The organism is Actinacidiphila paucisporea, from assembly GCF_900142575.1.
GTDB classification, from domain to species: domain Bacteria; phylum Actinomycetota; class Actinomycetes; order Streptomycetales; family Streptomycetaceae; genus Actinacidiphila; species Actinacidiphila paucisporea.
In genome coordinates this window covers 63014-120193 of record NZ_FRBI01000001.1, presented here as the reverse complement: position 1 = coordinate 120193, position 57180 = coordinate 63014, and the positions used below count along the sequence as shown (strand labels likewise).

Here is a 57180-nt window from a genome sequence, read left to right as displayed (position 1 = left end):
TGCGCGTCCGGCGAACTGACGGATTGTCACCCCTTTTGAGTGACCGGAGGCGTACGGCGGCCCGTACGTGCCCGTACAACCGGCGTCCGCGCGGGCCACGCAGCCGGACAGCAGGCCACAGGGCGGCCTGCGGTGCTGGTCACAGGGGTTGCGGCGCGGCCACTCTCGGTGAGGTGAGCCATGACACCCGTACCCCCGAAGTCGCCGCCCCCGCACGGCGGTTCAGCGCCGAGTTGCCCTCCACCCGGCGTGGCGCCCAGCGGGCGCGACTCCTGACCGTCGCCCAACTCGGCGGGTGGGGGCTGCCGCACGACGCCGCCGCGCACGTCGTCGCCGAACTCGCCGCGAACGCGGCCCTGCACGGCCGCGTGCCCGGGCGGAACTTCCGGCTGACGCTGGAGATCACGGCGGACCGCCTCCGTATCGAGGTCACCGACACCCGGGGCGAACGCCTCCCGGCGGTGCCCCGGCCCGGGGAGCCCGACGACGAGTCCGGGCGCGGACTGCTGCTGGTCACCGCGCTCGCCGCCCGGTGGGGCGTGACGTCGGGCCCCTTCCCGTCGAAGACGGTGTGGGCCGAGGTGGAGCTGCCGGAGCCCTCGGGGGCCTCGGCACCGGAGACGGCGACCGTCCAGACGCCGCCGCGCCGCGGATAATTGACCGATCGTTTCATTATGACCTAGAGTCCGCGCGTGGCCAGGACCAAGGAATTCGACCCGGACGCCGCCCTCCAGTCAGCTCTTGAGCTGTTCTGGCAGCGCGGCTACGAGGCGACCTCGATGGCGGACCTGGTCGACCACCTCGGCGTCGGGCGGGCCAGCATCTACGCCACCTTCGGCAACAAGCACGAGCTGTATCTGAAGGCGCTGGACCGCTACAACGAGAACTGCGACCCGGGCCTGCTGCGCGAGCTGTCCCAGCCGGGCCCCGCACTGCCCGCCGTGCGCGCGGTGGTGCGGCGCTTCGCCGGCGAGGCCGGCTCGGGCGACCGGCGCCTGAAGGGGTGCCTCATCACCAACACGGCCGCCGAGCTGGGCGCGCACGACCCTGCGGCGGCCCGGCGGGTCGAGGCGAGCTGGTCGCACGTCGAGACGCTCCTGCACTCGGCGCTGACCCGGGCGCTCGCGCAGGGCGAGCTGCCCGCCGACCGCGATCCGCGCACGCTCGCCCGCATGCTGCTGGTGCTGATGCAGGGGCTGCGGGTGGTCGGCAAGACCTCGGACGACCCGGGACGGGTCAGGGACGCGGCCGAGCAGGCGCTGACGCTGCTGGACTGAGCGGCGCCGACCGCGCGGCAGCGTTTTCTCCTGGCCACATTCCAGAACGATCGGTCTTGTATGAACGGGGAGACATGACCGCCGCAGCGGCTGGGTCGCCGACCGGTTCGGCGGACGGCGGGCCCTCTTCCTCCGCGACCGCCGCCGGGCGCTCGCGCCGGCCGCCATCGGCTGCCTCGCGGTCCTCCACGCCCTTACCGACTGACCGAGTCACCCACCACCCAGGGAGTCAGCAATGACCGCACGCTTCACCGGCAAGGCCGTTCTCGTCACCGGCGCGGGCACCGGAATCGGCCGGGCCACCGCACTGGCCTTCGCCACCGAGGGGGCCTCGGTGCTCGCCGCCGGACGTACCGCGGGACCGCTCGACGAGACGGTCGCGCTGATAGAGAAGGCGGGCGGCACCGCCGTCGCCGTCACCGCCGACGTGACGCGCTCCGCGGACGCCAAGGCCCTGGTCCGCCGCAGCGTCGAGCACTTCGGCAGCCTGGACGTCGCCGTCAACAACGCGGGCGTCTTCCGCGGCGGCGCACCCGTGGCCGAACTCCCCGAGGAGGACTGGCGCACCCTCCTCGACGTCAACGTCACCGGCGTGCTCCTCGGCCTCCAGGCCCAGGTCGCCCGGATGCGCGACCAGCCGGCCGGCGGCGCCATCGTCAACGTCGCCTCCAACCTCGGCGCCCACAGCCGCATCCCCGGCGTGGCCGGCTACCTCACCACCAAGGCCGCTGTCTCCGCCCTGACCAGGGCCGCCGCCCTCGACCACATCGCCGACGGCGTCCGCATCAACGCGGTGAGCCCCGGCCCGGCCGACACCCCCATGTCCCTGCGCCCCGGCGAGACCGACGCCGACCGCGCCGACCGCATGAAGGCCACCGTCCCGCTCGGCCGCGTCTCCTCCACCGCGGAGGTCGCCGCGGCCATCCTCTACCTGGCCTCCCCGGACGCCGCCTCCCTGGTCGGCACCGACCTGGTCATCGACGGCGGCGCCTCCGCCTGACGGCAGGCGTGTCGATGACCGGCGGCGCCGCGATAATCGGGGCGGGTCTCCGGCGGAGCGGAAGGAGCGGGTGCCATGGCGGTCGCCAACGGGCCGCGGTACGCGACCCGTACGGACTTCGTCTACGGCGAGGACGTCACGATCGGCGAGTGGACGATCTCCACGGAGGACCTGCCGCGCTACCGCTGAGCCGTACCGGGCGGGGTGCCGCCGACGCGGCGGAAGGGGGCGATGGTCCGCCTGACCGCCTCGGCGGCGCCCCAGTCGTCGGCGTCGTGGGCGACGATGCTGAGCAGTTCGCGCAGGTGGAGGAGGGGCATACGGTCCCGCCAGCCGTCGTGGAGCGGGGCGATCTCCTCGTAGACGGCGAAGAAGCGTTCCGAGACCGGCGGCCGGGGTGAGCACCACAGCATGCTGAGGTCGGCCTCCGGCCAGCTGTAGGAGACGGCGGGGTCGATGAGGACGGGGGCGCCGGCGGGGGTCGCGACCAGGTTCTCCTGCCACAGGTCGCCGTGGGTCAGCGAGGGGGGCTGCGCCGGGATCAGGTCGGGGAGTGCCGCGCACAGCCTCTCCAGCGCCTGGCACTCCTCGCGGGTGAAGGCGGCTTCGACCGGCGGTTCGGCGAGCCAGCGCAGGATGCGGCGCTCGGCGAAGAAGGTGTGGCCGTCGGTCTCCCAGGTGTTGTCCTGGCGCAGGCGGCCCAGCCAGCCGTCGCGGTGCCACCCGAAGCGGTCGGAGACGGTGGACTTGTGCAGGGCGGCGAGCATGTGGGCGAGCTGCTCCCAGAAGCGCTCGTCGTCCCGGCGCGGCCGCATCCTTTCCAGGACGAGGATGCGGGACGAGGCGTACAGCACGTCGGGGGTCGTCGCGCCGCCGAGATCGCGCAGTTCCGACAGGCCGGCGGACTCGACCGGGAAGACGTCCCGATCCGGCTCGCCGTCCGGCGCGAGCAGGGTCTTGGCGAACAGCTCGGTGCCGTCCTCCAACGTCACCAGCCCGGCGACGGCGACCACCCCGCCGACGGCCTTCTGCACGGTCCTCGCCTCGTATCCGGCCTCGCCGAGCCGGCCCGCGAGTATCTCGTCGTGCGACATCTGCGTCATACGAAGGTCATATCACCGCGCGGCGGCCGCATCCGTGGCGCCGGACGCCGTCGCCCGGGTGACGGCCCTCATCCGGCGGCTCACCCAGAGTCTCACCCGGAGGCCGTGGCGCCGCTCGTCGCGAGGAGGCGGCCCAGGGAGGCGCGGGCCGGCGGCCCCCAACTGGCCTTCCCGCCCGGCCGGCCGTGGACCCCGGCGTCGCCGATGACAAGACCCGCCAGGGCCTTCACCACCGCCCAGCCACGGGCGCGGCGCAGCGTCGCGGGGTCGGCGCCCGGAAGGTAGGCGCGGTGGAAGGCGGGGGCGGCGCCGTCCGGGAGGAGTATCCAGGCGGCCGCGAGGTCGCAGGCCGGGTCCCCTGCGCACATGTCGCCGAAGTCGATCACCCCGCAGAAAGTGCCGTCCGCGGTGAGGACGTTGGCCGGGTGTAGATCGCCATGCAGCCACAGCGCCGGGCCCTCCCAGACGGGCGCGGCGACGGCGTCGTCCCAGATCGCGCGCACGGCCTCCGGGTCGGGAAGCAGTCCGAAGCCGGTCGCCGACTCGACCAGCCCGCGGAACCCCCGCTCGGCCTCGGCGAGCGCCACCCCCCTCCCCCGCCCCTCGGGCGCGTCCGCGGGGGCGGGCCGGTGCAGCGCGGTCAGGAAGCCCGCCAGCGCCTCCGCGGCCTGCGGACCGCGGGTGGCGGCGGCACGGTCGGCGGGCTCACCCGGCACCCAGGTCGTCACGATCCACGGCCGCGGAAACCGCTCGGACGGCTCACCGAGCCGCTGCGGTACAGGAACCCGCATCGGCAGTCCCGGCGCCAGCAGCGGCAGCCACGCGTACTCCTTGCGCAGCAGCGCGTCCGCACCCGCCGTCGCCCACGGCAGCCGGACGGCCAGGTCCTCGCCGAGCCGCCACACCTGGTTGTCCCAGCCGCGCGCGCCCAGCCGCAGGGGGTGGTGGGCCAGATCGGGGTGCCGCTCGCGGAGCAGGTCCCGGATCAGGTCGGCGGTGATCTCCGGCGAGGTGGCGGTTCCGGTGTGCGTCATGCGGAGCAACCGTAGCCCCCGCGCCCGGAGTTGGGTCCCGGGCGCGGGGGCACGCGCGTACCTCGGCGGATCTCAGGGAGTGGAGCAGGTGACGGTCGGCGGCGGGGTCGGGGCGCTCGACGCCAGGAAGCCGAAGGTGGTCGAGGCACCGGCGGCGAGGGTGCCGTTCCAGCCGGCGCTGTGGACGGTGACGCTGCCGTCGGGATTCGTGACGGCGGTGCCGTTCCACACCTGGGTGACCTGGACGCCGGTGAGCGTGACCGTCCAACTGGTCAGCGCCCGCACGGCGGTGACCGTGACACCGGCCTGGTAGCCGCCCTGCCAGGCGTTGCTGACGGCGAGTGCGGCGGTGCAGGCGGCTCCGCCGGTGCCTCCGGTGGTGGTGCCGCCGGTGGTGGTGCCGGTGGACGTACCCGCCGACGTACCGGTGGACGTACCCGCCGACGTACCGGTGGACGTACCCGCCGACGTACCGGTGGACGTACCCCCGGAGCCAGGGGTCAGCAGTGCCGCCAGCGGCGGGTACCAGCGGGCCGCCATCTTCACGATGCCCGCGTCGTTCGGGTGGACGCCGTCCCCCGTGTCCGTCGCGTCGTTGAAGCCGGTCCACTGGTCCACCACGGTCACCGGGGACTGGGCCGTGCTGAGGGACTGCGCCCAGGCCGGTATCTGCTGGTCGAAGGCGATCACGCGCTGCGCGCACTCGGCGCAGTTCGGCGGGTTCATCGGGATGATCTGCGCGACCAGCACCTTGATGTTCGGGTTGGCGGCCCGCATCTGCCCGACCATCTTGGTGAAGGCGGCGAGGATCTGCGTCGGGGAGATGTTGCTCCAGACGTCGTTGGTGCCGAGGTGCATCAGCACGATGTCCGGCGACGTCGCCGACAGCCACGCCGGGAGCTGGTTCTGGGCGGCGATGTTGGTGGCCAGGATGCCGCCGTGGCCCTCGTTGTCGCCGTCGTAGGGCACCGCGCAGCCCTGCGCCGGGAGGGTGCCGACGAAGTCGATGTTCGTGTAGCCCGCGTTCTGGAGCTGGTTCCAGAGTAGGGCCCGCCAGCAGCCGGGCGAGCCGGTGATCGAGTCGCCGAGCGGCATGATCCGTACGGGTGCGGCGGCGGCCGGGGCGGCCGCGGGGGGAGCGGCCGAGGCGGCACGCGCGCCGCCGAGCGCGACGACGGCCCCGACGGCGAGCAGCAGCAGGGCGACCAGCAGTCTCGCCGCCCGCGGCGCAGGCCGGGCGAGAGGTGTTCCACGGGACATGACCGGGTCCTTCCGGGTGGGGGGTGCGCCCTCATGGGAGCGCTCCCATATCCGTACCGACGGACTCGCCACCCGTCAAGACCGGCGTCACCCCCGCCTCCCCGCACCCCTACCCGAGCCGCACGGCCCGCCGGTCCAGCTCCTCGGCGGCGGGGACGTGCCTGAGCCGGTGGAGGCGGCGGCTCCCCCTGACCGCCGCGTGCGGGGCGGCGCAAAGGTGGGCGGGCCCGCCGTCGGGCGGGGGCGCGTATTAGGGTCGGCCGGGCATACACCGGGCGGAACGCGTGGCCGCCGGTCATCCACCCCTCACCCGTACGGAGGCGCGATGCGCGCGACGACCAAGGGCAGCGCGCTGCTGCGGCTGCGCAAGGTGAGCCGCACGTACGGCGAGCGCCGCGCGCTCAGTCCGCTCGACCTGGACCTGGCGGCCGGGCAGTGCGTGGCCCTCTACGGGCAGAACGGCTCGGGCAAGTCCACGCTGCTGCGGATAGCCGCCGGGCGCGACGCCCCCACCAGCGGTGACGCGCTCTTCGCGGGGCGGCCGGTCAGCGAGGACGACCCGGAGGTACGGGCCAGGGTCGCCGTCGTCGGGGACACGGTCGCCTGCTATCCGGACCTCACCGTCCGCGAGCACCTGGAGCTGGTCACCGTCGCGCACGCCGTGGACGACGCCGACGCGTGGATCGACCAGGTGCTGGCCGACCGCCGGCTGTCCGACCACGCCCGCGCCCTGCCCGGCTCCCTCTCCTCCGGCCAGCTCCAGTCACTGCTGCTGGCGGCGGCCCTCGTACGCCCCCGCGACCTGCTCGTCCTCGACGAGCCCGAGCAGCGCCTCGACCCGGCCGCCAGGCGCCGGCTGGCCGACCTGCTCATCGCCGAGAAGGCCGACGGCGTCGCCGTCCTGCTGGCCACCCACCAGCCCGACCTCGCGGAAGCGGTCGCCGACCGCATGATCGCCCTGGACGACGGCCAGGTGATCGCCGACGGAACGCCCGCCGCGGTCCTGCGCGAGCTGGGCGTCCGCGGATGACGGACAGCCTGCGGCCCGCACCGCACGACGACGACTACCCAGCACCGCACGACGACGCCGCCGTAACGCCCGAGGAGGACGACGCCCCCTGGTCGGAGGAGGACGACGACCGGACCGACGAGACGCTCGCCTGGCTGCGGCGCAAGCGGCGCGCGCACCGGCGGGCCAAGGGGCGGGAGACGGCCGTCCTCGTCTACACCGTGCTCATCGCCGTCGCCGGATACGGCAGCAGCTTCGTCGTGAGCTTCCTGCACGGGCTGGAGGACGGGTCCGGGTACGCCGATGCCGCGCGGGACCTGCGGGCGGCGATGCCCCCGCTCTTCGCGCTGCTCGCCCTCGGGACCGCCGTGCTCGCCGCGCGGGACGCGCTGTGGCGGGGGCCGGTCGTCGTGCCGGGACCCGCCGTGGGGTGGCTGCTGGCGCAGCCGGTGCGGCGGGGGAAGGTGCTGCGGCCGTGGTTCTGGCTCTCGGCCGGGCTCGCGCTGGTGGTCGGTGTGCCGGCCGGCGTCGCGGGGGCCGCGATCCTGCGGGTGACGGGGCTCGCCCCGCTCGGCACGGCGGTGCTCGCCGCGCTGCCCGCGGCCGTGTGCCTGCCGCTGCTGGCCGTCGCGCTCGGGATGGCGGTGGAGCGCCGGCCCGCGGCCGCCCGTGCGGTACGGCGCTGGACGGCGCCCGCGGTGCTGCTGCTGGCCGCGCTCGTCGCCCAGAGCGTGCTGGCCGTCAACGGCCACCGCTCCCCCGCCGTCGAGCAGGTCGAGCTGTGGAGCGGCCCCTGGGGCTGGGCCGGCCAGCCGCTGGTGGACGCGGTCGGCGGCAGCGCCCCGGCCTGGCCCGCCGCCGTCGCCCTGCTCGCGGCGGCCACCGCGGCCGCGGTACTCGCCGCCTACCGCGACGCGGCCCTCGTCCCGACCGCCCGCCTGCGCGAGCGGGCCGCGACCGCGACCACCGTCTCCTCGGTGGCCTGGTCGCTGGAACTGCGGGCCGCCAAGCTGGCGATCATGGACGCGGGCGGCGGCACCCCGGTCCGCCAGGTGCGGCTGCGGGCGCCCCGCGGCCGGCTCGGGCGGCACCTGGTCGTCGCCTGGCGCGACGCACTGACCCTGCTGCGCACGCCGGGACGGCTCGGCAAGGCGGCGCTGTGGACGGCGAGCGGCGCGGCGGTCGCCGGGCTCGGCGCGGACCTCGGCGGGGAGCGCCGCTGGGTCGGGCTGGTCATCGGCCTGCTCCTCGGCTACCTCGCCGTCGGCGCGCTGGCCGAGCCCGCCCGGCTGGAGACCGACGACGTCCGCAGGGCGGCATGGGCGCCGTACCGCTTCCGTACGCTGATGCTCCACCACGGCATCGTGCCCGCCCTGCTCGGCGCCCTCCTGGGCCTGCTCGCCGCGGTCCCCTACGCGGTCGCCGGCCACGCCTGGGCGCTGCTGCTGCTCCCGCTGTGCGCGCCGCCCTTCACCGGCGCCGCCCTGGTCTCGGCGGCCCGCGGCCCGGCCAGGACCCAGCTCCTCTTCCTCGGCGGCGGCTCCCCCGTCGGCGGGCCGGGGCCGTTCATCTACGTCGCCTGGTACGCCGCGGGGCCGCTGCTCGCCCTCACCGCCCTGACCCTCGGCCTGGCGCCGGTCCTGCACCACGCGACCGGCTCGGCGGTGACCCAGGCCGCCACCGTCTGCGTCCTGCTGACCGCCCTGCTGCTCCTGCTGGCCGCCCACATGTCCGACCGCCTGATGCGGCACTGACCGGCACCGACCCAGGAACACAGGAACACAGGAGAGGACCATGAGCACGTACGCGACGATGGCCACGCATCTGGAGACCGCGCGGCTGAACCTGCGGCCGTGGGAGGACACCGACGCGGAGGACCTGCGGGCGCTCTTCGGGGAGCGCGGCGGGGACACCCCGTCGCTGGAGCAGGCCCGCATCGACATCGAGGTGCTGCGCGACCGGGAGGCGGCCGCCGGCATCGCGCTGCTGCCCCTGCTGCGGCGGGCGGAGGGGGACTTCATCGGATACTGCGGCCTGATCGTCGGCAGGGCCACCGTGGACGAGCCGGAGCTGGCGTACGAGCTGTTCCGCCGCGCCCACGGGCAGGGCTACGCCACCGAGGCGGCCCGCGCCGTGGTCGACGCGGCGGCGGCGACCGGCAGGACGCGCCTGTGGTCGACGGTGGGGAGCTGGAACACCCCCTCCCTGCGCGTCCTGGCCAAGCTGGGCTTCGAGCGCCACCACGTGACCGAGGACGACCGCGGCGGCGAAGTGGTCTGGCTCACGCGCTCACTCGGCGAGCCGGCGTAGACGCCGCGGACCCCCTCGCGGAAACGGGGCTCCGGTCACCCGGCTGCCGGCCGCGGTGCGAGCCGCGCCAGCAGCCGCTCGGCCGCCTTCCTGTTCCCCGGCAGCCCCGGGAGCAGGATCGGGTGGGTGCTGCGCACCTCGACGCTCAGGACGTCTCCGTGCACGGCCACGTCGGTCCTCCGCAGGAGTCCGGAGGTCACCCCGCCGTCCGGGACCGGAGCGCCGCTGCCGGCGAGGTCCACCCGCGCCCGGTGGACGGACCGCAGCGAGTCCACCGAGATGCCCGCCAGCCTCCGCACCTGCACCACCTGCATCGCGGTGACGGCCGGCGCCATGATCACGGCGAACACCAGGGACCTCTCGCCCGCGAGGGCGAGCGCCCCGGGCCAGGAGTGGAAGTGCTCGGCCTCGGCGAGGGCGACCACTCCGAACACCACGAACAGCAGGCAGGCGCGGGCACACACGGCTGCCACCAGATACCGTCCCACGGACACTTTCCTCACCCCTCCAGATGGACCGGGCGCACCCGGCGATCCGGGTGGGGTGTTCCTCGACAGCCGCCGTCCAAGGAAACTGCACGGCGGAGCGCCCGAGCCCACGCGTTCGCGAAGTGTGAGGGACATCACTGGGCGACCGGGCGCAGCGACCGCCGGTGGAACCGGCTTCGTACTCCTGCCCGGGGCAGATCACACTCCCCGGAGGGAACCGGTCCGGGGATAACCGGCTCAAGCCGGGTATGAGCGCGAATGACGTACAACACCCCTCCCGCCGAGCCGCGTTGGGCGCCACCGTGGTGGCGCTCGCGGTGACGGGGGCGGGGTGCGGGCCCGCCGCGCGCGAGGCGGCCGTGCCGCCGGCGCCGGCGGCCGGGGGCTACCGCAGGGCGGCGGGGGCGCTGACGATGCAGGTGCTCGCCCACCCGGACGACGACCTGTACTTCATGAACCCGGACACGCTGCACGACCTCCAGGCCGGCACACCGGTGGTGTCGGTGTACGTGACGGCGGGCGAGTCGCACGGGTGGAACACCCCGCCGGGCGGCTCGCACAAGCACGAGCACGCCGACCGGGCGGCCTACTCCGCGGCCCGGCACCAGGGCCTGCGGCAGGCGTACGCGGCGATGCTGGGGCTGCCGCACTTCACCCGCTGGCACAGCGAGGTGCTGGCCCTGCCGGGCGGGGTGCACGCCCAGATCGACTCGCTCGGCAACGGCGACCGCCGGGCCAGCCTGGTCTTCCTCCAGGTGTCGATGCACGAGCTGAGCCAGAGCGCGAGCGTCGAGATGCTGTGGGGGACGCCCGGCACCACGCTCGCGTACGTACCGGCCGAGGACAGCCCGGCGCCGGCGGACACGCCCGCCACCTACACCCACGACAAGCTGGTCGACGTCCTGGTCGCGCTGCTGAAGCGGTACGCGCCCACGCACGTCCGCACCCTCGACCCGGACCCCGACATCCAGGTGCACGACGCCCGGCACCCCAGGGACAGCGACCAGTTCGGCTACTCCGACCACCGCGACCACACGCCCGTCGCGCTCTTCGCGTGGAAGGCGCTCGCCCGGTGGGCCGCCTCCGGCGCCGGCGGCTTCACCACCACGGCCTACCGCGGCTACTACAACCAGCGCTGGCCCTTCAACCTGCCGCCGGCCACCGTCGCCCTCAAGGCGCGCTTCCTGCTGCAGTACGGCGGCAGCCCCAGCTGGGCGTGCGGTGACCCCGGCGGGTGCGGCGACTACGGGCGGGGCGGCGACCAGCCGCTCACCAACCGCAAGGGCTGGATCCGCTCGACCCACCCGCGCTACCCGGGCGCCGGCCCGGTGGTCGTCCCCGCGGCCTCGGCGGGGGCACGGCGGACGGCGTACGAGGTGCTCGGCCTGCACGCGGCCGTCCGTACCGAGAGCGCGCCCGGCAGCGGGCGCTGGGGACCGCCGAAGAACCTGGGCGGCGGGCCGCTCGCCCCACGGCTGGCATGCGTCGCGGTGCCGGGCAGCGGCACGCTGGTCCTCGGGCTGCGGTTCGCCGCGCTCGAAGGGCACGGCGGCGCCAACACGCGGGACATCGTGCTGCTGGAGGGCGGGCGCTGGACCTCGCTCGGCAATCCCGAGCACTCCGAGAACCGCGGGCGCCGGGTCGGCCCGCCGTCGGCCGTCCGCACCCCGGACGGCCGGGTGCACCTCTTCGTGCGGAATGCCGACAAGGGCCTCAGTACCCGGGTACGTGAGGCCGGCGGCATCTGGAGTGCGTGGGCCGACCTTGGCGGCGCGGAGGTCCAGGAGGGCCTGACCACGATCACCGACCGGCAGGGCCGCGTCCACGTCTTCGCCGCCGGGCGCGACACGGTCCACCACTGGGCCCAGGCCGCGCCCTCCGCCCCGGTCACCTTCCAGCCCCCGGCCCCCCTGCCCTGCCCCGCCGACGCCCCCGCCCCCGCCCTCGCCCCCGACGGCACCATCACCCTCACCTACCACCCCCCGGCCTCCCCCGCCTCCCTCCGAGAGAGGGTCCCCACCTAGGCGCGCGGGGCTGCGTCTGACCTGCGGCCGGCGCCGCACGAGCGCGCCCAGCCCGCGACGGACCGCCACCACCCCAGGGGCGCGGGGAACCGCAGCCCCCCGTGTCCGGGGAAGGGCGCCGCCTTTCGGGGCAAGCGGAAAGGTCCCGCACCGCCCGAGGGCAGTGCGGGACCTTCCGTGTAAAGCTCAGCGCAGCGTCACTTGTTGATCTTCGTGACCTGGCCGGCGCCAACCGTCCGGCCACCCTCGCGGATGGCGAACTTCAGGCCCTCCTCCATGGCGATCGGCTGGATCAGCGCGACCGTCATGGCGGTGTTGTCGCCCGGCATGACCATTTCGGTGCCCTCGGGGAGGGTCACGACGCCGGTCACGTCGGTCGTCCGGAAGTAGAACTGCGGACGGTAGTTGTTGAAGAAGGGGGTGTGACGACCACCCTCGTCCTTCGACAGGATGTAGGCCTGGGCCTCGAAGTCGGTGTGCGGCGTGACCGAACCCGGCTTGATGATGACCTGGCCGCGCTCGACATCCTCGCGCTTGATGCCGCGCAGGAGCAGACCGACGTTCTCACCGGCCTGGCCCTCGTCGAGCAGCTTGCGGAACATCTCGATACCGGTGACCGTGGTGGTGGTCTTCTCGGTCTTGATGCCGATGATGTCGACGGTCTCGTTGACCTTGAGGATACCGCGCTCGATACGACCGGTGACGACGGTGCCACGACCGGTGATCGTGAAGACGTCCTCGATCGGCATCAGGAACGGCTTCTCGACGTCACGGGCCGGGGTCGGGATCGCCTCGTCGACGGCCGACATGAGGCCGAGAAGCTTCTCGCCCCACTCCTTGTCGCCCTCGAGCGCCTTGAGCGCCGAGACCCGGACGACCGGAAGGTCGTCACCCGGGAACTCGTACTCGGAGAGCAGCTCGCGGACCTCGAGCTCGACCAGCTCGAGGATCTCCTCGTCGTCCACCATGTCGGCCTTGTTCAGGGCGACGACGATGTACGGGACACCGACCTGGCGGGCCAGGAGCACGTGCTCCTTGGTCTGCGGCATCGGGCCGTCGGTCGCGGCGACCACCAGGATCGCGCCGTCCATCTGGGCGGCACCGGTGATCATGTTCTTGATGTAGTCCGCGTGACCGGGGCAGTCGACGTGGGCGTAGTGACGCGACTCGGTCTGGTACTCGACGTGCGCGATGGAGATGGTGATACCGCGCTGGCGCTCCTCAGGAGCCTTGTCGATCTGGTCGAAGGCCGAGGCCTCGTTCAGGTCCGGGTACGCGTCATGCAGCACCTTGGTGATCGCCGCGGTAAGGGTCGTCTTACCGTGGTCGATGTGACCGATGGTGCCGATGTTGACGTGCGGCTTAGTCCGCTCGAACTTCGCCTTCGCCACTGGGTTCCTCCTGGGGGTGGATCTGTACGCCTTGCTTCATCGGCGCCAGGTGATCTGTGCTGGTTTCAATCCTAAGGCGCGGTTATTCGCCCTTGGCCTTCGCAATGATCTCCTCGGCGACGTTCCGCGGAACCTCGGCGTAGGAGTCGAACTGCATGGAGTAGCTGGCCCGGCCCGAAGTCTTCGACCGCAGGTCACCGACGTAGCCGAACATCTCCGAGAGTGGCACGAGGCCCTTGACGACGCGGGCGCCGCTGCGCTCCTCCATGGCCTGGATCTGGCCACGGCGGGAGTTGAGGTCGCCGATGACGTCGCCCATGTAGTCCTCGGGCGTGGTGACCTCGACGGCCATCATCGGTTCGAGGAGCACGGGGCTCGCCTTGCGGGCACCCTCCTTGAACGCCTGCGAACCGGCGATCTTGAACGCCAGCTCGGAGGAGTCGACCTCGTGGTAGCCGCCGTCGAGAAGGGTGATGCGGACACCCACCATCTCGTAGCCGGCCAGGATGCCGAACTTCATGGCCTCCTGCGCGCCCGCGTCCACCGAGGGGATGTACTCGCGGGGGATACGGCCACCGGTGACCTTGTTGACGAACTCGTAGGTCGCGTCGCCGCCTTCCAGCGGCTCCATCATGATCTGCACCTTGGCGAACTGGCCGGTACCACCGGTCTGCTTCTTGTGGGTGTAGTCGATGCGCTCGACCGTCTTGCGGATGGTCTCGCGGTACGCGACCTGCGGCTTGCCGACGTTGGCCTCGACCCGGAACTCACGGCGCATCCGGTCGACCAGCACCTCGAGGTGCAGCTCGCCCATACCGCCGATGATGGTCTGGCCGGTCTCCTCGTCCGAGTGGACCTGGAAGGAGGGGTCCTCCTCCGAGAGCCGCTGGATGGCGACACCCAGCTTCTCCTGGTCACCCTTGGACTTGGGCTCGATGGCGACCTGGATGACCGGCGCCGGGAAGTCCATGGACTCCAGGATCACCGGGTTCTTGTCGTCGCACAGCGTCTCACCGGTGGTGGTCTGCTTCAGGCCCATGACGGCGATGATGTCGCCGGCGCCCACCGAGTCGATCTCCTCACGCTTGTTCGCGTGCATGCGGTAGATCTTGCCGATGCGCTCCTTCTTGCCCTTCACCGAGTTCAGCACCGCTGAACCGGCCTCCAGGCGGCCCGAGTAGACCCGGACGAAGGTGAGCTTGCCCAGGTGCGGGTCGCTCATGATCTTGAACGCCAGGCCGGAGAACGGCTCGTCGTCCGACGGACGGCGCGTGACGATCTCCTCGGCGTTGCCGACGGCGTGGCCCTCGATGGCCTCGACGTCCAGCGGCGACGGGAGGTACCGCACGACCGCGTCGAGCAGGGGCTGGACGCCCTTGTTCTTGAACGCGGTACCGCAGAACACCGGGGTGACGGTGACGGAGTCCTTGCCGCCCTTGGACGCCAGGGTGATGCGGCGGATGGCCGCGATCAGCTGCTCCTGGGTGGGCTCCTGGCCCTCCAGGTACAGCTCCATCATGGCGTCGTCGTTCTCCGCGACGGCTTCGAGCAGCTTGCCGCGCCACTCCTCGGCCGCCTCGGTGTGCGTGGCCGGGATGTCGACGACGTCGTACATCTCGCCCTTGGTCGCTTCGAGGGACCAGACCAGCGCCTTCATCTGGACGAGGTCAACGACGCCCTTGAAGTCCGCCTCGGCGCCGATCGGCAGCTGCATGACCAGCGGCACCGCACCGAGGCGGTCCACGATCATGTCGACGCAGCGGTGGAACTCCGCGCCGGTGCGGTCCAGCTTGTTGACGAAGCAGATACGGGGCACGCCGTAGCGGTCTGCCTGCCGCCACACCGTCTCCGACTGCGGCTCCACACCGGCGACACCGTCGAACACGGTGACGGCACCGTCGAGGACGCGGAGCGAACGCTCCACCTCGACCGTGAAGTCCACGTGGCCCGGGGTGTCGATGATGTTGATGGTGTGGTCGACGTCGTCGAGCGGCCAGTGACAGGTCGTCGCGGCCGACGTGATGGTGATGCCGCGCTCCTGCTCCTGCTCCATCCAGTCCATGGTGGCAGCGCCGTCGTGGACTTCACCGATCTTGTAGGAGACACCGGTGTAGAACAGGATCCGCTCGGTGGTCGTCGTCTTGCCCGCGTCGATGTGGGCCATGATCCCGATGTTGCGGACCCTGGCCAGGTCAAGCGAAGTGGTGGCCATGTGGCTCAGTCTTCTCTCGGTTTCGATGGGGGTGGTGACTACCAGCGGTAGTGCGCGAAGGCCTTGTTGGACTCGGCCATCTTGTGCGTGTCCTCGCGGCGCTTCACGGAGGCGCCCAGGCCATTGCTGGCGTCGAGGATCTCGTTCATGAGGCGCTCGGTCATGGTCTTCTCGCGGCGGGCGCGGGAGTACCCGACCATCCAGCGCAGCGCCAGCGTGTTCTGGCGGCCCGGACGGACCTCGACCGGCACCTGGTAGGTCGCACCGCCGACGCGGCGGGACTTGACCTCAAGGGTCGGCTTGATGTTCTCCAGAGCGCGCTTGAGCGTGATGACCGGGTCGGCACCGGCCTTCTCGCGCACGCCTTCCAGAGCGCCGTACACGATGCGCTCAGCAGTGGAGCGCTTGCCGTGCAGGAGGATCTTGTTGACGAGCGACGTCACCAGCGGGGAGCCGTAAACCGGGTCGATGATGACCGGGCGCTTCGGGGCGGGGCCCTTACGAGGCATTCTTACTTCTCCTTCTTGGCGCCGTAGCGGCTGCGAGCCTGCTTACGGTTCTTGACGCCCTGCGTGTCGAGGGAGCCACGGATGATCTTGTAGCGAACACCCGGCAGGTCCTTCACACGACCGCCACGCACGAGCACGATCGAGTGCTCCTGCAGGTTGTGGCCCTCGCCCGGGATGTAAGCGGTGACCTCGATACCACTGGTAAGGCGCACACGCGCGACCTTGCGCAGGGCCGAGTTCGGCTTCTTCGGGGTGGTCGTGTACACACGCGTGCAGACGCCACGACGCTGCGGGGAACCCTTCAGCGCGGGCGTCTTGTTCTTCTCGACCTTGTCCTGCCGGCCCTTTCGGACCAGCTGCTGGATCGTAGGCACCGTTTCTCCGGTTTCTGTGTGCCGATCTCGATAAATCTAACCTGGGGACCGACCCACGCGGTCGGGTGTGTCGCGGACCCCACACATCCCCGGGAACAGATCGGGAAGTGCGTACGGCGGGTGTCGCGGCCTCGGTGCCCTCGCCCGGTCACATGGCACGCGCGAGAACCCGGGCACACCCCAGGCACAAGGTCAGAGCCTACCTACCGCATCGGCTGCGGTCAAAACACCTGCATACGGGCTGGATACGGGCCTGCTCCCGGCCGCCCGGCAGCCGATCTCCCCCGTCAACCGTCCGGGCCGGTCACACCGTACCCACGGGCCGCAGCACGTCACGAGCCGCCCACCACGGCGAACACCGTGACCAGGGCCATGATCGCCCCGAAGCCCGCGAGGGTCAGATACCCCAGGATCAGCCCGGCGATCGCCATGCCCTCGCCCTGCTGGCCGGTCCTGCGGATCTCCTTCTTGGCCCGGTGGCCGAGGATCACCGCCGGGATCGCCGCCAACCCCATCGTGAAGGCACCGCATATGCCGCACACCAGCGACGCCACGGCCTGCCCGTTGGTCGACGGGACCCTCGGCTCCATGGTGACGTACGGCGCCGCCCCCGGCAGGTAGGCCCCCTGCAGCAGGCCCGGCGGCATCACCGGCGGCGGCGCCACCGGCGTGGGAATGTCCGCCGTGAGCCGGTCCAACTCCTCGTACGTACGGGACTGGTAGACCAGGCCCACCCGGTCCTCGTACTCCGGCTGCTTGAGCCGCCCCTCGGCGAAGGCGTCCTTGAGGACGCTCACCGCTCTCTCCCGATCCGCATCACCGGCCAGCATGTCTCCATGATGCCGCAGAGCGGCCGCCCCCGTGGGGAGCGACCGCTCTGCGATGTGCCGGGAAGGCGGACCGTCAGCCGTTGTACGGGCCGTAGTCGTAGTCCTCCAGCGGGACGGCCTGGCCGGAGCCGGTGCCGAACGGGCTGTAGTCGATGTCGTCGTAGCCGACGGCCGAGTACATCGCGGCCTTGGCCTCCTCGGTCGGCTCCACCCGGATGTTGCGGTAGCGGGACAGGCCCGTACCGGCCGGGATGAGCTTGCCGATGATGACGTTCTCCTTCAGGCCCAGCAGCGAGTCCGACTTGGCGTGGATCGCCGCGTCGGTCAGCACCCGGGTGGTCTCCTGGAAGGACGCCGCCGACAGCCACGACTCGGTGGCCAGCGACGCCTTGGTGATACCCATCAGCTGCGGACGACCCGAGGCCGGGTGACCGCCCTCGGAGACGACCCGCCGGTTCTCGGTCTCGAACCGGCCGCGCTCGACCAGCTCGCCGGGCAGCAGCTCGGCGTCGCCGGACTCGATGATCGTCACCCGGCGCAGCATCTGCCGGATGATGATCTCGATGTGCTTGTCGTGGATCGACACACCCTGCGAGTTGTAGACCTTCTGCACCTCGGCGACCAGGTGGATCTGCACCTGGCGCTGGCCCAGGATCCGCAGCACGTCGTGCGGGTTGGTCGCACCGTAGGTGAGCTTCTGGCCGACCTCGACGTGGTCGCCCTCGCCCACCTGCAGCTTGACGCGCTTGGAGATCGGGTAGGCCAGCTCCTCGGAGCCGTCGTCGGGGGTGACGACGAGCTTCTTGGTCTTCTCGGTCTCCTCGATCCGCACCCGGCCGGCCGCCTCGGAGATCGGGGCGACACCCTTCGGGACACGGGCCTCGAACAGCTCGACGACACGCGGCAGACCCTGCGTGATGTCGTCACCGGCCACACCACCGGTGTGGAAGGTACGCATCGTCAGCTGGGTGCCGGGCTCACCGATCGACTGGGCGGCGATGATGCCGACCGCCTCGCCGATGTCCACCAGCTTGCCGGTGGCCAGCGAGCGCCCGTAGCAGTACGCGCACGTACCGACGGCCGACTCGCAGGTGAGGATCGAGCGGGTCTTGACCTCTTCGACGCCGTGCCGCACGAGCTGGTCGATCAGCACGTCGCCCAGGTCGACGTTGGCCGGCGCGATGACCTTGCCGTCCACCACGACGTCCTCGGCGAGCATCCGCGCGTACACGCTGGTCTCGACGTCGTCCGCCTTGCGCAGCGCGCCGTCCTGGCCGCGCTCCGCGATCCGCAGCTTCAGACCGCGCTCGGTGCCGCAGTCCTCCTCACGGATGATCACGTCCTGCGAGACGTCCACCAGACGACGGGTCAGGTAACCCGAGTCGGCGGTACGCAGCGCGGTGTCGGCCAGACCCTTACGGGCACCGTGGGTGGAGATGAAGTACTCCAGCACGGACAGGCCCTCACGGAAGGACGCCTTGATGGGCCGCGGGATGGTCTCGTTCTTGGCGTTCGAGACCAGGCCACGCATACCCGCGATCTGACGCATCTGCATCATGTTTCCGCGGGCGCCCGAGTCGACCATCATGAAGATCGGGTTCGTCTTCGGGAAGTTGGCGTTCATCGCCGCGGCGACCTCGTTGGTCGCCTTGGTCCAGATGTTGATCAGCTCGTCCGAGCGCTCCTGCTTGGTGATCAGGCCGCGCTCGTACTGCTTCTGGACCTTCTCGTCCTGTGCCTCGTAGGACGCGATGATCGCCTTCTTCGCCTCCGGCACCACGATGTCGGTGACCGAGACGGTGACACCGGAACGGGTCGCCCAGTGGAAGCCCGACGCCTTCAGGTTGTCGAGCGTCGCCGCCACGATGACCTTCGGGTAGCGCTCGGCGAGGTCGTTGACGATCTCGGAGAGCTGCTTCTTGCCGACCGCGTAGTCCACGAACGGGTAGTCCTCGGGCAGCAGCTCGTTGAAGAGCGCACGGCCCAGGGTCGTCCGCAGCCGGAAGCTGTCGCCGAGCTGGTAGGGCTGCTCGCCCTCGCCGGGCTCCGGCGGCAGCCAGCCGCGCGGCGGGACGGTGCCCACCGGGAAGCGGATGTCGACCGGCGCCTGCATCGACAGCTCACGGTTGTCGAAGGCCATGATCGCCTCGGCGGTGGAGCCGAAGGCCCGGCCCTCTCCGATGACCTGGCGCTCCTCGGAGTCCGTGGTCAGGAAGAACAGGCCGAGCACCATGTCCTGGGTCGGCATGGTGACCGGGCGGCCGTCGGCCGGCTTGAGGATGTTGTTCGAGGACAGCATCAGGATGCGGGCCTCGGCCTGCGCCTCCGCGGACAGCGGAAGGTGCACGGCCATCTGGTCACCGTCGAAGTCCGCGTTGAAGGCGGTGCAGACCAGCGGGTGGATCTGGATGGCCTTGCCCTCGACCAGCTGCGGCTCGAAGGCCTGGATGCCCAGGCGGTGCAGGGTCGGCGCACGGTTCAGCAGCACCGGGTGCTCGGCGATGACCTCTTCCAGCACGTCGTAGACGACCGTACGGCCGCGCTCGACCATGCGCTTGGCCGACTTGATGTTCTGCGCGTGGTTCAGGTCCACCAGGCGCTTCATCACGAACGGCTTGAAGAGCTCCAGCGCCATGGCCTTGGGCAGGCCGCACTGGTGCAGCTTGAGCTGCGGGCCGACGACGATCACCGAACGGGCGGAGTAGTCGACGCGCTTGCCGAGCAGGTTCTGCCGGAAGCGGCCCTGCTTGCCCTTGAGCATGTCGGACAGCGACTTCAGCGGGCGGTTGCCGGGTCCGGTGACCGGGCGGCCGCGGCGGCCGTTGTCGAAGAGCGCGTCCACGGCCTCCTGGAGCATGCGCTTCTCGTTGTTCACGATGATCTCGGGCGCGCCGAGGTCGAGAAGCCGCTTCAGGCGGTTGTTGCGGTTGATCACGCGGCGGTACAGGTCGTTCAGGTCGGAGGTCGCGAAGCGGCCACCGTCCAGCTGCACCATCGGACGCAGGTCCGGCGGGATCACCGGGACGCAGTCCAGCACCATGCCGTTGGGCTTGTTGGTGGTCTGCAGGAACGCGGAGACGACCTTGAGGCGCTTGAGCGCCCGGGTCTTCTTCTGGCCCTTGCCGGTACGGATGATCTCGCGGAGGCGCTCGGCCTCCTGCTCCAGGTCGAAGGACTCCAGGCGCTTCTGCAGCGCCGCGGCACCCATCGAACCCTGGAAGTACGTGCCGAAGCGGTCGCGCAGCTCGCGGTAGAGCAGCTCGTCGCCCTCCAGGTCCTGGACCTTGAGGTTCTTGAAGCGGGCCCACACCTCGTCGAGGCGGTCGATCTCGCGCTGCGCGCGGTCGCGCAGCTGCTTCATCTCACGCTCGGCGCCTTCACGGACCTTGCGGCGGACGTCGGCCTTGGCGCCCTCGTTCTCCAGCTCGCCGAGGTCGGCTTCCAGCTTCTTCTGCCGGCCCTCGACGTCCGCGTCACGGCGCTGCTCGACCTGCTGGCGCTCCACCGAGACCTGGGCCTCCAGCGAGGGCAGGTCACGGGTGCGGCGCTCGTCGTCCACCCAGGTGATCATGTACGCCGCGAAGTAGATGACCTTCTCCAGGTCCTTCGGGGCGAGGTCGAGCAGGTATCCCAGACGCGACGGGACACCCTTGAAGTACCAGATGTGGGTGACGGGGGCGGCGAGCTCGATGTGGCCCATCCGCTCACGGCGCACCTTGGCGCGAGTGACCTCGACGCCGCAGCGCTCGCAGATGATGCCCTTGAAGCGAACCCGCTTGTACTTGCCGCAGTAGCACTCCCAGTCCCGGGTGGGGCCGAAGATCTTCTCGCAGAAGAGCCCGTCCTTTTCCGGCTTGAGGGTGCGGTAGTTGATGGTCTCCGGCTTCTTCACTTCGCCGTGGGACCAGGTCCGGATGTCGTCCGCGGTGGCGAGGCCGATCCGCAGCTCGTCGAAGAAGTTGACGTCGAGCACTGTGTCGTCAATCCCTCTCAGGGTTGATTCTCAAATGGTCTGAACGGGTCGTGGGGGCCGCCCGGGCTCCCCTTCCAAAGGGGTCCGGGCGGCAACCCGTCAGACCTCTTCGACGCTGCTCGGCTCGCGCCGGGACAGGTCGATTCCGAGCTCTTCCGCGGCGCGGAACACGTCCTCGTCGGTGTCGCGCATCTCGATGGACATGCCGTCCGAGGACAGCACCTCCACGTTGAGGCACAGCGACTGCATTTCCTTGATGAGCACCTTGAAGGACTCGGGAATGCCGGGCTCGGGGATGTTCTCGCCCTTGACGATGGCCTCGTAGACCTTCACGCGGCCGAGAACGTCGTCGGACTTGATGGTCAGCAGTTCCTGGAGCGCGTATGCGGCGCCGTACGCCTCCAGCGCCCACACCTCCATCTCGCCGAATCGCTGCCCGCCGAACTGCGCCTTACCACCCAGCGGCTGCTGGGTGATCATCGAGTACGGACCGGTGGACCGGGCGTGCAGCTTGTCGTCCACCAGGTGGTGCAGCTTCAGGATGTACATGTAACCGATCGAGACCGGCTCGGGGAACGGCTCGCCGGAGCGGCCGTCGAAGAGCCGTGCCTTGCCGGACGGCAGCACCATGCGGTCGCCGTCGCGGTTCGGGATCGTGGACTCGAACAGTCCGCGGATCTCGTCCTCCCGGGCGCCGTCGAAGACCGGCGTCGCCACGTTGGTGCCGGGCTCGACCCGGTGGGCGTCGATCGCCTCCAGGCGGCGGGCCCACTCGTCGGCGACACCGGAGACGTCCCAGCCCTGCTTCGCGAGCCAGCCGAGGTGGATCTCCAGCACCTGTCCCGGGTTCATCCGGGACGGGACGCCGAGCGGGTTGAGGATGATGTCGACCGGGCTGCCGTCCTCGAGGAACGGCATATCCTCGACGGGCAGGATCTTGGAGATGACGCCCTTGTTGCCGTGGCGTCCGGCGAGCTTGTCGCCGTCGGTGATCTTCCGCTTCTGCGCCACGTACACGCGCACCAGCTGGTTCACACCGGGCGGCAGCTCGTCGCCCTCCTCGCGGTCGAAGACCCGGACGCCGATGATCTTGCCGACCTCGCCGTGCGGGACCTTGAGGGAGGTGTCGCGGACCTCGCGGGCCTTCTCGCCGAAGATCGCCCGCAGCAGCCGCTCCTCCGGGGTCAGCTCGGTCTCGCCCTTCGGGGTGACCTTGCCGACCAGGATGTCGCCGGCGACCACGTCGGCGCCGATCCGGATGATGCCGCGCTCGTCCAGGTCCGCGAGGACCTCCTCGGAGACGTTCGGGATGTCCCGGGTGATCTCCTCGGGGCCGAGCTTGGTGTCACGGGCGTCGACCTCGTGCTCCTCGATGTGGATCGAGGACAGGACGTCGTCCTGCACGAGGCGCTGCGACAGGATGATCGCGTCCTCGTAGTTGTGGCCCTCCCACGGCATGAACGCGACCAGCAGGTTCTTGCCGAGCGCCATCTCGCCGGCCTCGGTCGACGGACCGTCGACCAGCACCTGGCCCACGGCCACCCGGTCGCCCTCGTTGACGACGACCTTCTGGTTGAAGGACGTGCCCTGGTTGGAGCGGGAGAACTTCGCGACCCGGTAGGTGGTGTACGTACCGTCGTCGTTGGTCACCGTGACGTAGTCGGCGGAGACCTCCTGGACCACACCGTCCTTCTCGGCCTTGATCACGTCGCCGGCGTCGACCGCGCAGCGGTACTCCATGCCGGTGCCGACCAGCGGCGCCTCGGCCTTGATCAGCGGCACGGCCTGGCGCATCATGTTGGCGCCCATCAGGGCGCGGTTGGCGTCGTCGTGCTCCAGGAACGGGATCATCGCGGTCGCGACCGACACCATCTGGCGCGGCGAGACGTCCATGTAGTCGACGTCGTCACCGGGGATGTAGTCGATCTCGCCGCCACGGCGGCGGACCAGGACGCGGGACTCGGCGTACCGCATGTCCTCGGTCAGCGGCGCGTTGGCCTGCGCGATGACGAAGCGGTCCTCCTCGTCGGCGGTCAGGTAGTCGACGTCGTCGGTGACGACGCCCTCGACGACCTTGCGGTACGGCGTCTCGATGAAGCCGAACGCGTTGACCCGCCCGTAGGAGGCCAGCGAGCCGATCAGACCGATGTTCGGGCCTTCCGGCGTCTCGATCGGGCACATCCGGCCGTAGTGCGACGGGTGCACGTCACGGACCTCGAAGCCGGCCCGCTCACGGGACAGACCACCGGGGCCCAGCGCGTTGAGCCGGCGCTTGTGGGTCAGGCCCGACAGCGGGTTCGTCTGGTCCATGAACTGCGACAGCTGGCTGGTGCCGAAGAACTCCTTGATGGAGGCGACGACCGGCCGGATGTTGATCAGCGTCTGCGGCGTGATCGCCTCGACGTCCTGGGTGGTCATGCGCTCGCGCACAACACGTTCCATACGGGCGAGACCCGTACGGACCTGGTTCTGGATCAGCTCGCCGACGTTGCGGATGCGGCGGTTGCCGAAGTGGTCGATGTCGTCGGTCTCGACCATGATCGAGCGGCCCGACTCGCCGACCGTCTCGGTCTCACCGGCGTGCAGCTTCACCAGGTACTTGATCGTGGCGAGGATGTCGTCGGTGGTGAGCACGCCGGCGTCCAGCGGCTCGTCGGCACCGAGCTTCTTGTTGACCTTGTAGCGGCCGACCTTCGCCAGGTCGTAGCGCTTGGGGTTGAAGTAGAGGTTCTCCAGCAGCGTCTGGGCGGCCTCCTTGGTCGGCGGCTCGCCCGGGCGCAGCTTGCGGTAGATGTCGAGCAGCGCGTCGTCCTGGCCCTGGGTGTGGTCCTTCTCCAGGGTGGCGCGCATCGACTCGTACTCGCCGAACTCCTCCAGGATCTGCTCGGTGCTCCAGCCGAGGGCCTTGAGCAGCACCGTGACCGACTGCTTGCGCTTGCGGTCGATGCGGACACCGACCATGTCGCGCTTGTCGATCTCCATCTCCAGCCAGGCACCCCGGGAGGGGATGATCTTGGCGGAGAAGATGTCCTTGTCGGACGTCTTGTCGATGGAGCTGTCGAAGTAGACGCCGGGCGAGCGGACCAGCTGCGAGACGACGACACGCTCGGTGCCGTTGATGCAGAAGGTGCCCTTGTTGGTCATCAGCGGGAAGTCGCCCATGAAGACCGTCTGGGACTTGATCTCGCCGGTCTCGTTGTTGGTGAACTCCGCGGTGACGAAGAGCGGGGCGCCGTACGTGAAGTCGCGCTCCTTGCACTCGTCGAGCGAGTTCTTCGGCGGCTCGAAGCGGTGGTCACGGAAAGTGAGCGACATCGACCCGGAGAAGTCCTCGATCGGAGAGATCTCCTCGAAGATCTCCTCAAGACCTGACTTCCTGGGGACGTCCTGCCCGCTGTCCAGGGCCGCCTCGACCCGAGCCTTCCACGCGGCATTGCCGAGCAGCCAGTCAAAGCTCTCGGTCTGAAGCGCGAGGAGGTTCGGAACTTCGAGCGGTTCACGGATCTTCGCGAAGGAGATGCGCAGCGGAGCGGTGCTGGCGCCGTTGTTCGAATTGGTGGTCGAGGCGTTGCGCGAGGCGGCCAAGAGGGGGTCCTTCCGAGGGCTCGGACTCACTACGCGCGTACCGGTCCGCCCCTGAGGACCAGAAGAAAACCCTGATGACGGGTCTCTTCAGCAGCTCTCAGACGTGGGCATGCTCCTGGTGACGGGCCAGGCAGCAGCTAACAGGCAGCGCAAAGGGTCAGTGTAGCCATTTGGCACACTGATGTCCAGAGCTGAGATTCGGAGTACCGAATCGTCGCCCCCTCCGCCCGTCTGGCGGGCCCCAGCCTCGGAACCTGGGACCGCGTCCGTCAACCCTGCCGTCGTGCTGCGTCCTGCTGCATAGCCATGCATTCCCGCATCGCCGCCGATCCATGCATCGGACCACGACCGAACCTGGACCGAACCTCGACCGGGCTCCGGTCGAACCTCGACCGGGCCTGAGCCGAAGTCCGCGGCAGTCTGCGGCGCGTCTGAGAATTGCGCGCCGCGTGCCATACGTCAAGGCCCCAGCCCTGCGGACGTGCTCTCAGCAGGAGGAACACACTACCCGGGGGGTACGACAGCGACGCGGCGGCCCGCCGCCGGACCCGGGAACGACCGAGGGCGGCCACCCTTTCGGGTGGCCGCCCTGCGGCGGGTGGAGCACAAGCTCCGGGTGTCACCTGAGTGACAGGGTGTTACTTGACCTCGACCGAGGCGCCGGCGGCCTTGAGCGACTCTGCGCCCTTCTCCGCGGCCTCCTTGGTGACCTTCTCCAGGACGGGCTTGGGAGCGCCGTCCACGAGGTCCTTGGCCTCCTTCAGGCCCAGCGAGGTCAGCTCGCGCACGACCTTGATGACCTGGATCTTCTTGTCACCGGCGGCGGTGAGGACGACGTCGAACTCGTCCTGCTCCTCGACGGCCTCGGCGGGCGCGGCAGCGCCGCCACCGGCGGCGACGGCGACCGGCGCGGCGGCGGTGACGTCGAACTTCTCCTCGAAGGCCTTCACGAACTCGGCGAGCTCGATGAGGGTGAGGGTCTCGAACTGGGCGAGCAGTTCGTCCTGGCTGAGCTTGGTCGCCATGAGGGCGGTCCTTCCACTAAATCGGCAGGTGCCGGATGTACAAGTCGGCGGGCGTACGGTCGGCCCGCGTCGGCCGGTGCCTGGTGGCGCCGACCCACGACCGGTGCCCTGCGGCACCGGTCATCGTGCGAGCCGAATTACTCGGCACCGCCCTGCTCGGCCTCGGCCTTCTTGGCACGAAGCGCCTCCGCGGTGCGGACGAACTTCGAGGGGAGCGCCTGGAAGAGCGCGGCAGTCTGCGACTGCTTGGCCTTCATGGCACCCGCCAGCTTGGCGAGCAGAACCTCGCGGGACTCGAGGTCCGCAAGCTTCTTGATCTCGTCGGCGGACAGCGCCTTGCCGTCAAGGACACCGCCCTTGATGACGAGAGCGGGGTTGTCCTTGGCGAAGTCGCGCAGACCCTTCGCCGCCTCGACCGGGTCACCGGTCACGAAGGCGACAGCGGACGGACCCGCGAACAGGTCGTCCAGCTGGTTGATCCCGGCCTCGTTGGCCGCGATCTTGGTCAGCGTGTTCTTCACCACGGCGTACGTGGCGTTCTCACCGAGCGAACGGCGCAGCGTCTTGAGCTGCGCCACGGTGAGACCGCGGTACTCGGTCAGCACAGCGGCGTTCGAGGAGCGGAACTGATCCGTCAACTCGGCAACCGCGGCAGCCTTGTCAGGCCTCGCCATGAGTCTCGGCCTCCTTCCGGGGTGATTGCGGACCGCACGGAATTGAAGGAGGCTACGTGGCAAAAACGAACGCCCCGGCGCAGGCGCACGGGGCGTGACTCAACGAATCCCTCTCGGGCTCCGGAGATCATCCACGAATCACCTGCGCGGGCCGTCCGCATCCAGCGGATCCTTCGGTCGTCCCACCCTTTTCGGGGCACGACGACGACCAGCGGTCTTTGGCTTCTCGGGAAGACTACGGGACCGTGGCCCCGCGGAGCAAATCGCCCGCGGGACCCCTGCCGATCCCCAGCTGTCCGCCGACCCTCAGTTGTTCTTCGCCTTGTTCATGACGTCGGCGAAGTCGACGGTGTCGGACGCGGCCGGCGGCCGGGCGGTCACCGAGGTGCCGAAGTCCGAGTAGTAGGTGGTCGTCTTCATCAGGCCGGTCTTGGTGTCCGCCGTGACGACGGCCTCCACCGGGAGGTTGTCCTTCGACACCCACAGGTCGACGGTCTCCGAGGAGATACCGGCCTTGGTCAGGGTGGCCTTCAGCTGCGACCGCTCCGCGGCCGTCATGCCGTGGGTCGCGCTGCCGACCATCGCCTGGACGTCGACCGTGGCCGTGTAGTGCGTCGCGCGCACACCCCTGACCGTCTCGGTCCCCACGACCCGGCTGTTCGGCGCCGCCAGTGCCGCGTCCACGCTCTTGACCGGGTTGTTGTTCTGGATCGTGTCCTTCATGTACGACCCCGCGACATTGCTGAGCTTGGCCATGTCGTCGTAGCCGTACCTGATCCAGTGCTTGCCACCGAGCTGCGTGGCCATCACGGACCCCATGTTCACGTAGTACGCGTCCGGCAGGTACCGCGCGCTCATGGTGGCCGGCACGCCGGCCTGCCGCAACGAGTCCGCCGCGCTGCCGCCGGTGTACGTGATCGCCATGGCGCCCACCAGGCCGTGCCCCCAGTCGATCGCGCCCTTGCTGTTCATCGACACCGTGCTGCCGATCGATATGTCCGACTCGACCTTGGCCGAGTGCACCCCGGTGGTGGTCTTCTTGACCAGGTCCAGCGCGTCGACCGCGTGCGCGACCCCCGAGGACCGGGAGTCCTTCCCGGCGGTGCTCGCCGGCGCCCCGGTAGCGGCCGGCTTGTCCTTCGACTTGTCCGCCGACGTCCCCAGCGGCCCGCAGGCCGCGAGCGCCAGCACCGACGCGACGGCGACCCCGGCCGCCACCCCGCCCCTGATCCCCGTGATCCCCTTGACTGCGCTCATGACCCACTCCCCCTCACGGGGACCACGTGCCCCCGTTGAACCAGCGGAACACTAACGCACGCCGGTGACAAGGCCGCCAGGCGGGTTGTGGCGGGGCTGTTGCGTGCGGCCGGAGATTGGGCAGCGGGCGGGTGGCCGGCGGCACGCGAAAGCGCCCCGCACCCCCGGGAGACCGGGGGTGCGGGGCGCCGGTGTTCGCGCCCGGGCGTCAGACCGACGCCGGGTCCTCCTCGACCAGGAGGTTGCGGGTGCGGTTGGGGTCGATCTGGATGCCGGGGCCCATGGTGGTGGACACGGCAGCCTTCTTGACGTAACGACCCTTGGCCGCGGACGGCTTGAGCCGCAGGATCTCGTCCAGCGCCGCTGCGTAGTTCTCCACCAGGAGGGTCTCGTCGAAGGAGACCTTGCCGATGATGAAGTGCAGGTTGGAGTGCTTGTCGACGCGGAATTCGATCTTGCCGCCCTTGATCTCGGTGACCGCCTTCGCCACGTCGGGCGTCACGGTGCCGGTCTTCGGGTTCGGCATCAGACCACGCGGGCCGAGGACGCGGCCGAGGCGGCCGACCTTGCCCATGAGGTCCGGGGTGGCGACGACGGCGTCGAAGTCCAGCCGGCCCTTCGCCACCTCGTCGATGAGTTCGTCGGAGCCGACGATGTCGGCTCCCGCGGCTTCCGCGGCCGCAGCACGGTCACCGGTCGCGAAGACCAGGACCCGGGCGGTCTTGCCGGTGCCGTGCGGAAGGTTCACGGTGCCACGGACCATCTGGTCGGCCTTGCGCGGGTCGACACCCAGGCGGAAGGCGACCTCGACGGTCGAGTCGAACTTGGTGGTCGCGGTCTCCTTGGCGAGACGGACAGCCTCCAGGGGCGCGTACAGGCGCTCCTGGTCGATCTTGGCGTCCGCAGCGCGGAGAGACTTGCTGCGCTTGCTCACGTGCGTGCTCCTGTTGTCGTGACGGAGTCGTGGTACGGGCCGAGCCGGCCCTTCCACAGTGGTGCCAGGGGGTGAACGTCAGCTTCGACGATCTCGCTCGGGCTTCCTGCTCACTCGCTCCGCGGACGGCCTCGTTCCTCGGCCGGCCACTGCGCGAGCTCGGGCGTCAGCCCTCGACGCTTTCGTTCGGGCTTCCTGCTCACTCGCTCCGCGGACGGCCTCGTTCCTCGGCCGGCCACTGCGCGAGCTCGGGCGTCAGCCCTCGACCGTGATACCCATCGAGCGGGCAGTACCGGCGATGATCTTCTCGGCGGCGTCGAGGTCGTTCGCGTTCAGGTCGGGGAGCTTCGTCGTGGCGATCTCCCGCACCTGCGCGCGGCTGAGCTTGGCGACCTTCTTGACGTGCGGCTCGCCGGAGCCCTTGTCCACGCCCGCGGCCTTCAGGATCAGCTTGGCCGCCGGCGGCGTCTTGGTGATGAAGGTGAAGGAACGGTCGTCGTAGACCGTGATCTCCACCGGGATCACCATGCCGCGCTGCGACTCGGTCGCCGCGTTGTAGGCCTTGCAGAATTCCATGATGTTCACGCCGTGCTGACCCAGCGCGGGTCCGACCGGCGGAGCCGGGTTGGCCGCACCGGCGTTGATCTGGAGCTTGATCAGCCCCGTGACCTTCTTCTTCTTGGGAGGCATTGCTCTCTCCGGGTCCTGTTGAGAGTTTTTCCGTGCCTGCGAGCAGGCATACCGCACCACGATAGCGGGTAATGCGCCCGGCTCTGAAATCCGCCGGCCTGGGTCACCCTCCGTAGCGCACGCAGCGCATCGCGTGCACTACGGAGGGTGACCCTCTCGCGCCCCCGCACGCCGGGCAGCCTGAGCCAACTCCCGCCCCCTGCCGCCGCGTTGTCGCCACCGCGCCGAGCGGGCGGCGTATCCGCCGTACAACCGGCGCGCGTTGGCGCGACTCACCGCCCCACGAGTGATCGGAAAGCTCACCCGATGCACCCGTATCAGCGCCGGCGGTAGCTGAAATTACGGTCTACGCGGGGAGAATTCTTGGCATGAACACTTCCCGCACCGGCTACCGGCTGGTACCAAGTGGGGGCAGCGTCCCCCACTTGGAGGTTCCGTGAGACTGACCAGGCCTTTCGCCGCCATCGCCGCACTCGCATCCGCCCTCGTGGGCGCGCTGGTGCTGACCGGTCCCGCACAAGCCGCAGGACCGGCGTACGTCGCACTCGGAGACTCGTACTCGGCCGGGAACGGTGCCGGCAACTACATCAGCTCCAGTGGCGACTGCCACCGCAGCAACAGCGCGTACCCGGCACTGTGGGCCAGCGCCCACAGCCCGTCCTCCTTCACCTTCGCCGCCTGCTCCGGTGCGGTGACCAGCGACGTGACGGGCAGCCAGCTCGGCGGGCTCAGCGCCTCCACCGGCCTGGTCACGATCACCATAGGCGGCAACGACGCGGGCTTCTCCGACGTCATCACCACCTGCGTGACCGGCTCCGACAGCACCTGCGTCAGCCGGGTCAACACCGCCGAGGCCTTCGTCAGGAGCACCCTGCCCGGGCGCCTCGACACCGTCTACAACGCCATCCACGCCAAGGCGCCCAACGCCCACGTCGTCGTCCTCGGCTACCCGGACATCTACACCCTCAACGTCTTCTGCATAGGGCTCAGCGCCACCAAGCACCAGAAGATCGACGAGGCGGCCGACGTCCTCGACACCACCACCGCGTCCGTCGCGGCCGCCCACGGCTTCGCCTTCGGCGACGTCCGCTCCACCTTCAAGGGCCACGAACTCTGCTCGGGCGACGACTACCTGCACTCCCTGGTCATCTCCCCCAGCTGGGAGTCCTACCACCCCACCGCCACCGGGCACTCGGCCGGCTACCTCCCGGTCCTGAACGCCAAGAACTGACCGGCGCCCCCTCCGCACACGCCCGAGCCCCCGCTCCCATGACGGGGAGCGGGGGCTCGGGTGAGCGCTGGGGTCAGTTCTTCAGCGTCAGTTCTTCTGGATCTGGTCGAAGCTCAGCTCGACCGGGGTCTCGCGGCCGAAGATCTCGACCAGGCCCTTGACCTTCTTCGAGTCGGGGTTGATCTCGTTGATCGTGGCCTGGAGGGTGGCGAAGGGACCGTCGGTGACGGTGACCGAGTCGCCGACCTCGAAGTCCAGGACCTGGACCTCGACCTTGCGGGGCTGGGCGGTGCCCTCGGCGATGGCCGCGGCCTCGGCGGCCGCCTCGACCTCGGGGGCGAGCATCTTGACGATCTCGTCCAGGGTCAGCGGGTACGGGTCGTACGCGTTGCCCACGAAGCCGGTGACGCCGGGGGTGTTGCGGACGACGCCCCAGGACTCGTTGGTCAGGTCCATGCGGACCAGGACGTAGCCGGGGAGCTTGTTCTGCCGGATGGTCTTGCGGTCGCCGTTCTTGATCTGAACGACTTCCTCCTGCGGGACCTCGGCCTGGTAGATGTACTCCTCGACGTTCAGCGAGACGGCACGCTGCTCCAGGTTGGACTTCACCCGGTTCTCGTAGCCCGCGTAGGTGTGGATCACGTACCACTCGCCCGGGAGCGTACGCAGCTCCTCGCGGAAGGCCGCCACCGCGTCGACGGGGGTCAGCGGGGCCGCTGCCTCCTCGCCATCCTCGTCGTCCTTGGACTCGTCGTCGTCCTCGGACTCGTCCTCGCTCTTGGACTCGTCCTCGTCCTCGCCGGCATCCGATTCCGCGGACTCGTCGGCGGCGGACTCCTCGGAGTCGTCCTCTTCCGATTCGTGGACGGCGGCCTGCTCGGCGGGTTCTCCCTCGGCCAGGTCGGCGGCAGCCGCCTGGTCGACGTCGCCGTCGGCGGCCTCGACGATGTCGAGCGCGGTTTCGGCGCCCTCGACGGACTCGTCGGCGTCGTACACGTTCGGGTCAGACACGGTGACTGCTTCTTCCTGACTTCAAAGGTGGCACTGCGGGCGGGGCGGCCAGCGGCCTGCGCCCTCCGCGCGGACTGGCGGGACCCAGGGACCAGCGGCCCGGGGACCCAGCCGAAGACGGACCGGCCGGCGGACGGCTCAGCCGAAAACGGCGGAAATAAGCTTCCCGAAGCCCCAGTCAACCACGGCCACGAACCCGATGACGACCACAACGAAGACAATCACCACAGTGGTGTACGTGGTGAGGTCGTTGCGGGTGGGCCAGACGACCTTGCGGAGCTCCGCAATGATCTGGCGGTAGAAAAGCGCGAGGCGACCGAGCGGGCCCTTCTTGCCGCGCTTACCACCGCGGCGGGGCTTCCGGTCGGAGTCCTTGTCGTCCTGAGTCGCGTCAGGCTCAGGGACCTCGATGGAGTCCGTGATCTCAGTCACTCGTCCTCACCTGACTCCGGGTCGTGGCCGTGCCGCGCCCGTCGCGCGGTACGGCGAGTGCTTATCTGCCTGCCCACGTCCAGGTCGGACGTGTGGAGCAGGGCCGGAGGGACTTGAACCCCCAACCGCTGGTTTTGGAGACCAGTGCTCTACCAATTGAGCTACGACCCTTCGACAGACACTCCCAACGTACCGCAGGCGACATCGCCGGGAGGGCCATCGACGGTTGAGTGTACGTGTTCTGAGGCCTTCCGTCGAACGCCTTGCACGGGAGTTGCCTCAGTCCCCGCGAAGATCAGCCGCGGGCCACCCGGAATCGGGGTCGGGCCCCGGCGGGCGACCGGACGCCGGTGCGCTGTCAAACCCCGGTGCCGTGCGGTCCCGGGGTCTGGGAGCATGCAGTCATGAGCGCAGCCACTCCTTCTGTACCCCCCGCAAGCGACCGGCGGGTGTCGGTCCGTATCGGCTCGATCTCCGAGTCCGCCACCCTCGCCGTGGACGCCAAGGCCAAGGCCCTCAAGGCCGCCGGGCGCCCGGTGATCGGCTTCGGCGCCGGCGAGCCCGACTTCCCGACGCCCGGCTACATCGTCGACGCCGCCGCCGACGCCTGCCGCAACCCCACGTACCACCGCTACACCCCGGCCGGCGGGCTGCCGGAGCTGAAGGCGGCCATCGCCGCCAAGACGCTCCGCGACTCGGGGTACGAGGTCGACGCCTCGCAGGTGCTGGTCACCAACGGCGGCAAGCAGGCCATCTACGAGGCCTTCGCCGCCGTGCTCGACCCGGGCGACGAGGTCATCGTGCCCGCTCCGTACTGGACCACCTACCCCGAGTCGATCCGGCTCGCGGGCGGCGTCCCCGTCGAGGTCGTGGCCGACGAGACCACCGGCTACCGGGTCACGCTGGAGCAGCTGGAGGCGGCCCGCACCGAGCGGACGAAGGTGGTGCTCTTCGTCTCGCCGTCCAACCCCACCGGCGCCGTCTACAGCCGCGAGGACACCGAGGCGATCGGCCGCTGGGCCGTCGAGCACGGGCTGTGGGTCCTCACCGACGAGATCTACGAGCACCTCGTCTACGGCGACGCCACCTTCAGCTCGATGCCCGCGCTCGTCCCCGAGCTGCGCGACAAGTGCATCGTCGTCAACGGCGTGGCCAAGACGTACGCCATGACCGGCTGGCGGGTCGGGTGGATCGTCGGCCCCAAGGACGTCGTCAAGGCCGCGACCAACCTCCAGTCGCACGCCACCTCGAACGTGAACAACGTCGCCCAGGTCGCCGCGCTGGCCGCCGTCACCGGCAACCTCGACGCGGTCGCCGAGATGCGCACCGCCTTCGACCGCCGCCGCCAGACCATCGTGCGGATGCTCAACGAGATCGACGGCGTCGTCTGCCCGACCCCCGAGGGCGCCTTCTACGTCTACCCGTCGGTGAAGGCCCTGCTCGGCAAGGACATCCGCGGCAAGCGCCCGGCCGACTCGGTGGAGCTGGCCGCCCTCATCCTGGACGAGGCCGAGGTCGCCGTCGTCCCCGGCGAGGCCTTCGGCACCCCCGGCTACCTCCGGCTCAGCTACGCGCTCGGCGACGAGGACCTGGTCGAGGGCGTCTCGCGGATGCAGAAGCTGCTCGGCGAAGCCACGCACTGACCCGGCCGCCGGCCGCCCGGCCGTCGGCTGCCTGTACGGGCAAGCCCCCGTTCGGAGAAACTGGTTCCGAGCGGGGGCCGACCTATAGCAGGATCTTGGAATGGCAAGCGACGTACGTACGGGGTCGGACCCGGGCCCTGGCGGCCGGGACATCCGGCACCTCCCCAAGGCACATCTCCATCTGCACTTCACCGGCTCCATGCGCCCGGCCACCCTCCTTGAGCTGGCCGACAAGCACGGCGTGCACCTGCCGGAGGCGCTCACCTCGGGCGAGCCGCCGAAGCTGCGGGCCACCGACGAGCGCGGCTGGTTCCGCTTCCAGCGGCTCTACGACGCCGCCCGCTCCTGCCTGCGCACCCCGGAGGACATCCACCGGCTGGTGCGCGAGGCCGCGCAGGAGGACGCCGCCGACGGCTCCGGCTGGCTGGAGATCCAGGTCGACCCGACCTCCTACGCCCCCCGGCTCGGCGGGCTCATCCCCACCATGGAGATCATCCTCGACGCGGTCCGCACCGCCTCCCGCGACACCGGCGTCGGCATGGCCGTCGTGGTCGCCGCGAACCGCATGAAGCACCCGCTGGACGCCCGCACGCTGGCCAGGCTCGCGGTCCGCTACGCCGACCAGGGCGTCGTCGGCTTCGGCCTGTCCAACGACGAACGCCGGGGCCTGGCCCGCGATTTCGACCGCGCCTTCGCCATCGCCCGGGACGGCGGCCTGCTCGCCGCCCCGCACGGCGGGGAACTCGCCGGGCCCGCCAGCGTCCGCGACTGCCTGGACGACCTGGGCGCGCAGCGCATCGGCCACGGCGTGCGCGCCGCCGAGGACCCGCGACTGGTCCGCCGGCTCGCCGAGTCCGGCGTCACCTGCGAGGTCTGCCCGGCGTCCAACGTCGCCCTCGGCGTCTACGACAAGCCCCAGGACGTACCGCTGCGGCTGCTCTACGACGCCGGCGTCCCGATGGCGCTCGGCGCCGACGACCCGCTGCTCTTCGGCTCCCGGCTGGCCGCGCAGTACGAACTCGCCCGTGACGTCCACGGCTTCACCGACCAGGAGCTGGCGGAACTGGCCCGCCAGTCGGTACGCGCCTCCCGGGCGCCGGACGAGGTGCGCGAGCGGATGCTGGGCGGGATCGACGCCTGGGCGCGCTGACGCGCCGCCGTCCCTGACTCCCCCGAGCCACCGGTGTCCCGGCTCGGCCCCCCTGGTCTCGCCCGCCCCCGTGACGGTCCGGGCGAGACCCCCGCCAAGCAAGGAACCACGCCGACGGCCTCCCGCGCATCTGCCCGGATGCACAGCCGCGGCCTCGGGGGCGCTCCCGATGCACATCGGGTGGCCATCCGGCGCACATCCGGTACACCTGGTGTGCGGTGGGGCACGGGCCGTGACGCTTCGCGCCGGCCCTCACCCTAGGCTGAGCGCCCGGGTGATGTGCGCGGCCAGGGCGAGATCGTGCACCCCGCTCACCCCGTTCGCCGACTCCGGGGTCGCGCCCCGCGCCTCGGGGTGCGGGACCAGCGGCTGGCGCACCTGCGCCTCCGCCCGGCGCACCCGGGCCGCCACCGTCTTCGGGTGCACCCCGAGACGGGCCGCCGCGCTCGGCGTGTGCTGGCCGGATTCGATCCACGTCAGCACCGTCGGCAGCAGATCCCCGTCCAGCCGGCCGAGATACTCCTCGGCCCAGCGCCGCGGGCCGTCTCCCGCCAGCAGCTCGCCGAGATCGGGGACGGGTCCTTGCGCAGGTCCGGGGGCGGGTCCGTCCAGCGCGGCTATCCGCAGGGCCAGGTCGAGCCGTATCCGGTCGGCGAGCCGGGCGAGGTCGAGGCCGAGCAGCCGCCCCACCGCCTCCGCCCGCTGCCGCGCCGTGTTGCGGTGGTAACCGGCCAGGCGGGCCGCGCCGATCGGGCCGTACGCCAGCCACATCCGCATCCCGTCCAGCCACTCCGCCCGGCGGGCGTGCGGCCAGGTGTCCAGCGGGGCCAGCAGCGCCGCCGCCCACCGGGCCGCCGCCGCGGGCGGCAGGATGCGTACGAGTTCGACGTCCGGCGTGAAGACCGCGAAGCGGTCCGCGTGGGTGCCGGCCGCGGCCAGCGCCCGTGTCGCCTCGCCGTGCGCCTCCGCGACGCCCTCCAGCGGCACCGGGCGGCTCGCCCCGAGCCGGAAGCCCTCCCGGCGGGTGACCAGGTCGCGCAGCAGCGCCTCCGTGGGCGCGTCGGGCGTCGCGACGATGATCACCTGGTCCTCGTCGACCGGGCATCCGACGACGAGCCCCTCGTCGCCCAGGTGGTAATGGCAGGCCGACACCAGCGTGTCCCGGTGGGCGGCCCGGCCGCCGACCACGTAGACGCGCACCTCCCCGTCCGCGCCGAGCACCGCCGGGCTCATCCCCAGCGGGTGCGCCGCCCGCCTGGCCGCCAGCACCTGGCCCGCCATCAGCATCTGCAGCACCGAGGAACGTATCGGCGCCCGCTCGCCGTCCACCGCGGCCCGCAGCCGCAGCCACGACGACAGCAGCACCTCCGCCATCGTCACCGCCTCCGTGGCCGGCTGCGGCCAGCCGGCCTCCCGGGCCCGCGCCACCGCCAGCACGTGGTGCGGCGCCGCCGGGCCGAGGGCGTACAGCCGTACCGTCCACGCCCCCACGTCCGCCGCTGCGGCCTGCGTCGTGCCGTCGGTCAGCGCCGCGATCCGGTCGGCCGGCAGCCGCAGGCCGCCGCTGAGCGGGGGCGCGGGGCGGTGCGGGGCGAGCAGGACGGCCTGGCCGCCGGTCATCCGCGCCAGCCAGCGCAGCACTCCGGCCGCGCTGCCGGGCGCCGTCGAGAGCTGCTTGGCACTCTCCAGCAGCTCCTGGGCGCGGCGGCCGGCCGCCGCCTCCCGGTCGGCGAGCAGCTGCGCGAGCCGCGGCACCGTGCACATGTCCTTGTCGGCCAGCAGCACCGGCAGCCGGTGCCGGGCGGCGGCCGCCAGTATCCCGGGCGGGGCCGGCTCGCCGACGGCCAGCGCCGCCGCGCCCGCCTGCGCCAGCGCGCCGACGTCAGGGGCCTGCTCCTGCTCCGGCTCCAGCACGGCCAGCACGTCGCGCCAGCCGCGCTCGCGGGCCGGGGTGTTCGCCGGGTCGGCCGGCCACACCCCCACGACCTGCCGGTCGCCCTCGCCCGGCACCTGGCCGGTGCGGCGGAGCCGGGCGGGCGCCGAGCCGATCAGCGCGTCGAGAGTGGGCACGGTCCCGGGTCAGAGGCGCACGCCGACCATCACCGGCTCGTTCACCAGCGTCACGCCGAAAGCCGCGTGGACGCCGTCGCGTACCTCGCGGGCCAGGGTGAGCAGGTCGTCGGTGGTGGCGGCGCCGCGGTTCGTCAGCGCGAGCGTGTGCTTGCCGGAGATACGGGCCGGGCCCGTGCCGTAGCCCTTGGTGAATCCCGCCTTGTCGATCAGCCAGGCCGCGGACGTCTTCGTACGCTCGCCCTCCGCCGGATAGGCCGGCGGCGCCGTGTCCGGACCCAGGCGGTCGTGGACGCGGTCCAGGAACGCGGCGAATTCGGCGGCGGTCAGCACCGGGTTGGTGAAGAAGGAGCCGGCCGACCAGGTGTCGTGGTCGGCCTCGTCCAGCACCATGCCCTTGCTCGCGCGCAGCCCGAGCACCGTCGCGCTGGCCTTGTCCAGCGGCACCCGCTCGCCGGGCTCGACGCCGAGGGCACGGGCGGTCTCCGCGTACTTCAGCGGCGCGGACAGGCCGCCGGCGTCCTCCAGCGCGAACCGCACGCGCAGCACGACGTAGCGGGCCGGGTCCTCCTTGAAGCGGCTGCTGCGGTAGGAGAAGGCGCACTCGGCGGCGGGGAGGGTGACCGTCTCGGCGGTCCTGCGGTCGTAGGCGAGGACGTCGGTGATGGTGCTGGAGACTTCCTGGCCGTAGGCGCCGACGTTCTGGATCGGGGTCGCGCCGGCCGAGCCGGGGATGCCGGCCAGGCACTCGATGCCGGCCAGGCCCGCGCGCACGGTCGCGGCCACGGCGTCGCTCCAGGGCTCGCCGGCGGCGAGTTCGAGGGTCGTGCCGCGGAGGGTGGTGCCCTGGGTGGCGATGCGGACGGCGGTGCCGTCGAAGCCCTCGTCGGCGATGAGGAGGTTGCTGCCGCCGCCGATGAGGAGGACGGGCTCGCCGCGGGAGTCGGCGTCGCGGACGGCGGCGACGAGGTCGGCGTCCGTGCGGGCGGTGAGCAGGCGGGTGGCGGGGCCGCCGAGGCGGAGGGTGGTGTACGGGGCGAGAGGGTGCACGGGGTCAGCTTATTTGGGCCGGGGGCCGGGGGTTCCGGTGGAGGGGGGCGAAATTAGCATATTTACGGCGCGGCACCCTCCTGCGTCGACGGTGGCCCCTTTCGAGCGCCACAAATATACGAACAATTTCGCCCCCCTCCACCTCCACCCCCGACCCCCTCCGTCCGACCCGGAACCCGACCCGCGACCCGCGACCCGTGACCTGTGATCCGTGACCTGTGATCCGTGACCTGTGATCCTTCCGCCCGGGACCCGACCCCGTTCAACCGCGACCCGACCCCGTACGCCCGCGACCTGCGGCCCGTGGCCCGACTCCCCGCGACCTGTGACCTGTGACCCCCGGCCCCCGGCGCTGCTCGATCGCGGGCGCGCGGCCGCCGGGGTTCTTTGGGGGCACGGGAAGACGTGCACTCGAGGACTCACCTGCACGGGTGGCTGCAGGTGGGAAACACCCCGCGCCGTCAGGCGCGGGGTGGGTGGCGCGGGTGGGCGCGGGAAAGGGGCGGGTGGCCCGGGGGAAGTCCCCCGGGCCACCCGCCCCGGTAAGGGCAGGGGTCAGGCCACCGGCTGGAGGAACGGGGCGTCGGAGGTGGACGGGGCCCCGGGGCGCCCCGAAGGCTTGCTCGGGAGCAGGAGGGCGACGACGAGCGCCGCCGCGAGGACCGCCGCCCCCACCCACAGCGCCGGGGTCAGCCCGGCGACGTACTGCGCACCGGACCCGTAGCCGCCCTGCGCCGCGAAGATCGAGCCGAGGACGGCGATCCCGAGCGCTCCTCCGACTTCACGCAGCGCGTTGTTGGCCCCGGAGGCGATCCCCTGCTCGGCCGGCGCGACGCTGGACATGACCAGGCTGGTCGCCGGCGCGATGAAGAGCGCCATCCCGGCCCCGGAGAGGACGAGCGCGGGCAGCTGGGCGACGTAGGACACGTCGGGCGAGAGGATGAGCGCGAACCACCCGAGCCCGATGGCCTGGAGTGCGAGCCCGGCGGCGACGACGGGGCGGCCGCCGATGCGGTCGGAGAGGAAGCCGGCGATGGGCGCGACGAGCATCGGCATACCGGTCCAGGGCAGCATGCGCAGCCCGGCCTGGGTCGGGGTGTAGCCGAGCACGGTCTGCAGGAACTGGCTGAGCAGGAAGATCGACCCGAACATCCCGGCGAACATCAGCGCGCTGGAGACGTTGATCGCGGTGAAGTGCCGTCCGCGGAAGAGCCGCATGGGCAGGATCGGGTTGCGGGCCGTCATGCCGTGCCGGACGAACGCCAGGACGAGCACGGCGCCGCCGATCAGCCCGGCGAGGACACGGGTGCTGGTCCAGCCGTGGGAGGTGGCGTTGACCAGGGCGAAGACGATCCCGAAGAGGCCGAGGCTGATCAGTGCGGTGCCGCGGCCGTCGAGGCGCGCGCCAGGTGCGGTGGACTCGGCGAAGCGGAGCCGGGCGAGCGGGATCAGCAGCAGGCCGACCGGGACGTTCAGCCAGAAGATCCACTGCCAGGAGATGTGTTCGGTCAGGCTGCCGCCGATGAGCGGGCCGGAGGCGACGGCGAGGCCGTTGACGGCGCCCCAGATGCCGAAGGCGGCACCGCGGCGCTCGGCGGGGACGGCCGCGCTGAGCAGGGTGAGGGTGAGCGGCATCATGATGGCCGCGCCGACGCCCTGGACGGCGCGGAAGGCGATGAGTTCGTTGATGCCGGGCGCGAGGGCCGCGGCGGCGGACGCCCCGGTGAAGATCGACAGGCCGATCGTGAAGAGCTTGCGGCGGCCGAAGCGGTCGCCGAGGGACGCGCCGAACATCAGCAGCACGGCGAAGGTGAGCGTGTAGGCGTTCACCGTCCATTCGAGGTCGGACAGCGCGCCGCCCAGGTCCTTGCGGATGGACGGCAGTGCGGTGGTGACGACGAGGTTGTCCAGGGCCGCCATGAATCCGGCGACGCTGGTGATCACAAGTGCCCAGGCCGCGGTGGCTGGCCTGCGGGTCTCGGTGTGCTGGTCCATTGCCGTGCTCCCCTTACTCCCCTGTCGGGTCGCTCCCCTGCCGGGTTGCTTCCGTCAACTCTGGTTAGTTATTGATGACTAACTTTTGCGGGCAAAAAAACAGCCGGCCACCGGGAAGGGCCGGCACTCGCTCACTCCGGCCTGACGGCTTCGTAGAAGCCCTCCCAGATCCGGTGGCCTGCGGGGAAACCCAGCGACACCAGGGTGTTGATGAGCATCCCGTAGGCGAGGAAGGTGGTGGTCTCGTCCACGTCCGCGCCGAGGGCGAGCTGGACGGTGTCCCACAGTTCCTGCCAGGACGCCCGCACCGCCTCGCCGAAGGCGCGATCCCCGGCCGCCTCGGCGGAGGCCACCGCGACGTAGGTCTGCATCTGCATCAGCAGCCGCTCGGGGTCGTCATGGATCATCCGCTGGTAGGCGGTCCCCATCGCCTCGAGCTTGTCCTCCTGCGGCACGCCGGCGGCCGCGTCGGCGAACAGCCGGCGGGTGCCGTCGAAGCAGTAGCGGGACGCGGCGAGGAAGATGGCCTGCTTGTTCGGGAAGAGCCGGAAGAGATACGGCTGCGAGACGCCCACGCGGCGGGCGATCGCCTCGGTGGACGTCCCCTTGTAGCCGCTGTGCGCGAACTCGCTCATCGCCGCGCGTACGACGCTCTCGCGTCGCTCCTCTGCGCTCATCCTGACCATGGGTAGAAAGTTAGTGGCCAATCACTACCTTGTCAAACGGGCGAGCAGGGAGAGGATGCGGTAAGGACCGCTCACCAGGGGTGGGCGGTCCTTACGGTCGGTGCAGGCGCACGTCGCTCAGGCGAGGCGGACCACCGCGCGGGACATGCCGAGGACCTTCTGGCCGGCCGACATCGCGACCAGGTCGACGCGGACCAGGTTGTCGTCCAGCTTGACGGCCACCTTCGCGGTGACCTCGATCAGCGCGCCCTCGTCGTCGTTCGGCACGACGACCGGCTTGGTGAAGCGCACGCCGTAGTCGACGACCGCCCCCGGGTCGCCGACCCAGTCGGTCACCACCCGGGCCGCGGACGCCATGGTGAACATGCCGTGCGCGATCACGTCGGGCAGCCCGACCGAGCGGGCGAACTTCTCGTTCCAGTGGATCGGGTTGAAGTCGCCGGACGCGCCCGCGTACTGGACCAGGGTCGCCCTGGTGACGGGGAAGCTCTGCGCGGGCAGCTCGGTGCCGACCTCGACCTCGTCGTATGCCACGGTGGCCGTCATCACACGTCTCCGTCCTGCGCCGGGTCGGCCGCGCGGGCGACCAGCTTGGTCCAGGCGGTCACCACGTGCTCGCCCGACTCGTCGTGGACCTCGCCCCGGACGTCGAGGATGTCGTTGCCCGCGAGGGACTTGACCGTCTCGATGGTGGACGTCACGGTGAGCCGGTCCCCGGCCCGTACCGGGCGCGTATAGGCGAACTTCTGGTCGCCGTGCACCACCCGGCTGTAGTCGAGCCCCAGTTCCGGGTCGGCGATGACCAGACCCGCCGCCTTGTACGTGATCGCGAACGCGAAAGTCGGCGGCGCGATCACATCCGGGTGACCGAACGCCTTCGCGGCCTCCGGGTCCGTGTACGCCGGATTCGGGTCGCCGATCGCCTCGGCGAACTCGCGGATCTTCTCCCGGCCCACCTCGTAGGCGGGAGTGGGCGGATAACTCCGCCCGACGAAGGACTGGTCCAGAGCCATCGGCACCTCGGATGTGCGGCAGGTCGGCAGATGAGGGGGCTGGGCGGTCGCGGGAGCCGGTGACGGTCACCGGGCCCGCAAAGCACCGCGAGGCCGCCCCCAGTATGCACCGGGGACGGCCTCGCGGTTACGGCCTGTTACTGCTGCTGTTGTTGCGAAGGGGCGTCAGCGCGTCTCGCGGTGCGCGGTGTGCGCGTTGCAACGCGGGCAGTGCTTCTTCATCTCAAGACGGTCCGGGTCGTTACGCCGGTTCTTCTTGGTGATGTAATTCCGCTCCTTGCACTCCACGCAGGCCAGCGTGATCTTCGGGCGGACGTCGGTGGCGGCCACGTGAGTGCTCCTTGACGAACGGGTGGATGAACACAGAAAGAGTAGCCGATCGAGGGACCGATCCCGCAATCGGCTACGCGGAGTAGCGGCGACCGGACTTGAACCGGTGACACAGCGATTATGAGCCGCTTGCTCTACCGACTGAGCTACGCCGCTGCGACGAACCGACCCCCGCCGGTGAGGCGGGGACCCGATCCATCTGAGCCCCAATACGGAATCGAACCGTAGACCTTCTCCTTACCATGGAGACGCTCTACCGACTGAGCTATTGGGGCGAGCGAGGAAGACATTACACGGTCCGCTGCGATACGTGAAATCCGTATGCGACAGGGCACATCGGGCTCAGCGGACACCCGACCGCCCGGTGCATCAGTACGACTAATGCACTCCTCCCGGGTGTCCTGCCGCCGCTTACCGGACGGGCGCGCGGCCGACCCCTAGGCTCGACCATGCGTGATCATCCCGTGATTCCTGGGCCCGGGGTCGCGGGGTCCCGGGACCGCCTGGTCCCGGGACTCCGGGACCGGACCCGGAGGTCCCGCCCGTCCTCCCCGCCGTCCAGCCCAGCCTCCACTGCCTCCCCGCCCGACCCGCTCCCGTCCCCGGGCCGGAGGCACCCCAGCACCGGAGGAGCGCGATGACCGACAGCCCGCCGCGCGGCACCGCCGCCGAGACCGCCACCCTGCTGCTGTGCGGCGCCCGACTCACCGACGGGCGGACCGTCGACGTCCGGCTGAGCGGGCCGCGGATCGAGGCCGTCGGCACCGCGGGCAGCCTCGCGGCGCCGGGACCCGCCGGCCGCGCCCAGGGCGCCGGGACCCGGATCGACCTGCGCGGCTATCTGCTGCTGCCCGCGCCCGCCGAGCCGCACGCCCACCTTGACCTCGCCCTGACCGCGGCCGCGGACGGCCCACCGGCAGGCGACATCGCCGACGTCCAGCGCCGCGCCACCGAGGCGGCCCTGCTCCAGCTCGGCCACGGCGCGACGGCCGTACGCAGCCATGTACGGGTCGGCGACGTCCATGGGCTGCGCGCCCTCGAAGCGGTCCTCCAGGCCCGGCGGGCGCTGCGCGGCCTGGTCGACGTCCACACCGTCGCCGTACCGCGGCTGCTGACCGGGGCCGCCGGCGCCGACGGGCTCGACGTGCTGCGGGACGCGCTGAAGATGGGCGCCTCCGCGGTCGGCGGCTGCCCCGACCTCGACCCCGACCCGAGCGGCCACACCGAGGCCGTCATCGCCCTCGCCGCGGAATTCGGTGTGCCGGTCGACCTGCACACCGCCGCGGGCGAACCTGCCCGGCTGGCCCGGCTCGCCGCCATGGCCGGCGGCCTGCGCCCCGGCGTCACCCTCGGCCCGTGCCACGGGCTCGGTACATTGCCGCCGGACGCGGCAATGTGCGCAGCCGAACGGCTCGCGGCCGCAGGTATCTCCGTCGTCACCCTCCCGCAGGGCGGTTGCGGCGGCCTGGAGACGGTCCGCCGCGGCGCCGCGGGCCTGCACACTCCTGTACGCCTGCTGCGCCGCGCCGGCGTCCCCGTCGCGGCCGGCAGCGGGGCACTCGCCGACCTCGCCAACCCGGTGGGCCGCGGCGACCCCCTGGAGGCCGCCTTCCTCCTGGCCTCCTACGGCGAGTGCGACCCCCGGCACTCCTACGACCTGATCAGCACTCAGGCCCGCGCCGTGCTGGGCCTTCCCGAGGTCCGCGTCGAGGCCGGCTTCCCCGCCGAACTGCTAGCCGTCCGCGGCGACACCGTCGAAAGCGTCCTGGCCCTCGCCTACAGCCGCATCGTCATCCACCACGGCCGCGTCGTCTCGCGCACCAGCGCGGTCCGCGAATACTCCGACACCTCGACCGACCCCGCCCTCGACCTCCCCCGCCAGGCCCACCGCGAGGCGTAGCGGACCGGCGCGCCCCGCGCCTTCCCCGCCGCGCGCGACGTACCGTCGGGCCATGCGCACCGTAATTGCCGGCGGCCACGGTCAGATCGCTCTGCGCCTGGAGCGCCTCATCGCCGCCCGCGGCGACTCCGTGGCCGGGCTGATCAGGAATCCGGCCCAGGCCGACGACCTTCGAGAGGCCGGCGCCGAACCCGTCGTCCTGGACCTGGAGTCGACGACAGTCGACGCCGTGGCGGCCGCCCTGGCCGGCGCGGACGCCGCCGTCTTCGCGGCGGGCGCGGGACCGGGCAGCGGGGTGGAGCGGAAGCAGACCGTCGACCGCGACGCGGCCGTCCTGCTCGCGGACGCCGCCGAGCAGGCGGGCGTACGCCGCTTCCTGGTCGTCTCGTCCATGGGCGCGGACGCGAACTCGACGTACGAGGAGCCGGTTTTCCGTGCCTATCTGCGGGCGAAGGGCGCGGCGGACGACGCGATCCGGGCCCGTACGTCCCTGGCCTGGACGATCCTGCGCCCCGGCGGTCTGACGAACGATCCGGGCACGGGGCGGGTGCGCCTGTCCGCGGACAGTACGGGCCGCGGCACGGTGCCGCGGGACGACGTCGCCGCCGTCCTGCTCGCGCTGCTGGACGCGCCGGCGACCGCGGGGCTGACGCTGGAGCTGATCTCCGGGGACACCGACATCGCCACGGCGGTCGCGCAGCTCACCTGACGCCGGAGGCGTTCGTACGCCGGTGGCAGCGGGCGGGATGCTGCGCGCTGCCGCCGGAACCGGCTCACCCGGCCGGCGGGGCGAAGCCGTACCGCATGATCCCCAGCAGACGCCGCGCGTGGCCCGCGTCGGACGCGGTCATGGCGGCGCCGCTGACCAGGGCGAGCAGGTCGCCGACGGCGAGGTCGCCGCGTACGGCCCCCGCGGCGCGTGCCCGCGCGAGCAGCCCGTCCGCGGTCGACGTCATCGACTCGTGCCAGCGCGCGAAGAGTTCCGTACGCCGCTCGTCGGGGCCGTCGGTGACCGCGAGTGCCAGCGCGCGCTTGGTCGCGACGTGGACGACGAAGTCGTCCAGCCAGGCGAAGAGGGCGTCGCCCGGCGGGTGCCGCTCCGCCAGGACAGCGGCCCCGCGGCACAGTTCGGCGACCTCGTCGGCGTAGACGGCCACGAGCAGGTCCCCGCGGGTGGGGAAGTGCCGGTAGAGCGTGGCATTGCCGAGCCCCGCCTGCCGGGCCACCTCGTCGAGCGCGACGTCGGGGCCCTCCTGCGCGAAGAGCCGCTTGGCGGCGGCGAGCAGCAGCTCCGCGTTGCGGGCGGCGTCGGCCCTGCGGGCCCGCCGGGGTACGGGCGCGGGTCCGCCGCCATGTGCCACGGTTTTCTCCGGGTGTTGAGAAGTGGGGAGGTCCCCACTAATCTACCGGGAGATAAGCGGGGACTTCCCCGTATCACCTCGGCGAGGGGAACCGATGGCACTGACCCACGAGGACCGCACCGCCGTCACCGACCTGATCGCGATGCACGGCCACCTGGTCGACAGCGGCCGCTTCGACCTCATGGACGAGCTGTTCACCCCCGACGCGACCTACGACGTCACCGACTTCGGCCAGCCGCCGCTGCACGGGCTCGCCGCCGTCCGCGAGGCGGCCCTCGCCCTGGGCGACCGCAACCCGCTCGGCCACCACGTCACCAACACCGTCCTGACCGAACTCGCCGACGGCCGGATCCGCGCCCTGTCCAAGGGCATCGGCATCACCACGACCGGCACCTGCGGCACCGTCACCTACGACGACACCGTCACCCGCACCCCGGCCGGCTGGCGCATCACCCACCGCCGAGTCCTCGCCCACCGCACCCCGCTCGGCCTCACCGGCCTGCTCCCGGCAGCGGACGGACACACATTCGGGTGATCCGCCCGGCGTGGCGCACCACGCACCGCCGCCGCAGGCCCACCGTGAGAACCAGCGGATGGTCGGCGACAGCGTGGAACATCCGCGGTGTGGCGGGAGGTGTGCCGTGGTCTTCAACGGTCTGTGGCAGACGGTGCAGCGGGCGATCGAGTCGCAGGAGATGACCGTCCGGCTGATCGCCATCCTGATCACCATGGGCGCCTGCGCGGCCCTCTTCGCCTGGCTCTGGCACACCTGACCTCCGCCCGGACCGCGACCCGCGTCCGGGCAGGAGCCCCGCGGGTGCGGGGAGGGCCGAAGCTGACCAGGCGCACGGCGGCGGGCCGGAACGGTACCGGCTGGGACGGGCGCCCCGCCCGGGCAAAACAAAGGTCCCTGACCTGCATCGCTGCAGGTCAGGGACCTTTCCATGTGGCGGCACGTGGATTCGAACCACGGTAGGCTAAGCCGACGGATTTACAGTCCGCATACGTGTCCCCAGCGCCGGCCCCCTGACCTGGCCGTATGGCCGGCCTATCGCCGAAAGCCTCGGACGCCGTCCGCACCTCGTCCTGATCATGGTTCAACCGAGGGGCCGGGCCAGAGGCCAGCCCCGCGGGCGCGGGGAGCACGTCGCCATCATCATCTGCACGGGTTTCAGCGAGGGAACAGCCCCGCGGGCGCGGGGAGCACTGAGCAGCCAGCGGGTTGGTGTTGTCCTGCCCGGGAACAGCCCCGCAGGCGCGGGGAGCACGCCCAACAGGGCGGCCCGCCGAGCCGCTACGAAGGAACAGCCCCGCAGGCGCGGGGAGCACGGTTGCCATCTTCGGCACTGGGAAACCGGGGACGGGAACAGCCCCGCAGGCGCGGGGAGCACTTCGGCAGGATGGCCGGCTGGAAGACCAGTTCGGGAACAGCCCCGCAGGCGCGGGGAGCACCGGTACTGGATGCGGAGCACGGAGGGGCGCGCGGGAACAGCCCCGCGGGCGCGGGGAGCACGATGACGACGGGCCTGACCGGGCGCGCGGCCGGGGAACAGCCCCGCGGGCGCGGGGAGCACACCGGTGACGTCACGGACGACGCCGGCATGGTCGGAACAGCCCCGCGGGCGCGGGGAGCACTTCGCCAGAGCGTCGATTTCCGGCTGGATCGAGGGAACAGCCCCGCGGGCGCGGGGAGCACAGGGCGCGACCAGGTGGTTCATCAAGCCGCGCGGGAGTTTTTACTTACTTCCGCAGCTTCCGACATACAGAACATTTCACCCGCATGCAGCTCGTGAACCAGAGGGGTCTGCCAACCTCTCCCCCAGCGGCCCAGCGCCCAGCTACCCGCGCCCCTCACTTTCCTCCGAACTTCCGACGCTTCGCGGCCTTACTCCATCCGGTCCGAGGCGTGCTCGGAGACGGGTGGTTGCCGCGGGGGCGGTTCGGGTTGGGGCGGTGGATCAGGGTGAGGCCCTCATGGTCGATGGGGTGCCAGGCGTGGTCGTGGGTGCGGAAGGTGTAGCCCTGTTCCGTGTCCGTCTGGTAGGCGAGCAGAGCGCGGCCTTGGTTGGCGTATTGGCGGACTTCGGCCCAGAGGGTGTCCCGCAGGCGGGCGGTGGGTGTGCCGATGAAGACGCCCGGGGAGATTTCCAGCAGCCAGCGGGTCAGGAAGCCGCGGAGGCCGACGGGGCAGTTGGTGAGGATGATGACGGTCACCGGTATGGCCTCACCAGATGATCTCGGAGTCGTAGTTGCGGCCGCCTTCAAGCTCGACGCTGTGGTCGGACTGGAGGGTGACGCGGTCGGAGCCGCCCTCACCCGAGGTGTCGCGGGTGCCGTCGTAGCCGAGCAGGTCCTTGATGTCCTGGACGCAACGGTCGAGCAGGCGACCTTGGTTGATGCGGTCGCGCAAGGCACGACGGGTACGGGCTGCGACGTCCTCGACGCCTTCGCTCGCCGCGTCGAAGGCGGCCGGGATGGCGACATCGGTCTTGTACAGGTCGGCGATGTCGAGGACGAACGATCGTTCGTGGCCGGAGTGGACGAAGCCGAGCCCGGGTGAGCAGCCGAGGGCCGCGACCACGGCGTGGGCGATGCCGTACATGCACTGAGCCGCGGCCGTCACGCCCTGATTCGGAGCGTCGCCGGCGGAGAAGTCGTCGCGGTGGTAGTCGCGGCGGTGCCAAGAAACGCCGGTGCGGGCGGACTCGTCGCGGTAGCACCGCTTCAACCGCCGCCCTTCCATGCTGAGCAGCTCCTGCCGGGTGTGCCCGGAGGGGTCCTCGTCGGGGAAGCGCAGCCGGTACATCGCGCGGGCGACGTCAAGTCGCCTACGGGGGCTGGCCCATGCCAGGGCTTGCGCTTCGACCAGACCGGAGGAGCGGGTCAAAGCCCGGCCCCCGGCATAGAAGCGGACGCCGTGCTCGCCGACCCAGACCACACCGGCACCCGAGTCACCGAGGACGGTCATCGCCTGGTGGGTGATGCGGGTGCCGGGGCCGAGCAGCAGAGTGCCGATCGTCGCGGACGGAATGTGGGTAACGCCGTCCGCGTCCTCCGCGGTGATCGCGTTGTCGTCACGGTGGACGACGCACCGCTCCAGATAGACGAAGGAGATCCGGTCGCCGACGCGGGTGAGCTCACGCGGGGTGGCGGCGGCCCGCCGACCGACGGTGGCCATCGGTCACCGCACCGGGGCGAGCGTCATGAGCCCGCAGCCGTACGCCTTCGCCTTGCCGAGCCCCTGGGTGAGGGTGCGGCGCAGCACCTCGGGGTCGGTGACGGTGAGGCGGCCGTCGTAGGTGACGGCCGTAAGGGTTACCGTCCGGCGCTCCGAGGCTTTGGCGAACTGCAGGTCCCGCTTGTCGCGGACGACCAACTGGTGCTCGTCGCGGTGCTCCAGCAGCCGCGCGCCCGGTTCCTTCGAGGTGATCTCGAATCCGCCCTGGCTCTGCTTGCTGAGCAACCATGCCGCTTGGTGCCGGGCGGTGATGTGCGCGGTCCGCTTGGTCGGCTCGCCTTCCTTGCGGCGGATGGAGTGCACCGGGTTGGCGGTGAGGCGGAAGGACCACGTGCTGCCGCGGGCGAGCCGGTCGAGGAAAGACCCGTAGTCGTAGGTGTGCCAGCCTGGCGTGTCGGAGGCGGCTGGCCAACCCGCCTGCTCCACGAGGTGCGTGAGGTCAGGACGGGTGGGACTGACGACGAAGAGCAGCACCTCCGCAGCGGAGTTGCGGTCGACACGCCACAGCACGCGCGGACCGGAGCCGTCGCGCGACAGCAGGTCGGGGAAAGACATGTTCACCGCGGCGTGCATACGGTGAGGGGAGCCGAGCAGCTCCCGCCCCTCGCGGCGGGCGGTGTTGATGCGGAAGCGGGTCAGATACATCACGAGGTTCCCAGGACGGAGGTCGGATCATGCTCGGGCGGCTGCTTGGCCGACCCGGAAGCCGGGACGGCCACCGGCCGTGAGGTGACGCCGCGAAGCCCGTACCGCCGGTGCCGTGGGTCGAAGCTGAGCGGCTCGTCACGCAGGCTGAGTTCGGGCTCCTCACCCGGCATGCTGTCGAGGAGGAGGGTGAGCTCCGCCTGCGTACGCTTCCTGGCCCGATACCAAGGCGACGCCTGCCACGGAGCCTGCTCCAGCGCACCGACAAGGTCGGTGTCGTCCCGTACCCCGAGGTCGACGGGTGCTGCCGGCGGACATGACCGGCGCCCGAGGTAGGGCAGATACACCGGCTCCTGCACGGCTGCGTACAGGCGGTGGACGTCGTCCCGGTCACCCTCGACGGCCGCCACGAAAACTGCGTCGGCCAAGTAGAAGCGCTCGGACAGCGGCATGGACTTGTCGGTGACGAAGTGATGCGCCGTCTGGAAATCCCGTACCCGCGTGCCCGGTTGGTCGATCCGGACGCCGTATCGCAGCGCGCCCAGATCTGAGAGGTCAGCCTCACGAGAACGGCCCTCGGCAGCGGCGAGAAGGCCGAGAACGCCACTCTTGGTGGGTGCGTTCTCGGTGGTGCGGCGTACGAAGCGGGCGGCCGATCCCCAGGCCTGGAGGGGACCGGCCAGCCGCAGCAGGAGCACGCTCATGCCCCGGGCTCCAGCCTGTCCGCAACGGCCGCACTCACGGACGAGACGAGACCCGCGATGTCCGTTTCCTGTCCGAGGCCGGCCAGCGGTTCTGCGTCCTCGCCCACCCGCACGACCCACGTACGGTCGGCGTCCGCAACCCCGTACGCCTTTTCCAAATCCGGTACGTAGCGGGCCAGTCGCGTGCACGCCTCCCGGACGAAGCCCCCCTCAGCGCCCTGGGTCACGGCCCTCTCGAAGGCGGCGACGAAGCTGATGGGGCGCTTCGTGCGGAGCTTGACGATGACGGCGGTCGGCAGAGTGTGGTTGCCGAAGGTGTTGACCTTGCCGGTGGGCAGGGAGGTGATGAAGCCTTCGAGGAAGGCCTCGACCGCCCGCCGGGTCGGTGCGCCGAACGGTTCGTCCTCCTTCAGCCCGGCACCGAGGTTCGTGTGCAGGCGGTTCACATCGAGCGCCGCGTAGCGATAGAGCGTGGCGGAGTTGAAGTCGACGACGCCGATCATTCCCGCTCCGGACTCGGCGTCGGTGTTCCGGTCGTCGACGGCGGTGTAGTAGTCGGACTCATTGTCCACGGCGTGCACGCTGAGAGCATGCGCGACCTGGGTGGCCGCTTCGACGTTGAGGTCGGTGGCGTCAGCCACCATGCGGCCGAACAGGGCGATGTCCACCGAGTGCCTGCTGTCGACCAGTTGGCGGGCGCGGGCCTTGTTCTCCTTGTCCTTGAAGAACTCCTTGAGCACCTTGATGTCGCCCTTGTCCTCCGCGCCTTTGACGGTCAGCTCGGCTAGAGAGTCGAGCTGTTGCGCACTGAGGAACATCAGATAGGAGGACTCGGGAGCCGGTTCCGGCTCACCGTCCTTGACCTTGCGTTTGGGCGCTTCGATCTTGGAGCCGGTTGCGGTTCGCAGGGTCTCGGCGGCGAGTTCCAGGGCGGTGTTCCGGTCGAGCGACGGGTCGAGGGCGGCCACGCGGTCTGCGAGGGCCTCGGCGACCTTCTTCGTCCTGACGCCGAGCTCCGAGGGGTCCAGCAGTTCCTCGAATTTCTTCCTGGTCGCACGCTTCCAGGCCTGGCTGGAGACACGGGAGCGGCGGACACCGCCGTATACCGCGGTCTTGGGCGAACCGGTGTCATCTCGGTTGATGTTGCTCGGTGGCACGGTCTGGAGGATGTGCACGTCGAGGATGGTTCGTGTGTCGTGGTTCTGCGTCACGGGTGATCGATTCCTAAGGTCATGAAGTCGGGGGGATGTCAGCCCTGCGGCGCGTTCGCCCCGCGAGCTATGCCGGCGAGATGGAAGTCCCTGCCCCATCCACGGCGGACTTCGGCGCGTTGATCCGGCTGCTGCCACCGGTAGAGCTGATCGGCAAGGAGCGCGTAGTCGAGCCCGATGGAGGATCGCCGTAGCAGCAACACGATTTCGCGAAGCCGTTGAGCGAGATCTTCGAACGAACTCGACGTGCCCACACGTACGAACCGCCTGCGCAGCGGCTCATCGAGCACCGGTTCAGCTCGCGCCCCACTGCCCTCGTCACCCCGGCCCGCTTGGATGGCACTCTCCGCGCCGCCCGAGAGCGGGATCATCAGGATGCGGACGGCTCGCCCCAGGCCGCGCCCCGGCAGATACATGTCGGCTTCACGGTGGGACTGTTGGTGCAGTGCCCACAGCGTCACGGCAAGGTGCAGTGCTTCCTCGGCACGGTCGTGGTCGAATCTCCGCTGCTCGTCCTCGGGGAGCAGCGCCAGTGCGCCCGACAGCTCGTCGGTGGCGGTCAGGCCCCACAGGTCTTGTACGTCGTGCGCCGGGCGGCCCGCACCCCGTCGCAGTCGGGCGAGTGTCGAAACCGCGGAAGGGTGATCCTGGCGGTAGCCGTACTGGAGCCGTTTGATGCAACGGTCGGCGGCATCAGCAACGGGGCCGCGATCGCGGTGGCCTCGTGCAGTCGGACTTGCGGCAGCAGTGTTCGTTGTCATTCTGGTGACTCCGTTGCTTCGTCGTCTGACCCCCGCACGGCTGACGGGCTCACCGTCACTCGCCTGGCCGCCGCCTCAGGAAGGACGACATTGAGGCGCGTGCGGAACCACAGATCGGCCTGTGCGTCGTTCAACCAGCGGGTCTTGCCGTCCGGCATGGCCGACAGCCTCCCCTCGCTAGCGGCAGGCCCCGCGCTGTCCAGCAGGTGGCGGCCGAGGTCACGGACCGCCTCGGAGACGATCACCTGCCAGTCCCCGCGCGACCGCAGCGGGTCCGAACTCCCACCCAACCCCCTCAGCCAGCGGCGGTACGGGCCGTCCAACGTGGCGAAACCCAGGTCACGTGCCGTGGCGGTGGGAGGGCCGGGGTCGGAACCGACGGCACGGGCGAGGTTGCCGGCCAGATACCCGAGCGCGGTGACCGCGGCGTCCGCGTCGGCTACGGCGTCGACCGCAGCCCGCCCGTACAGGGGGCGTTCTTCGTGCAGGACGACGACGGGGAGCACCACCGCGTCGTCCACGATCTCGTCGATGACGGACTGCTGCGTGCCGTAGCTCGCCCCGACGATCCGCGTACGGATGAGGCTCAACGGCGGCAGGTACTCATCGACCGCGAGTCGGGAGAGCCACGTGACGACCCCCGGCGCCAGCGACTTCTCGGCATCCTGCCGCTGCTCGGGACTCTCGCGCTGTCTGCCCTGGTCGCCGAGGAGCGCAGCCAGCCCGCGCCACGCCGCCCGAGCAGGGTCATGCTGCTGAGGCATGAAAACCTTCGGCCACCCGAGCTTCTTCTCCTGAGGGGCGCTGCGGCGCCAGCTCGTCATGGGTTCGCGGACGTGCTTGTTGTGCGGCTGCAGCGCGTCACCGTAAGCGAGAACGGCACCGGTCACGCCATCTTGAGTAGCGCGCAGCCTTATGCGCCGGCTCTGCCACGTATAGAGGTCCCGTGGGCCTGACGGGCGCAGCTCCTCCGAATCGGCCTCGATCGGCTCGGGCCCGCACTGCGGCCGGCGCCACGCGGGCCGGTCGCTCTTCTCAGCCTGGAGGAAGTCGTTGTCCCCCGCGATGAGGTTGAGCAGCAGGGTCTCCCGCAAGGTGCTGCCCTCAGCGAACACGCCGCCGAGGTTGCCAGCCCATCCGACGCCCTGCGGATAGCCCTTGCCGCCCTTGACCCGTGGATCGCCGACGGCGCCCGACTTGATGCCCGACACGTCGAAGGCATGTACGTGCACCAGCCATCGGGCGGCTTCCGCGAAGCTCAGCTTGTCGGGGCCGGGCTGCCGCATGCTGAAGAACGGATCACCGTTCGGGACGTCGGCGACGATCCGGTGCAGAGGCCCGACCTCGTCCTTCTCCGTGTGTAGACCGGCTACTTGGAAGAACGGATGATGTGGATGGAGGAGATCGAACCGGTCGCGGTGGCGTTCAAGGTAGTCCGGTACGACGGAGAACGCATCGTGGGACTCCCAGAGTTCACCCCAGTCCTCGATCTCCGCGGGGCCGTCCACTGCGTCGTGCAGGATTGCGAGCAGCAGTCGCAGCAGCGCGAACTCCTGCGTGGGCACGTCCCCGACGAGTCGCCGCAGCTTGCCCGCCTCGGCGAAGACGTCCCGCAGCGACAGCTCCACCGTCGTCCCGTCGCGGCGCTGCACGGGAAGCCACGGCCGGGAGACCAGGTCGAAGGAGGACACGCGGTCCACCACCCTTGTGTGAGGTGCACCGACGGGCGTCACCATGAGCCCGTCGGACCGGCTGTACCGGAGGTCGAAGCCTGACAGGCGGGTCTGACAGTCCTCGTCGAGGACGAGCAGCAGCTCCCCTGCCAGCCAGGGACATTCCTTGACCTGCCACGCGCCGACCTGGAAACGCTCCAGCTCCGCGATGGTGCGGTCGATGACCCAGGGCTTGGAGAAGTGCCATGGAAGTGTCAGCGCGCTCGCGGCCACGGCCGCGGCCGCCCTAGGAGACGGCGGAGCGTGCTCGGGAAGATCCAGTCCGCCGCGCCCCTTGTCCAGCCAGGGCACAGTGGCCAATGTCCCGTCCCGTCGGCGCTGGACCACCAGCACCTCGACGCTCTCCTCACTGTCCCGCACCTGGGCCCGCCCCTCGCGGGTGTCGTCCGCGTCACCGACTCCCGCGTCGACCCAGCCGATCACCGGGCGCCCCGCCCGGCGTACGGGCCCGAGCCGGAAGATTTCGGCGCGCTCGCGCTTCCCGGCAAGCAGCTTCTGGTACGCCGCACGGCTCTCACCCAGGGGCGCCTCCCACTCCCCGGGCCCTGCTTGACCGTCGCCGTAGGCCGCCTGGACGAGCGGGCTGATGTCGTCCGGGAGCCGCAAAGGCCGCCCCTCCAAGTGCTGCCGAAGGACAGCGAGCCCCCGAAGCAGTAGATACGAGCCGCCGTAGATCCCGGTCGACCCGCGTATCGGCTCCGGCGGATCGCATGCCCAGTCCGTGCCGGTGACGAGGCAACGTGGCGCCCGGAGGCGGGCCGGCCGAGTGCGCGGATGACGGTGCAGACGCCCCATCCTCTGCAACATCAGGTCAACCGGGGCCAGGTCGGTGACCAGCAGGTCGAAGTCGACGTCCAGCGACTGCTCCACGACCTGGCTCGCCACGACGATATGCGCACCTTCGGGACGCTTCCCGTCCGGGCCGAACATCGCCAGCAACTCGGCATCCTTGCGGGCCCGGTCGGCGGCCAGGAATCGGGAGTGCATGACCGTGACCCGACCCTCGCCGAAGCGGTCCTGGAGGCGCTCGGCCGTGCTCAGCACGCGGTCGACTGTGTTCCGCACGACCAGGGCGCAGCCGCCGTCGGCAAGCTCGACCTCCAGCCGAAGCGCCAGTGTCGTCAGGTCGTCATCGATCGGCTCCATTCGGATCTCCGTTCGGCGACCGGACGCCGCGGGCGGCCGCACCTCACGTAGGCCCCCGTCCTGCGAAACAGCCGTGAGCCGCGGATACGCGTCCTCAGCAAGGGGCGCCACCTCCCGGCCCCCACCCGCATACGCCTGGGCAAGTGCACTCCTGCGCGCCGCAGGAAGAGTCGCGGACAGCAGGATGACCGGCACGCGATAAGCGGCCAGCCACTCCAATACGCGTTCCAGGTAGGAGTTCATGTACGCGTCGTACGCGTGGACTTCGTCGATCACCACTACCTTGCCCGCGAGGGCGAGGTGGCGAAGGGCGAGATGGCGGCTCTTGAGTGACGCGAACAGCACCTGGTCGATCGTCCCCACCGAGAACGACGCCAGCATTCCTTTCTTGCGCCCGCGCAGCCACTGGTGCGCCTGCAGGCCCGAGGGGCCGCTCCGCACCGCCGCGCCGGGCGCGGACACCTTCTGCGGCCCGTCCACGTCGACTGCGGCGATCGTGCGGTTGCCACCGCGGACCAGTCCCGCCCATGCGTCGTTCAGCGCCGCTTTAGCGTGCGCCAGAAACACCGAGCGCGGACCGTCATCCGGAAGGTGGTCCAGCCACTTCAAAAGGCGGGCGAACATCGCGTCGCCGGTCGCCCGCGTGGGCAGCGCCACCAGGCAGCCGCCCGCGCCCGTACGCGCCGCCAGGATCTCAGCGGCGGCGAGTGCCGCCTCCGTCTTTCCTTCACCCATCGGCGCTTCGATGATCAGCAGGCCCGCGGGGTCCATCTCCCGGGCCAGCCGCACGGCCGCCTCCTGTACCGGCCTGATACCGGCACCGGCCGGTAGGTCGAACCGCGCCGCGAACAGCTCCGCAGCCGTGCCCGTGGGCTCCTCGGGCGCCCAGGCCGCCGGCAGGTCGAGCCCCCTCCAGGCCGCGTCCAGCCGGTCCTCGGCCGTACGCCCGCCCTTCCCGTCCACGGAGACGTAAGGGAAGAGTTCGGCAGAGCTTGCTATCCAGTCGGAGAGGATCACTATCGCAGTGAGCGCCACCTGGACCGGCTGCGGCAGCCTCACCGAGTTCCAGTCGGCGAACCGGCCATGCACCCCTGCTGCCTGCGCACAGGCGTCCAGCAGTTCGAACTGCACGCCCTTCCACGTCCAGTCACTCGCACCCGGTGTCCGAATCAACTCCGGGTGCAGCAGCAGGTCGTGAATCCTCTGATGCCCAGGCGGCACCCCGTGGTGTCCCCCGGCCACGATCGCGAACTGCCCGCTGACCCTCCCCGACCACCCGTGCCGCTCCGCCAACCACTCCTGGATGAGCAGCTGCCCGGCCAGCCCGTGCGGTGCCAACTTCCGATCGTCGCCGAACTGTTTCTGGTACGGCATGTCGAGCCCGACTCCGCGCATCGCGTCCGCGAGGGAGTCCACCTGGCACGCGAAAGCCGGCGTTGCCTTCCCGGCGTCGTGCACGGCCGCCAACCAGACGGCGAGCCGCCGCCCGTCCCCCAAGCGACCAGGCAGTGCCTCAGCGATGAGCCCCTTGACGTTCCTCGGCAGCCACTCGTCCCAAAGCTTCCCGGCGACCGCACCGCTGTCCGCCATGTGCTGCCTGAGCGGCAGCCACCCCTCGGTCTTCCGATCGTGCTTCCCCCACGCCCGGCGCGCGGCGACGGACAGCCCGTCGAAGGCTGAGCTGAACGAGGTGTGGTTGAAAGTCACTGGCATATTCGACATCGCCGATCCCAGCGCGGAGTGATGATCCGATGAACTGGCCGAAATTGACCACATCTGATCGAAAAGAGGGATAGTCTCGACTCTCAAACGGGGGCTTCCCTCGCCGTAGGAAGGCGCGCGGCCAAAGGCTCGCCCGCCGCGCCCTCTCGCGCCGCCGAAAACGAGCAGTTTTATCGCTTCCGACTCGCCCCTCGCGCACGTCGGCGTGGGTCCAGTCGTTACGACGCGCCGGGCAAGCGGGGAACTGCCCCACATGCGGGAGAGCACTCAGCGACCTGCTCGGCGAGGTCCACCGACGGGGAAACAGCCCCGCAGGCGCGGGGAGCACGGCAGGTGTGTTCTGCATGATGGCTCCGTGATGGGAACAGCCCCGCAGGCGCAGGGAGCACGCACGGGCGAACGCGGTCCGCGATGTGGCCTTGGGAACAGCCCCACGGGGACGGGGAGCACTCCCCGAACTACACCGAGTACCAGATCACCGAGGGAACAGCCCCGCGGGTATGGGGAGCACGGTCGACCCGTCGGCCGCGTCGATGATCGAGCAGGGAACAGCCCCGCAGGCGCGGGGAGCACATGGGGGGCGCCTCCGGTTGCCCGGAGAGGGTGGGAACAGCCCCGCAGGCGCGGGGAGCACATCCAGCTCGGCCGGACCCTGCTACGGGAAACGGGAACAGCCCCGCAGGCGCGGGGAGCACCGGCCGATCTCCGCCGTGATGCCGCCCTCGGGGGGAACAGCCCCGCAGGCGCGGGGAGCACTCGATGCCGATGGCGCGGCGGCCGGACTGTCGTGGGAACAGCCCCGCGGGCGCGGGGAGCACCGTCACCTCCATCAGAAACCTTCTGACCAGCCGGGAACAGCCCCGCGGGCGCGGGGAGCACCCCGGCCCGAAAGCCAGACAGGGGCGTTCGCTGGGAACAGCCCCGCGGGCGCGGGGAGCACGTGGCGACCGCGCCCGCCACCGTCTGCGTGGTGGGAACAGCCCCGCGGGCGCGGGGAGCACATACCGGCGACGATCAGGAGAGTGCCTGCCGCGGGAACAGCCCCGCGGGCGCGGGGAGCACATCCCGGACCTGGTCACGGCGGTCGTCGGCTGGGGAACAGCCCCGCGGGCGCGGGGAGCACCTGCTGCTCGACCCGGCCGTGCCCGTCGCGGTGGGAACAGCCCCGCGGGCGCGGGGAGCACATGGC

Annotated in this window: 47 protein-coding genes, 4 tRNA genes, 1 pseudogene and 2 CRISPR repeat arrays; of the genes and pseudogenes, 15 read left to right on the top strand and 37 right to left on the bottom strand. The window is 70.9% G+C overall.

Annotation, left to right across the window (positions count from 1 at the left end):
• Window positions 1–173 precede the first annotated feature (173 nt).
• The 4 genes and pseudogenes from BUE44_RS00575 to BUE44_RS36275 all read left to right on the top strand — a co-directional run.
• Window positions 174–656 (top strand): ATP-binding protein, encoded by a 483-nt coding sequence (locus BUE44_RS00575; RefSeq protein WP_073492382.1) that lies wholly within the window; start codon window positions 174–176, stop codon window positions 654–656.
• Between the two features lie 36 nt (window positions 657–692).
• A complete protein-coding gene (locus BUE44_RS00570) occupies window positions 693–1277 on the top strand; it encodes a TetR/AcrR family transcriptional regulator (protein ID WP_073492380.1) in 585 nt (194 codons plus the stop codon).
• 235 nt (window positions 1278–1512) lie between these two features.
• Window positions 1513–2277, top strand: coding sequence for an SDR family NAD(P)-dependent oxidoreductase (locus BUE44_RS00565; protein WP_073492378.1), 765 nt, complete (start codon window positions 1513–1515; stop codon window positions 2275–2277).
• Between the two features lie 87 nt (window positions 2278–2364).
• Window positions 2365–2466: pseudogene (locus BUE44_RS36275) on the top strand (Uma2 family endonuclease); the annotation flags it as partial.
• Here BUE44_RS36275 and BUE44_RS00560 read toward each other — a convergent pair.
• From BUE44_RS00560 to BUE44_RS00550, 3 genes are all read right to left on the bottom strand, one after another.
• Window positions 2457–3380 (bottom strand): fructosamine kinase family protein, encoded by a 924-nt coding sequence (locus tag BUE44_RS00560; protein WP_235001851.1) that lies wholly within the window; start codon window positions 3378–3380, stop codon window positions 2457–2459. The pseudogene BUE44_RS36275 and the gene BUE44_RS00560 sit on opposite strands and share 10 nt — an antisense overlap.
• A 92-nt stretch (window positions 3381–3472) precedes the next feature.
• Window positions 3473–4414 carry an aminoglycoside phosphotransferase family protein gene (locus BUE44_RS00555; RefSeq protein WP_073492375.1) on the bottom strand — a complete coding sequence of 314 codons (942 nt, stop codon included), beginning with the start codon at window positions 4412–4414 and terminating at the stop codon, window positions 3473–3475.
• A gap of 72 nt (window positions 4415–4486) precedes the next feature.
• On the bottom strand, window positions 4487–5674 hold the full coding sequence (locus tag BUE44_RS00550) for a GDSL-type esterase/lipase family protein (RefSeq protein WP_079189371.1): 1188 nt from the start codon (window positions 5672–5674) through the stop codon (window positions 4487–4489).
• 325 nt (window positions 5675–5999) lie between these two features.
• Here BUE44_RS00550 and BUE44_RS00545 point away from each other — a divergent pair, with 325 nt between their 5' ends.
• The 3 genes from BUE44_RS00545 to BUE44_RS00535 are packed head-to-tail and all read left to right on the top strand — an operon-like array spanning window position 6000 to window position 8993.
• Window positions 6000–6704, top strand: a complete 705-nt coding sequence (locus tag BUE44_RS00545) for an ABC transporter ATP-binding protein (RefSeq protein WP_073492372.1) — start codon at window positions 6000–6002, stop codon at window positions 6702–6704.
• Window positions 6701–8437 carry a DUF6297 family protein gene (locus BUE44_RS00540; protein WP_079189370.1) on the top strand — a complete coding sequence of 579 codons (1737 nt, stop codon included), beginning with the start codon at window positions 6701–6703 and terminating at the stop codon, window positions 8435–8437. The genes BUE44_RS00545 and BUE44_RS00540 overlap by 4 nt, the downstream gene beginning before the upstream one ends.
• Window positions 8438–8477: 40 nt before the next feature.
• On the top strand, window positions 8478–8993 hold the full coding sequence (locus BUE44_RS00535; RefSeq protein ID WP_073492370.1) for a GNAT family N-acetyltransferase: 516 nt from the start codon (window positions 8478–8480) through the stop codon (window positions 8991–8993).
• Between the two features lie 35 nt (window positions 8994–9028).
• On the opposite strand, the gene BUE44_RS00530 is transcribed toward BUE44_RS00535, so the two are convergent.
• Window positions 9029–9481 carry a hypothetical protein gene (locus tag BUE44_RS00530; protein WP_073492368.1) on the bottom strand — a complete coding sequence of 151 codons (453 nt, stop codon included), beginning with the start codon at window positions 9479–9481 and terminating at the stop codon, window positions 9029–9031.
• 248 nt (window positions 9482–9729) lie between these two features.
• Between BUE44_RS00530 and BUE44_RS00525 the strand changes: the two genes are divergently transcribed.
• A complete protein-coding gene (locus BUE44_RS00525; RefSeq protein ID WP_079189369.1) occupies window positions 9730–11505 on the top strand; it encodes a PIG-L family deacetylase in 1776 nt (591 codons plus the stop codon).
• Window positions 11506–11702: 197 nt separating this feature from the next.
• On the opposite strand, the gene tuf is transcribed toward BUE44_RS00525, so the two are convergent.
• From tuf to rplK, 12 genes are all read right to left on the bottom strand, one after another.
• The gene (tuf, locus tag BUE44_RS00520; protein WP_073492364.1) at window positions 11703–12896 is read right to left on the bottom strand and encodes an elongation factor Tu; all 1194 of its coding nucleotides are present in this window, start codon (window positions 12894–12896) and stop codon (window positions 11703–11705) included.
• A gap of 82 nt (window positions 12897–12978) precedes the next feature.
• Complete coding sequence (gene fusA, locus BUE44_RS00515) at window positions 12979–15108, bottom strand: elongation factor G (RefSeq protein ID WP_073492362.1); 2130 nt, start codon at window positions 15106–15108, stop codon at window positions 12979–12981.
• 38 nt (window positions 15109–15146) lie between these two features.
• Window positions 15147–15617: a 30S ribosomal protein S7 gene (gene rpsG, locus BUE44_RS00510; protein WP_073492360.1), complete on the bottom strand. Its 471-nt coding sequence runs from the start codon at window positions 15615–15617 to the stop codon at window positions 15147–15149.
• Between the two features lie 2 nt (window positions 15618–15619).
• Complete coding sequence (gene rpsL, locus BUE44_RS00505; protein WP_014144289.1) at window positions 15620–15991, bottom strand: 30S ribosomal protein S12; 372 nt, start codon at window positions 15989–15991, stop codon at window positions 15620–15622.
• 332 nt (window positions 15992–16323) lie between these two features.
• Complete coding sequence (locus BUE44_RS00500) at window positions 16324–16821, bottom strand: DUF1707 and DUF4190 domain-containing protein (protein ID WP_073492357.1); 498 nt, start codon at window positions 16819–16821, stop codon at window positions 16324–16326.
• Window positions 16822–16894: 73 nt separating this feature from the next.
• Window positions 16895–20794 (bottom strand): DNA-directed RNA polymerase subunit beta', encoded by a 3900-nt coding sequence (locus BUE44_RS00495; RefSeq protein WP_073492355.1) that lies wholly within the window; start codon window positions 20792–20794, stop codon window positions 16895–16897.
• Window positions 20795–20893: 99 nt separating this feature from the next.
• A complete protein-coding gene (gene rpoB, locus BUE44_RS00490) occupies window positions 20894–24379 on the bottom strand; it encodes a DNA-directed RNA polymerase subunit beta (RefSeq protein WP_073492353.1) in 3486 nt (1161 codons plus the stop codon).
• A gap of 638 nt (window positions 24380–25017) precedes the next feature.
• A complete protein-coding gene (gene rplL, locus BUE44_RS00480; protein ID WP_073492351.1) occupies window positions 25018–25404 on the bottom strand; it encodes a 50S ribosomal protein L7/L12 in 387 nt (128 codons plus the stop codon).
• A gap of 137 nt (window positions 25405–25541) precedes the next feature.
• Window positions 25542–26078 (bottom strand): 50S ribosomal protein L10, encoded by a 537-nt coding sequence (gene rplJ / locus BUE44_RS00475; protein WP_033177774.1) that lies wholly within the window; start codon window positions 26076–26078, stop codon window positions 25542–25544.
• Window positions 26079–26384: 306 nt separating this feature from the next.
• Complete coding sequence (locus tag BUE44_RS00470) at window positions 26385–27335, bottom strand: hypothetical protein (protein WP_073492349.1); 951 nt, start codon at window positions 27333–27335, stop codon at window positions 26385–26387.
• Between the two features lie 208 nt (window positions 27336–27543).
• Entirely contained in the window at window positions 27544–28269 is a 726-nt protein-coding gene (gene rplA / locus BUE44_RS00465; protein WP_073492347.1) for a 50S ribosomal protein L1, read from the bottom strand.
• A gap of 255 nt (window positions 28270–28524) precedes the next feature.
• Window positions 28525–28959 (bottom strand): 50S ribosomal protein L11, encoded by a 435-nt coding sequence (gene rplK, locus BUE44_RS00460; RefSeq protein WP_073492345.1) that lies wholly within the window; start codon window positions 28957–28959, stop codon window positions 28525–28527.
• Between the two features lie 436 nt (window positions 28960–29395).
• Between rplK and BUE44_RS00455 the strand changes: the two genes are divergently transcribed.
• A complete protein-coding gene (locus tag BUE44_RS00455) occupies window positions 29396–30190 on the top strand; it encodes an SGNH/GDSL hydrolase family protein (protein WP_073492342.1) in 795 nt (264 codons plus the stop codon).
• A gap of 87 nt (window positions 30191–30277) precedes the next feature.
• Here BUE44_RS00455 and nusG read toward each other — a convergent pair whose 3' ends face one another.
• The 3 genes from nusG to BUE44_RS00440 form a co-directional block, all read right to left on the bottom strand.
• Complete coding sequence (gene nusG, locus BUE44_RS00450) at window positions 30278–31201, bottom strand: transcription termination/antitermination protein NusG (RefSeq protein WP_073492340.1); 924 nt, start codon at window positions 31199–31201, stop codon at window positions 30278–30280.
• A gap of 138 nt (window positions 31202–31339) precedes the next feature.
• On the bottom strand, window positions 31340–31624 hold the full coding sequence (gene secE / locus BUE44_RS00445) for a preprotein translocase subunit SecE (protein ID WP_073493338.1): 285 nt from the start codon (window positions 31622–31624) through the stop codon (window positions 31340–31342).
• Between the two features lie 107 nt (window positions 31625–31731).
• Window positions 31732–31804: transfer RNA gene (locus BUE44_RS00440), tRNA-Trp, on the bottom strand.
• A 233-nt stretch (window positions 31805–32037) separates the two neighbouring features.
• On the opposite strand from BUE44_RS00440, the gene BUE44_RS00435 reads away from it, so the two are divergent.
• Together BUE44_RS00435 and BUE44_RS00430 are read left to right on the top strand one after the other, a co-directional pair.
• The gene (locus BUE44_RS00435; RefSeq protein WP_073492338.1) at window positions 32038–33276 is read left to right on the top strand and encodes a pyridoxal phosphate-dependent aminotransferase; all 1239 of its coding nucleotides are present in this window, start codon (window positions 32038–32040) and stop codon (window positions 33274–33276) included.
• Between the two features lie 100 nt (window positions 33277–33376).
• The gene (locus BUE44_RS00430; RefSeq protein ID WP_073492336.1) at window positions 33377–34426 is read left to right on the top strand and encodes an adenosine deaminase; all 1050 of its coding nucleotides are present in this window, start codon (window positions 33377–33379) and stop codon (window positions 34424–34426) included.
• Between the two features lie 252 nt (window positions 34427–34678).
• On the opposite strand, the gene BUE44_RS39175 is transcribed toward BUE44_RS00430, so the two are convergent.
• The 9 genes from BUE44_RS39175 to BUE44_RS00385 all read right to left on the bottom strand — a co-directional run bounded on the left by BUE44_RS39175 (window position 34679) and on the right by BUE44_RS00385 (window position 41845).
• Window positions 34679–36496 carry a helix-turn-helix domain-containing protein gene (locus BUE44_RS39175; RefSeq protein WP_073492334.1) on the bottom strand — a complete coding sequence of 606 codons (1818 nt, stop codon included), beginning with the start codon at window positions 36494–36496 and terminating at the stop codon, window positions 34679–34681.
• Between the two features lie 9 nt (window positions 36497–36505).
• On the bottom strand, window positions 36506–37546 hold the full coding sequence (locus BUE44_RS00420) for a UDP-N-acetylmuramate dehydrogenase (protein WP_073492333.1): 1041 nt from the start codon (window positions 37544–37546) through the stop codon (window positions 36506–36508).
• Between the two features lie 555 nt (window positions 37547–38101).
• Window positions 38102–39541, bottom strand: a complete 1440-nt coding sequence (locus BUE44_RS00415; protein ID WP_073492331.1) for a DHA2 family efflux MFS transporter permease subunit — start codon at window positions 39539–39541, stop codon at window positions 38102–38104.
• A gap of 131 nt (window positions 39542–39672) precedes the next feature.
• Window positions 39673–40227 carry a TetR/AcrR family transcriptional regulator gene (locus BUE44_RS00410; protein WP_200804299.1) on the bottom strand — a complete coding sequence of 185 codons (555 nt, stop codon included), beginning with the start codon at window positions 40225–40227 and terminating at the stop codon, window positions 39673–39675.
• A gap of 117 nt (window positions 40228–40344) precedes the next feature.
• A complete protein-coding gene (locus tag BUE44_RS00405) occupies window positions 40345–40773 on the bottom strand; it encodes a MaoC family dehydratase (protein ID WP_073492329.1) in 429 nt (142 codons plus the stop codon).
• Window positions 40773–41240 carry a MaoC family dehydratase N-terminal domain-containing protein gene (locus BUE44_RS00400; RefSeq protein WP_073492327.1) on the bottom strand — a complete coding sequence of 156 codons (468 nt, stop codon included), beginning with the start codon at window positions 41238–41240 and terminating at the stop codon, window positions 40773–40775. Before BUE44_RS00400 ends, BUE44_RS00405 begins: the two co-directional genes overlap by 1 nt.
• Window positions 41241–41405: 165 nt before the next feature.
• Entirely contained in the window at window positions 41406–41570 is a 165-nt protein-coding gene (gene rpmG, locus BUE44_RS00395; protein WP_004571794.1) for a 50S ribosomal protein L33, read from the bottom strand.
• Between the two features lie 83 nt (window positions 41571–41653).
• Window positions 41654–41726: transfer RNA gene (locus tag BUE44_RS00390), tRNA-Met, on the bottom strand.
• 46 nt (window positions 41727–41772) lie between these two features.
• Window positions 41773–41845 (bottom strand) — tRNA-Thr (locus BUE44_RS00385).
• Window positions 41846–42207: 362 nt separating this feature from the next.
• Here BUE44_RS00385 and BUE44_RS00380 point away from each other — a divergent pair.
• Window positions 42208–43470 (top strand): amidohydrolase family protein, encoded by a 1263-nt coding sequence (locus BUE44_RS00380; RefSeq protein ID WP_073492325.1) that lies wholly within the window; start codon window positions 42208–42210, stop codon window positions 43468–43470.
• Between the two features lie 52 nt (window positions 43471–43522).
• A complete protein-coding gene (locus tag BUE44_RS00375; protein ID WP_073492322.1) occupies window positions 43523–44179 on the top strand; it encodes an NAD(P)H-binding protein in 657 nt (218 codons plus the stop codon).
• A 64-nt stretch (window positions 44180–44243) separates the two neighbouring features.
• Here the strand turns inward: BUE44_RS00375 and BUE44_RS00370 are convergent, their stop codons facing one another.
• Window positions 44244–44831, bottom strand: a complete 588-nt coding sequence (locus BUE44_RS00370) for a TetR/AcrR family transcriptional regulator (protein WP_073492320.1) — start codon at window positions 44829–44831, stop codon at window positions 44244–44246.
• Window positions 44832–44925: 94 nt separating this feature from the next.
• On the opposite strand from BUE44_RS00370, the gene BUE44_RS00365 reads away from it, so the two are divergent.
• Both BUE44_RS00365 and BUE44_RS39170 read left to right on the top strand, forming a co-directional pair.
• Entirely contained in the window at window positions 44926–45366 is a 441-nt protein-coding gene (locus BUE44_RS00365; RefSeq protein WP_073492318.1) for a nuclear transport factor 2 family protein, read from the top strand.
• 106 nt (window positions 45367–45472) lie between these two features.
• Window positions 45473–45604, top strand: coding sequence for a hypothetical protein (locus BUE44_RS39170; RefSeq protein WP_265737142.1), 132 nt, complete (start codon window positions 45473–45475; stop codon window positions 45602–45604).
• Between the two features lie 174 nt (window positions 45605–45778).
• On the opposite strand, the gene BUE44_RS37330 is transcribed toward BUE44_RS39170, so the two are convergent.
• From BUE44_RS37330 to casA, 8 genes are all read right to left on the bottom strand, one after another.
• Window positions 45779–45855: transfer RNA gene (locus tag BUE44_RS37330), tRNA-OTHER, on the bottom strand.
• 93 nt (window positions 45856–45948) lie between these two features.
• Window positions 45949–46527: a CRISPR direct-repeat array (repeat unit 29 nt; unit sequence GGGAACAGCCCCGCGGGCGCGGGGAGCAC).
• A gap of 155 nt (window positions 46528–46682) precedes the next feature.
• Entirely contained in the window at window positions 46683–47045 is a 363-nt protein-coding gene (gene cas2e / locus BUE44_RS00360) for a type I-E CRISPR-associated endoribonuclease Cas2e (RefSeq protein WP_073492316.1), read from the bottom strand.
• A 10-nt stretch (window positions 47046–47055) separates the two neighbouring features.
• Window positions 47056–48009 carry a type I-E CRISPR-associated endonuclease Cas1e gene (cas1e, locus tag BUE44_RS00355; RefSeq protein ID WP_073492314.1) on the bottom strand — a complete coding sequence of 318 codons (954 nt, stop codon included), beginning with the start codon at window positions 48007–48009 and terminating at the stop codon, window positions 47056–47058.
• Between the two features lie 3 nt (window positions 48010–48012).
• A complete protein-coding gene (cas6e, locus tag BUE44_RS00350; RefSeq protein WP_073492311.1) occupies window positions 48013–48714 on the bottom strand; it encodes a type I-E CRISPR-associated protein Cas6/Cse3/CasE in 702 nt (233 codons plus the stop codon).
• Window positions 48714–49418: a type I-E CRISPR-associated protein Cas5/CasD gene (cas5e, locus tag BUE44_RS00345; protein WP_073492309.1), complete on the bottom strand. Its 705-nt coding sequence runs from the start codon at window positions 49416–49418 to the stop codon at window positions 48714–48716. Before cas5e ends, cas6e begins: the two co-directional genes overlap by 1 nt.
• A complete protein-coding gene (gene cas7e, locus BUE44_RS00340) occupies window positions 49415–50629 on the bottom strand; it encodes a type I-E CRISPR-associated protein Cas7/Cse4/CasC (protein ID WP_073492307.1) in 1215 nt (404 codons plus the stop codon). Before cas7e ends, cas5e begins: the two co-directional genes overlap by 4 nt.
• A gap of 38 nt (window positions 50630–50667) precedes the next feature.
• Window positions 50668–51390: a type I-E CRISPR-associated protein Cse2/CasB gene (gene casB / locus BUE44_RS00335; RefSeq protein ID WP_073492304.1), complete on the bottom strand. Its 723-nt coding sequence runs from the start codon at window positions 51388–51390 to the stop codon at window positions 50668–50670.
• On the bottom strand, window positions 51387–55982 hold the full coding sequence (gene casA, locus BUE44_RS00330; RefSeq protein WP_235001875.1) for a type I-E CRISPR-associated protein Cse1/CasA: 4596 nt from the start codon (window positions 55980–55982) through the stop codon (window positions 51387–51389). The genes casB and casA overlap by 4 nt, the downstream gene beginning before the upstream one ends.
• 308 nt (window positions 55983–56290) lie before the next feature.
• Window positions 56291–57175: a CRISPR direct-repeat array (repeat unit 29 nt; unit sequence GGGAACAGCCCCGCGGGCGCGGGGAGCAC).
• Between the last annotated feature and the right edge of the window lie 5 nt (window positions 57176–57180).

What these genes read in the sequence shown, in the direction of transcription:
- BUE44_RS00540 (WP_079189370.1), top strand. Translation starts at nt 6,701, where the DNA reads ATGACGGACAGCCTGCGGCCCGCACCGCACGACGACGACTACCCAGCA.
- rpsG (WP_073492360.1), bottom strand. Translation starts at nt 15,617, where the DNA reads ATGCCTCGTAAGGGCCCCGCCCCGAAGCGCCCGGTCATCATCGACCCG.
- BUE44_RS00400 (WP_073492327.1), bottom strand. Translation starts at nt 41,240, where the DNA reads ATGGCTCTGGACCAGTCCTTCGTCGGGCGGAGTTATCCGCCCACTCCC.
- BUE44_RS00550 (WP_079189371.1), bottom strand. Translation starts at nt 5,674, where the DNA reads ATGTCCCGTGGAACACCTCTCGCCCGGCCTGCGCCGCGGGCGGCGAGA.
- BUE44_RS00435 (WP_073492338.1), top strand. Translation starts at nt 32,038, where the DNA reads ATGAGCGCAGCCACTCCTTCTGTACCCCCCGCAAGCGACCGGCGGGTG.
- BUE44_RS00535 (WP_073492370.1), top strand. Translation starts at nt 8,478, where the DNA reads ATGAGCACGTACGCGACGATGGCCACGCATCTGGAGACCGCGCGGCTG.
- BUE44_RS00405 (WP_073492329.1), bottom strand. Translation starts at nt 40,773, where the DNA reads ATGACGGCCACCGTGGCATACGACGAGGTCGAGGTCGGCACCGAGCTG.
- BUE44_RS00525 (WP_079189369.1), top strand. Translation starts at nt 9,730, where the DNA reads ATGAGCGCGAATGACGTACAACACCCCTCCCGCCGAGCCGCGTTGGGC.
- rplL (WP_073492351.1), bottom strand. Translation starts at nt 25,404, where the DNA reads ATGGCGACCAAGCTCAGCCAGGACGAACTGCTCGCCCAGTTCGAGACC.
- cas1e (WP_073492314.1), bottom strand. Translation starts at nt 48,009, where the DNA reads ATGGCCACCGTCGGTCGGCGGGCCGCCGCCACCCCGCGTGAGCTCACC.
- BUE44_RS00545 (WP_073492372.1), top strand. Translation starts at nt 6,000, where the DNA reads ATGCGCGCGACGACCAAGGGCAGCGCGCTGCTGCGGCTGCGCAAGGTG.
- BUE44_RS00560 (WP_235001851.1), bottom strand. Translation starts at nt 3,380, where the DNA reads ATGACGCAGATGTCGCACGACGAGATACTCGCGGGCCGGCTCGGCGAG.
- fusA (WP_073492362.1), bottom strand. Translation starts at nt 15,108, where the DNA reads ATGGCCACCACTTCGCTTGACCTGGCCAGGGTCCGCAACATCGGGATC.
- BUE44_RS00565 (WP_073492378.1), top strand. Translation starts at nt 1,513, where the DNA reads ATGACCGCACGCTTCACCGGCAAGGCCGTTCTCGTCACCGGCGCGGGC.
- BUE44_RS00415 (WP_073492331.1), bottom strand. Translation starts at nt 39,541, where the DNA reads ATGGACCAGCACACCGAGACCCGCAGGCCAGCCACCGCGGCCTGGGCA.
- BUE44_RS00410 (WP_200804299.1), bottom strand. Translation starts at nt 40,227, where the DNA reads ATGGTCAGGATGAGCGCAGAGGAGCGACGCGAGAGCGTCGTACGCGCG.
- casB (WP_073492304.1), bottom strand. Translation starts at nt 51,390, where the DNA reads ATGACAACGAACACTGCTGCCGCAAGTCCGACTGCACGAGGCCACCGC.
- casA (WP_235001875.1), bottom strand. Translation starts at nt 55,982, where the DNA reads ATGCCAGTGACTTTCAACCACACCTCGTTCAGCTCAGCCTTCGACGGG.
- BUE44_RS00380 (WP_073492325.1), top strand. Translation starts at nt 42,208, where the DNA reads ATGACCGACAGCCCGCCGCGCGGCACCGCCGCCGAGACCGCCACCCTG.
- BUE44_RS00430 (WP_073492336.1), top strand. Translation starts at nt 33,377, where the DNA reads ATGGCAAGCGACGTACGTACGGGGTCGGACCCGGGCCCTGGCGGCCGG.
- BUE44_RS00365 (WP_073492318.1), top strand. Translation starts at nt 44,926, where the DNA reads ATGGCACTGACCCACGAGGACCGCACCGCCGTCACCGACCTGATCGCG.
- rplK (WP_073492345.1), bottom strand. Translation starts at nt 28,959, where the DNA reads ATGCCTCCCAAGAAGAAGAAGGTCACGGGGCTGATCAAGCTCCAGATC.
- BUE44_RS00375 (WP_073492322.1), top strand. Translation starts at nt 43,523, where the DNA reads ATGCGCACCGTAATTGCCGGCGGCCACGGTCAGATCGCTCTGCGCCTG.
- BUE44_RS00500 (WP_073492357.1), bottom strand. Translation starts at nt 16,821, where the DNA reads ATGCTGGCCGGTGATGCGGATCGGGAGAGAGCGGTGAGCGTCCTCAAG.
- BUE44_RS00555 (WP_073492375.1), bottom strand. Translation starts at nt 4,414, where the DNA reads ATGACGCACACCGGAACCGCCACCTCGCCGGAGATCACCGCCGACCTG.
- rplJ (WP_033177774.1), bottom strand. Translation starts at nt 26,078, where the DNA reads ATGGCGAGGCCTGACAAGGCTGCCGCGGTTGCCGAGTTGACGGATCAG.
- BUE44_RS00470 (WP_073492349.1), bottom strand. Translation starts at nt 27,335, where the DNA reads ATGAGCGCAGTCAAGGGGATCACGGGGATCAGGGGCGGGGTGGCGGCC.
- cas6e (WP_073492311.1), bottom strand. Translation starts at nt 48,714, where the DNA reads ATGTATCTGACCCGCTTCCGCATCAACACCGCCCGCCGCGAGGGGCGG.
- cas5e (WP_073492309.1), bottom strand. Translation starts at nt 49,418, where the DNA reads ATGAGCGTGCTCCTGCTGCGGCTGGCCGGTCCCCTCCAGGCCTGGGGA.